Genomic DNA, 57,671 nt, shown 5'->3' with positions numbered 1-57,671 from the left:
TCTCGACCGGCGCGGGTTCGATCAGCCGAATATCACCGGGCAGGGCGGAGAACGCCTGTGCCAGCCGATCGGCCATGACGGCGAGCCCTTCCAGATTGGCGGTGCCGCTGTTGATGACGGCCCAGTCGAGCGTGTGAGCAAGTATCGGGGCGCGGTCTATCGGTTCCAGGAGTGCCTGTTCTTCGATGGAAAGGCCGCTCACGGGCGCAACACTCCTGCCAGAGCGTCTCTGTTGCCCGCGGCGCTCTCAGCCTCGAAGCTGGCGACCGGGTACGCGCAATAATCAGCGGCGTAATAAGCGCTGGGGCGGTGATTGCCGCTTTCGCCGATGCCACCGAAAGGCATCGAACCCGCCGCTCCTGTCGTCGGCCGGTTGCGATTTACAACACCAGCGCGGCTCTCGAGGAGGAACCGTTGCCACAATATGTCGTCTCCAGTGATGAGGCCGGCGGAGAGGCCGAAGCGGGTCTGGTTGGCGGTGGCGATTGCGGCGTCGAAGTCGAAAACGCGCGAGACCTGAAGGATGGGCGCGAATATCTCCTCGTCAGGAACGGCGAGGCCGGTCACGTCTGCAATTCCCGGAGTAACGAAGGCTGCGCTGCGGCCTTCAAGACTCGCGAAGGGGTGGATCGTTCTTGCGCCCCGGTCCGTCAGCCTCTTGAACCGAGCCTTCGCCGAAGCGGAGGCAGCGTCAGAAATCAGCGGACCGATGTAGGGTTCCGGTCTTTCGTTCCAGGCACCGATCGCCAGGTGCGTGGCGAGATAGTCCACTGCCTGGATAAGTTTTTCGCCAAAGGCATTGTCCGGCACGATCAGGCGCCGCGCGCATGAGCAGCGCTGGCCAGTCGTGACGAAGGCCGATTGGATGACGATCGAGGCGGCCTCCTCCACCTCGCCGTCCCAGGCGACCAGCGGATTGTTGCCGCCCAGTTCCAGCGCAAGGATCACGGCGGGCCGGTCAGCGAAAGTCCGGCGAAAGTGCGCGCCCGCGGCTGCCGATCCGGTGAACAGAAGACCGTCGATGTCCTGCGCCAGAAGGGTCTCGCCAGTTTCCCTCGCCCCGTGGACAAGCTGAAACACACCTTCGGGCAATCCTGCCTCTGCCCACGCATCAGCCATTGCAACGCCGGTCGCCGGCGTCATTTCGCTCGGTTTGAATATTACCGTGTTGCCGGCGAGAAGGGCGGGGACGATATGTCCGTTAGGCAGGTGGCCGGGGAAGTTGAACGGGCCCAGTACGGCCATGACTCCGTGCGGCCGGTGTCGCAGCACGGCCTCTCCGAAGGGAGTGACGGATCGCCTCTCGCCAGCCCGTTCAGCTTGGGCCGCGATCGAGATGTCTACCTTGCCGATCATCGAAGCCACTTCGGCGTGACTTTCCCATAGCGGCTTGCCGGTTTCGCGGGAAATGGTCTCCGCTATCGTGGTTTTGCGCGCTTCCAGCACGGTTTTGAAACGCCGTCCTGCGTCCACGCGAGCTTCTGCCGACAGCGCCGCCCAGTGGGGAAAAGCCTGGCGCGCGCGCTGGAGCGTCGCGGAAATGCTTTCCGGGCCGGTTATCTCGCCTTCCCATACGAGTTCGCCGGTGGCGGGATCCAAAGATTGCAGCACGTTCATTCCGCGCTCCTCACCGCGATCATGCTCCTGGCCTTGCCACTGTTGATCGTGAGGGTCTCGGGTAGGGACCCCTTGTTAATTTATTGCGTGGTCATGCAATATAAGGAGCGAAAGATCGGAAGTCCACGCGGTTCTCCTCCATCGCATGGCCCACGAGCCCCCAAATCCAGCAACTATCCGGTTTTTTTTCTCCAGACCGGGAAACCGACTCGGGCATCGGGATTTGTGACAATGCAACAGATCGATTTTCCACGGAGTTCGCATGAACCGTTTTTCGCGTCACGTCGATTTCGCGACGACTTCGGCTTCCGCGGAAATACATTCCATTTTCGAAGCCGCATCCTTGCCTCCCCCTCGAGCGATGCGGATAGCGCTGGTCGGCAATTTTACCCCGCGCCGATGCGGCATAGCGACTTTCACGTCGGACATCGCCGCGACACTGCGTCAGTTTCATCCCGAGATTAGTGTCGATGTCTATGCGTTGGACGATCCGGCGCAGCCGCTGGTCTATCAGGGCATTGCGGGAACGATAGCTGCCGACGATCCGGAGGATTATGCGCGCGCCGCCCGCCGGATCAACGAATCGGGTGTCGATGCCGTGTGGATTCAACATGAGTTCGGCATTTTCGGGGGCGAGGACGGTGAGATGGTGTGCGGTTTCGCCAGTCGCCTGGCCGCGCCGCTGGTGTTGACATTGCATACCGTGCTGAGTGAGCCGACCAATCGCCAGCACGCGATCCTGCGATATCTGATAGCGCGCGCTTCGCGTATTATGGTGATGTCGAAATATGCGCGCGACCTGCTGTCGGAACGTTTTGATGCTGACCCTCGGATCCTTCAGGTCATCGACCATGGGGCGCCGGACCGGCCCTTCGGTCGCCACGACCAGTTCAAAGCTCAGCTCGGACTGAGCGGGGGCATGGTGCTCACCACGTTCGGGCTGCTGGGGCCGGGCAAAGGGCTGGAAAAGGCGATTGGGGCGCTTCCGGCGATCGTGACGCGCCATCCGCAAGTGATCTATCGCATTGTAGGCGCAACGCACCCAAATCTGCTCGCGCGGGAGGGGGAAACTTATCGAGACAGGCTGGCCGCATTGGCTCAGGAATTGGGTGTCGCCGATCATCTCGCATGGGACAACCGCTTCCTGGACACTCATGAACTCTTGGATCAGCTTGAAGCGTGCGACATCTATATTACCCCCTATCCGGGGCTGCATCAGTCGACCTCCGGTACACTCAGCTATGCCGTCGCGTTGGGCAAGGCCGTGGTTTCCACCCCTTATGCTCATGCGCGCGAGCTATTGGCGGGCGGCGTCGGGTTGCTGATCGAACCTGGCTCTCAGGACGCCATTGCGGAGGCTGTCAATCGTCTGCTCGATGCGCCTGATGAACTCGCGGCGATGCGGCGTCGGGCCTATGCACGGGGACGCGAGACCATCTGGCCCCGCTTTGCCGATGCCTCGGCGCGGCTGATCGCAGCGGCCTTGCCGCCCGAGCCCTGCTGTCCTCCCATGACGGCGATTCCGGGTCTTTCGGCGGTTCTGGCAATGAGTGACGCTACGGGTATACTTCAACATTCGATTGGCGTGGTTCCCGATCGGCACCATGGTTATTGCCTGGATGACAACGCACGCGCACTGATGCTGATGAACGTGGCGCGGGGCGTACCCGCCGCCGAGCGGATGCAGCGCAGCCTCGCTTATGCCGCCTTCGTGCAGTCAGCATGGAATCCGGAACGCGGCCGCTTTCGCAATTTCATGCGCTTTGACCGATCCTGGTGCGAGGGTGAAGGATCGGAAGATGCAAACGGTCGCGCGGTCTGGGCCCTGGGCCAGACCTGGGAACGGGCAGCCGACCGAGGCTTGGCTGATTGGGCGCTGCAGCTTTATGAACAGGTGCAGCCTTCCATCGCCGAAATGGGCTCGCCGCGCGCGATCGCTTTTGTCATGCTTGGGGCTAGCGCGGTCCTGCGCCGCACCCCCAATCACAATTTGTCGATCGAACTGGTGAAACGCGGAGCCGATATTCTCGTGCGGCTGCTGTGCGAGGGGCGTAGGCCGGACTGGGCCTGGTTCGAGGCGGTGCTGGGATACGATAATCCTCGGCTCTCACAGGCCCTTGTCGAAGCCGGCATGGCGCTGGGGCGGGAAGACTGGACTGATGCCGGGCTTGAAACCTTGCGCTGGATCTGCGCGCAACAGGTCTCCAGCCGTTCCCAGTTCCGCCCGATCGGCTCTGAAAGTTTTCATAAGTCGCACGTCTACCTGCCATTCGATCAGCAACCGCTGGAGGCTCAGGCGGCCATCGAGGCCGCGAAATCCGCCTGGTACGCAACAGGGGACATGTTCTGGATCGATCATGCAGAAATTGCCTGGCGGTGGTTTTTCGGTGGCAACGACCGTGGCGCCGTCCTGGCCGATATGGCGACCGGTCGATGCCACGATGGCTTGACCCCGCGCGGCATCAATACAAATTGCGGAGCGGAATCGATCCTGGCATTCCAGCTTTCGCATTACGCCATGATGGAACTTGCCCAGGCGGCGCCGATCTCGCCGGAAGGAGGGGTGCTTGAACAGGCCCGAGAAAGTCTGGTCTGATCCGCTGCACATCTTCGACACGCGCCTTCATGCCGATCCGGCGCGCGTGGTGCTGCGTCCGTTTCACCTCGGCTGGCAGGCCAGGAACGCGCCTGGCGACCGTGCATTGCGGCTGGTGGAGGATGTTTCGGCGTTGACCGAAGAGCGCGCCGCCCTTGAGTATGAAAGAGTGCTGCGGGATTTCAATGAGCGACATTGGCAGACCGAGAGGATCTTTGCCAATCGCTTTGCCGAAGTAGCCGGAAATCTTGCGCTTGATTCGTCTGACTTTTCAGAGACCAAGCAGCGCCTGATTGGTTCTTACTTCTGCCATGAATATACCTTCGCGGCGGCGGCACTCATGAATCCGTCAATCGTACCGGCCCCGGATCAGTCAGGCATGTGTAACGGGGCCGTCCGCTTCATCATGTCCCTGCGGGCCGTGGGTGAGGGGCACATCAGTTCGATCGCCTTTCGTGAGGGTATCGCTGAGGCAGACGGCACTTTCAGCCTGTGGCCTCAGGCGGCCTTTGCAACCGCACCCGACATCGATGAAGAGGAACCTTGCGATGCCGACGGCGTCATCGCGGTCCATAGACACCCGGAATCGAGCTTGTCCAACACCGTGATCTTTCCGATTACGGAGCCGCAGCGCGGTGGGCTTGAGGACTTGCGGCTCGTGCGTTTCGATCACGGCGGCGGCGATTATGAATGGATCGGCACTTACACTGCATATTCGGGCAGTTCCATCCGGTCCGAATTGCTGCGCACGCGCGATTTTCACGATTTCGATCTGGAGCCGATCCACGGTCGGGCCGGCCGTAACAAGGGAATGGCGCTGTTCCCCGAAAAGATCGACGGCTGCTTTGTCATGGTTGGCCGGCAGGACGGCAAAAACCTGTTCCTGCTTCGATCGGACCGGGTCGACCAGTGGGATAGCGAAGGCGTTCTCCTGATGGAGCCGAAGTTCCCCTGGGAGTTCATTCAGATCGGCAATTGCGGAAGCCCGATTCCAACCGACGAAGGTTGGCTTCTGTTCACCCACGGAGTAGGCGCCATGCGCAAGTATGCCCTTGGCTGCGCGCTGCTGGACAAGGCCGATCCGAGCAAGGTCCTGGCGCGCTCCATCGAACCTGTCCTGACCGCCGAAAATGCGGACAGGTCTGGTTACGTGCCGAACGTGATCTATACTTGCGGCGTGCTAAAGGTGGGCGAACGGCTGCTGATACCTTACGGGATATCCGACAGCACCGTGGGCTTCGCTACTTGCGAGATCGCGGCGCTGCTGCGTTTGCTTGATTAAGGTTCCGGCTTAATCCTATCCGTGCGCGCCGAACTCGTTCGCGAGTGCGGTCGTGATCCGGAGGGACAGTGCATAGGATCGCTCGATCGGATCGATGTAGTCCCGGTGGATGTGAGCATAACCGGTTGCGCTGGAATCCGGATAATCGCTTGGCTCGTTGACCGCGAAGTCGCTGATCGAAGGAAAGTGGACCGGGAAAGCGCGGCGCAGCTGCACGAGGGCGTCTTCGACGCGCAGGGTAAAGAACATCTCCAGCACATCCTCGCGGCTAATGTCGTTGGCGCGGCTGAACGGCGGCACCGTTACCGCGCGCAGGAACATGTGCTTGAAAAGCGCGATGCGCAGCGATTGCAACACGCCCAGACTCCGGCGGGTATGTTCGTGATCCGGCTCCGGTGTTTCATCGGGAACGAGATCAAACAGCTTGTGCAGCTTCATCGCATCCACCCTGAGGCGCGAGGCGAGGCGGCGGAACACGCCGACGCGATCATCCTTGGTGAGGTATTCAGCCAGCGTCAGGCAGGCTTCGGAGATATGCTGCTCGTCACCGCGATAAGGGCGGCTGGCCCAGTAGGCGGAATTGAACAGTTCGCCGTAAGCCGCGACCGTCTTGATCGAGGCGAGCGAGTTGGCGGCTCGCACCAGCCGGATCAGCTGCCGCCCGCGCGCGCTTTCGCGCAGCATCTCGGCAATCTCTTCCCGATTGCCGTCCGAAGCGGTGCCGACGCCTGCGATCACATTCACCGGATAGCCGAGCTGTTGCAGGATGGCGTTATGCGGAATTGCGCGGATCTGCCTCAGGCTCATGCCGCGATCGGCGGCCAGGTCCGACTGGCGGCGCGACTTGCGACTGCCGGTGTCATTAAGCAGGCCCAGCCCGAATGCAGTGATGGCGCGACTGTAGGTCTGGCTTTCCAGATGGGCGTGCTGGACGCGCCGTATCGCGCGGTAGAAATCAAGGCTGAGGTCCGTGCGGCGATAGAAGATATCGGTAGGGGCGTCCGCATCCGCGCCCCAGAGGGGCTTTTCGGCCATGCGCCTTAGCATCGCCAATGCCAGCTCATCCGAACCGAACCAGAGATAGCCGTCACCGCCCTGGAACGAGACTTCAGGCTCCAGCTTGATCCCGGCGCGCAGGAAACGGCGGCGCGCCCAGGGAGGCATCTGCCAGTCGAAGCGGTCGTCGATGCTGGATGGATGGCATCCGCGCCCCATGGATTCGCCGCCGGTGTTGAAGATCAATGCAGCCACATCGGTCAGACCGTTGGCGACCATCGCCTCTGCCAGTCTGCCCTGCAGGCGCTCGATCGCGAGGGCGGCGGGGATCTGGCCGACGAAGCGGCCCGCATCGGAAAAGCCTGTCTGGATCGAGACGCGGCCTCGCCTTCGGGCGTAATCGCGATAAGCGGGTTCGGCGAGGACAGCGTCCAGGAAGCGGCCGCCGTGTTCCAGCGCGCTTTCCGTTTCAAACAGCGGTGAGACATCGACCTTATCATCGATCCCGAACATCTTGGCAAAATAGAGCGCGGCGAGCACGGTCGTTGGCTGTTCGCATTCGGCCACCAGCATGCGGATCGGGGCGTCGGCGTCGATATGGGCGAGAATTTGCGCCATTGCTAAAAACTGGCGCACGGCGGTGCCGTTCTCTATAGCCAGAGCCGCGAAATTGGACCTCAGCGGCTTCACTTCGGCCAGCAGTTCGCGCATGCGCACCAGCGCTGCCTGACTGGCGAGGCTGAGCTTGCCGTCCGGATCGATGCGGCGGCGGATCGCATTCTGGAGCTGCGAGGCGTTCACGCGGAAATGAATCCAGCCCATGCCCAACCCGTCCGCGCGCATGGCCGCCGCGGTGAGCAGAAGCTGACGCGCGCCCTCGTTATCGGCGTGGCAGGCATCATGCTCCAATTCGGCGATGATCGCGGAAAGGCTGACCAGTTTGTCCGGGGAGTCGGCAGTGAGGGCGTTGGCGGCTTCGGACAGCGCTTCGGGCGCTGAAAGATCCTTGCAAAAGTTGTTCGCCATGTCGCGGGTGTGAGCGGCCGCCCGCTCAAGCCTGCTGGCGATTTCAGGGGCGGCAGCCGTCAGGCTTGCCGCATAATCGGCCAAGCGCATGGCCTTTTCTTCCAGGCGATAGCGGATGGACGTGGACCACCCGATATCGGTGCGGCCGTCCATGTCGTAGCCGACCCAAGTGGCGAAGCGCACGGGCATAGGTTGAAGGCTTTTCCAGCGTTTCGGCCAGCGGGCCGCGGCAATGTCCAGCAGGCGCGCGTTGATTCGATCGCGAGCCTTCTGTCCACGCGCCATCGCCTCCATGGCCCTTGCATGCTCATAATCGAGCGTAATCGTGTCGCGGTCCGCCGGCGCGGAGCAGACGGAATTGCTGAGGTCGCCACTGGAAGCGGAGAGGGCCACTGCCTCGCTCTGTGCGGAAGTAAGCAGGAAAGTGGGGTGGGCGGTGAATACCACATGCGCGGCGGGACGCTGCCAGCGCGCGGCGAAGGCGGAGAAATCGTCCTCTTCGGCGGCGGCGTCAATCCGCGTATCATTTTCGACCAGTGGAATGGTCTCGAGTATTCGGTGAAGCCGGGCCGCGCGGGCGCGAAGGCCCTCGCACTCCATTTCAGCAACAAGGGCCTCTATATCATGTAGGCTCATCTCGCCATTTTCGAGCCTGCGCGAAAGTTCGTGGCCAAGTTGAAAGACCGGATTGTAAAGCGGTGTCTGCGCCGTCAGCTTATGCAGTTCCTGTAACCGCGCCTCGAGGTCGTTGACCGTGGAAAGCGCCGGCTCGCTCATCGTGCAAGCGCCGATGCCGTGCGTGCCGCCGCTTCGATCCTCGCCCGATCCGGCGGGCCTGCAGGCACCATCCAGCTTCCCCCGACACACAACACCGCCTCAAGCGCCAACCACTCGGGCGCATTGTCGATAGTCACTCCGCCGGTCGGGCAGAACTTTGCAGCTGCCAACGGGGCCGCGATTGCTTTCAACGCGGCCGGACCTCCGGCGTACATGGCTGGAAAGAACTTGAGCCGGTCGAATCCAAGTTCAAGCGCAAGCATCACATCGCTGGCATTGGCAGTGCCGGGCAGGAAGGGCACGCCAGACAGGATGGCCGCTTCTCCCAATTTCGGAGTGAGGCCGGGTGACACGATGAACTCGGCCCCCGCGTCGATTGCGCGCGTGAGATCGTCAGGCGACAGCACCGTGCCGGCACCCACCACCACGCCGGGCACCTGCTTCATCATCTTGATCGCTTCGATCGCGCATTCGGTGCGTAGAGTCACTTCAAGCGCGAGAAGACCGCCCGCCACCAGTGCCTCGGCGACGGGCAAGGCGTGCTGGACGTCTTCTATCACCAAGACCGGGATCACCGGCGCGAGGCGCATGACCTTTTCGACGGCGGCGGAAGATGCGGTCGTCACTGCAAGTGCTCCCTGGCAAAGGCGGCGGCCGCGCCGAACAGGCCCGGCTGGGGGTGAATGATGAGCTTTACGGGCATGGCAGCCATAAGGCCCGCGAAGCGCCCCTTAGCGCAGAACCGCTGCGCGAAACCGGATCTCAGGATCGTCTCGCGAATGCGGTAGCCGAGGCCGCCCGCGATAACGACCGCGCAGGCGCCGTGAGCCAATGCATAATCGCCGGCGGCGGAGCCAAGCGAGAGGCAAAAGCGGTCGACCGCGGCAGTGGCCAGGTCATCTTCGCCTGCGATTGCGGCAGTCCAGATATCAACGTCGCTGAGCAAATGGACCGCCCGGTCCTCCATCGTCGTCAATGTTTCGTAAATGTCGACGATGGCGGGTCCGGAAACCACACGTTCGACGGACACTCTCAGATAGCGCTTTCTCAGGCGCGCAAGGATCGCGTCCTCGACCTGGTCGAGCGGCGCGAAATCGATGTGGCCACCTTCCGTGGCCTGCACATGGTAACCACCGGTCCCGTCCCGCCGGAGATAAGCGACGCCGAGGCCGGTGCCGGGGCCGATCACGCTGACGGTGCCGGGTGAGGGGAGAGTGGCTGCGGGTGGACCTGCAAGATGGAGAAATTGATCGGCGCCGGCGCTAGCAACGGCATGCGCAACTGCGGCAAAGTCATTGATGACTGTCTGCCGCTCGACGCCCAGCTCGTCGCCGATCCGCGCGGGATGGATGATCCAGGGATTGTTAGTGAAGCGAATGACATCGCCGCCCACCGGCCCTGCGATCGACAGGGCGACGGCGGGCGGAAGAGAGCCGCCGTTCGCGTCCTTGAATGCCTGCCAGGCGGTTTGGAAACTGGCATGGTCCTTGGTATGGAGCGTGACCGGCTTGCTTAACGCGATAGCGCCGTCGGGCATAACCGTTGCCAGCGCAAAGCGCGCATGCGTGCCGCCGATGTCAATGGTGACGAGTTGGACTGGTGCGTCCGTCACAGCCCCGCTGCCTCCAGCATGGCCGAGCCGCCCCGTTCCGCGCTGCCGGCGTGCATCCGCAACAAAGTGAAGAGCTCGCGGCCCATACCCTTTTCAGCAGCCGATGGAGTGGTTGGCGCGCGCGCCGAAAGATCGGCGGCCGTCGATAGCGAGCCTTCGTCGGCCGAGAGGCGCACCACGTCGCCGTCGCGCAACAGGGCCAACGGTCCGCCGCCGAGCGCTTCGGGTGAGACATGAATAGCCGCCGGCACCTTGCCGCTTGCGCCTGACATACGCCCGTCTGTCACCAGCGCGACTTTATGGCCCCGGTCTTGCAGCACGCCGAGGGGCGGCGTGAGCTTGTGCAATTCGGGCATGCCATTGGCGCATGGTCCTTGGAAACGGACTACAACCACGACGTCACGGTCCAGTTCGCCTGCCTTGAACGCCTGAGCCACTGCTTCCTGCTTGTCGAATACCCGACAAGGCGCCTCGATAGTCCAGCGCTCCTTGTCGACTGCGCTGGTCTTGAAGATCGCGCGGCCAAGATTGCCGGATACTAAGCGCATTCCACCGTCCGACTGGAACGGATCGACCACGGTTCGCAGAATGGTTTCATCGCCGCTGACCGTCGCCGCCGGCTTCCACGCCAGCGTGCTCTCCGTCAACAGGGGTTCGCGAGCGTAAGCGCTCATCCCGTCTTCGGCCACGGTGAGGATATCCGCATGCGCCAGCCCTGCCTGCAGCAGTTCGCGCACTACCCAAGCCATGCCTCCGGCTTCGTGGAAGTGATTCACGTCGCCCGAGCCATTGGGATAGACCCGCGCAATCAACGGCACCACGCCGGAAAGCTCATCAAAATCCTGCCAATCGATCACGATGCCGGCCGCGCGCGCCATGGCCGGCAAGTGAATGGCATGATTGGTGGACCCTCCTGTCGCCAACAGGCCGACTATCGCATTGACGATCGCCTTTTCGTCCACGATCCGCGCCATGGGCCGATAGTCGTTGCCTTTGCGGGTCATGCCCGCCAGCCGGTGAACGGCGGCGCGCGTCAGCGCCTGACGCAGCGGCGTGCCGGGCTGGACGAAAGCGGCGCCCGGCACATGTAGGCCCATCATCTCCATCATCATCTGATTGGAATTGGCGGTGCCGTAGAAGGTGCAGGTGCCCGGCGAATGATAGCTGGCGCTTTCGCTGGCGAGCAGATCGTCCCGGCCAACCTTGCCCTCTGCATAAAGTTGGCGGACCTTCTGCTTCTCCTTGTTGGAAATGCCCGTCGGCATGGGTCCCGCAGGAATGAAGACGGCAGGCAGATGGCCGAAACGCAACGCGCCGATCACCAGGCCGGGCACGATCTTGTCGCAAATTCCCAGCATCGCCATGCCGTCGAACATGGCATGGCTGAGCGCGACCGCAGTGGAGAGGGCGATCGTGTCGCGGCTGAACAGCGATAGCTCCATGCCGGGAAAACCCTGCGTCACACCGTCGCACATTGCCGGCACGCCGCCGGCGACTTGCGCCGTGGCGCCGATCTCCCGCGCGAAGAGCTTCATCTGATCCGGATAGCGCCCATAAGGCTGATGCGCGCTGAGCATGTCGTTGTAAGCAGTGACTATGCCCAAATTGATCGTGCTTCCGGCGGCGATGGCCGTTTTATCATCGCCTGCTGCGGCAAAACCATGCGCAAGGTTGGAGCAGGAGAGGAAGCCACGGTCGGAGTGCCGATCAGCTTCGTGCGCGGCGAGGTCCAGGTATTGCGCGCGGCTCGTCTTCGAACGTTCGATGATGCGGTCGGTAACGCGCGCGACAACCGGGCTGAGGTTGCTCATGGACTACTCCTGAATTTCCAGTCCGGCTGCCGTCGCCCCACCTAGGACGCCTGCGACCGGTATCGGCGTATCTCGAGGTGAGCTGGCCTCACTCGTGCCAGGTCACGCCGTCGCGTTCGGCAAGAGCGATGGCTGCGGACGGGCCCCAGCTTCCTGCAGTATAAGTCTTCGGCTCCAGCCGCTGTTCCGCCCATCCGATACGGATGGAATCAATCCAGTCCCATTGCGCCTCCACCTCGTCGCGGCGAACGAAGAGCGTCTGATCGCCTTCGATGAGATCAAGCAGCAGGCGCTCGTAAGCGATGCGCCGTTGCGGCCCCGCGAAGGCGTCCGGCGTGGTGATGGCCAAGGGGATCGAACGCAGGCCGAAACCCTCGCGATCAAGGCCGGGAACTTTCGCCATCAGGGAGAGCGTGATGTTTTCGCTGGGCTGGATGCCGATGACCAGCCGGTTGGGCACGGTCCTGGCTCCGCGGCCGGTGAAGATCGAATGCGGCACATCACGAAATTGCACGACGATCTCGGTCGTCCGGCGGGGCAGGCGCTTGCCGGTTCGCAGGTAGAATGGCACGCCTTGCCAGCGCCAGTTGTCGATATGCGCCTTGATGGCGACGAACGTCTCGGTATTCGACGGCTTACCCAGCTCCTCATCATAGCCTGGAACGGCCTGGCCGCCGATTGCGCCTGCTCGGTATTGGCCAATGACGGTTTCGCTTGTCTGCACCTTTCGTAAGGAGCGCAGCACCTTTACCTTCTCGTCACGCACATTCGTTGCGTCGTAGGAAACCGGCGGTTCCATGGCTACCAGGGCGAGCAATTGCAGCATGTGATTCTGCACCATGTCGCGCAGTGCCCCGGCATCGTCGTAGAACGCGACGCGGCCTTCCAGGCCCACCGTTTCCGCGACGGTGATCTGCACGTGATCGATGTGCGCGGCATTCCACAGGGGTTCGAACATCAAGTTGGCAAAGCGCAGCGCCAGCAGGTTCTGGACCGTCTCCTTTCCCAGATAATGGTCGATGCGATAGATCCTATCCTCTGGAAATGCGGCTGCCACAGCGTCATTGATGATCCTGCTGGAGGCGAGGTCGACGCCGAGGGGCTTTTCCAGCCCGATCCGCACCTGTGCGCCCGCAAGCCCGCTTTTTTCCAGGCCGCGAATAGTAGGCTCGAACAAGCTGGGGGCGGTCGAGAGAAAGATGGAAAGCCCGTCCTGCGGGGCGCCGACTTTACGCGCCAGCGACTGGAACCCTTCGGCTTGACTGGCATCAAGTGGTTGATAGCTCAGCCGGTTCAGAAAGGTTGCCATGCCGCCGCGGCGGTTTGCCGGCAGAAACTGCTCGAGCGATTCGCGCACCAGATTGCGGAAGCCCTGATCGTCCAGGTCTGATCGCGCAGTGCCGACGATCTCTATGCCCGGATTAAGCAGGCCCTCCGCATCGAGAGCGCAAAGCGAGGGAAGAAGCATTCTGCGGGAAAGGTCGCCAGTCGCGCCGAAGACAAGGAGGCGATCGGAAATGAATTTCGTCACGTAAACCTTTCCACCGACGACCGCGCTTCTCATCGCGGCCTATTTAGGGGGCATAGGCAGGCCGGCCTGCGCACTTGCAGCATAGCGAGAGTGTATGGGGAACACCAGCGCACAGCGCACCGGAATGGCGCTTTGCATGGCATTTACAGGCGGCTTGTGAATTTGGCGGTGTTTGCGGTTGCCAGTGGCGCGCCGCCGAAGAATATTGGGCCGGTCGAACCGGAGGAATTTGCGCATGCGCGTGGATGGCGCTCATCTTCTTGAACAATTGCAGACCCCTGCGCTCATGGTGTCGCGGGGGCAGGTGCGCTTTGCAAATAGTGCCGCTCAGGAATTGCTGGGCACGCATATCGTCGGACAGGACGTGCGCATCGCCATCCGTGATCCCAAGGCCGTAGCCGCCATCCTCAGCGAAGGGGGCGGGGCAGCCCAAGTGTCCGGGCTTTCCACCGGAGGATCGGTGTGGGAAGTCGATTGTCGTGTGATCGGGCCGACTGAACGGGTTGTCAGCCTTTACGACTTGTCCGAGAGGGTCAGCGTTGCCAAAGCCCACGCCGATTTCGTGGCCAATGCCAGTCATGAATTGCGAACTCCGCTGGCCAACGTACTGGGATATGTCGAGACGCTGATGAATCCCAAAGCGGGCGGCGACGAGGCGGTCCGCAACCGTTTTCTGGAAACCATCCGGCACGAGGCGCAGCGAATGCAGGCGCTGATTTCGGATCTCATGTCGCTTTCCAGGATCGAGGCGGTGAAGCATGAAGTTCCTTCGGACCGCATTGACCTGGTCGCCCTTGCGCAAGAAGTGGCCGGCGAGTTTCGCGGCGGTGCCCGCGTGTCAGTGACTGCCGACTGTGCCGATGCTGTCATCGCCGGAGATCGTGGACAGCTTTCCCAGGTTTTGCGTAATCTTATCGACAACGCGCTGAAATACGGCAAACCGGGCGGGCTGGTCGAGGTGGGCGTGGAAGCGACGCCGACCGGGTGGGCCCTGGTGACCGTGCGTGACGAAGGAGATGGGATAGCGCCGGAGCACCTGCCGCGCATTACCGAACGCTTTTATCGTGCCGATACCAGCCGCAGCCGTGCCGCCGGGGGAACCGGGCTAGGGCTGTCGATCGTCAAGCACATCGTTGAGCGTCATCGCGGCCGCTTCGACATCGAAAGCCGGCTGGGATCAGGAACGACCGTATCGCTCATGCTTCCACTCAAGGATTCTTAAAGCGCCCGGCCTGCGCGGATGCGGGCTTTGTCTTCCCCGATCGGCCATCTCGTTGGGACTGGCAATCCCTAGGCATAGAACCCATTTAGCGAAAGCCGGCTTCCGCTCGGCTTCTTTGTGCCTGGTCAAGGTTTTGTTCGGGCCAGGATGGCAGACCGGAAAGACAAGAGGTCCTTGTGTTGTATATATGCAACACTATATGATCGAGGTCAGGAGGCAAAGACACCATGAATCTCGAAAAGTTCACTGATCGTGCCAAGGGTTTTCTGCAAGCGGCGCAAACGGTCGCGATCCGCATGAATCACCAGCGGATCAGCCCCGAACATGTGCTCAAGGCGCTGCTTGACGATTCCGAAGGAATGGCGGCAGGGCTTATTAAGCGCGCAGGCGGCAACCCGGCCATCGCCACCCAGGAACTGGACAAGGCGCTGGCCAAAGTGCCGGCGGTTTCGGGCGGCGGCGCGCAAGCTTCACCGGGACTCGACAATGATACGGTGCGTGTACTCGATGCGGCTGAGCAGGCGGCGGCCAAGGCCGGCGACAGCTTCGTCACGGTAGAGCGCCTGCTGCTGGCGCTGACCCTGGCCGCCACGACGCCGGCTGGGCAGGCGCTCAAGGCCGCCAATCTGACGCCTCAGGCATTGGAAGCCGCGATCACAGAACTGCGTGGTGGCCGCAAAGCTGACAGCGCCGGGGCCGAAAACGCCTATGACGCGATGAAGAAGTATGCCCGCGACCTTACCGAGGCTGCTCGCGACGGCAAGCTCGATCCGGTGATCGGGCGCGACGAGGAGATCCGTCGCACCGTTCAGATTCTGGCCCGGCGCACAAAGAACAATCCCGTCCTGATCGGCGACCCCGGCGTCGGCAAGACCGCCATTGTCGAAGGTCTGGCCCTGCGCATTGCGAACGGCGACGTGCCGGATTCGCTGAAAGATCGCCGCTTGATGGCGCTTGACATGGGTGCGCTGATCGCCGGCGCGAAATATCGCGGCGAGTTCGAGGAACGGCTGAAAGCCGTGCTTGACGAAGTGAAGGGCGCCGAGGGTGAGATCATCCTGTTCATCGATGAGATGCACACGCTGATCGGGGCGGGGGCCTCCGAAGGATCGATGGACGCAGGCAACCTGTTGAAACCGGCGCTGGCGCGCGGCGAATTGCATTGCATCGGCGCCACCACGCTGGATGAGTATCAGAAGTACGTTGAGAAGGACGCCGCTTTGCAGCGTCGTTTCCAGCCCGTGTTCGTCGGCGAGCCGACTGTGGAGGATACTATCTCAATCCTCCGCGGGCTGAAGGAGAAGTACGAGTTACATCACGGTGTGCGCATCACGGACGGCGCGATCGTGGCGGCGGCGACGCTTTCCAACCGCTATATCACTAACCGCTTCCTGCCTGACAAGGCGATCGACCTGATGGACGAGGCCGCCAGCCGCATCCGCATGGAGGTGGAATCCAAGCCGGAAGAGATCGAGAAGCTGGATCGCCGCATTGTTCAGCTGAAGATCGAGGAAATGGCGCTCGGCAAAGAGACTGACGAGGCTTCCAAGGACCGCCTGGCGCATTTGCGCGAAGAACTGGGCAATCTTGAACAGCAATCCAGCGAATTGACCACTCGCTGGCAGAATGAACGCGACAAGATTGCCGCCGAGGGCCGGCTGAAGGAACAGCTGGATCAGGCGCGCAGCGAACTGGAGCAGGCGCAACGTTCGGGCGACTATGCCAAGGCGGGCGAACTGTCCTACAGTGCGATCCCTGCGCTTGAGAAGCAGCTTGCCGAGGCGCAAACGCATTCAGGCAATGCGCTGCTGCGCGAGGAAGTGACCGAGGACGACATCGCCGGCGTGGTCAGTCGCTGGACCGGCGTGCCTGTCGACAAGATGCTTGAAGGCGAGCGCGAGAAGCTGCTGCGCATGGAAGAGATGCTGGGGCAGCGCGTGATCGGCCAGAAGGACGCGGTGGAAGCGGTTTCCAAGGCCGTGCGCCGCGCGAGGGCCGGTTTGCAGGACCCCAACCGGCCGCTGGGCAGCTTTCTGTTCCTTGGTCCTACCGGCGTGGGCAAGACTGAGCTGACTAAGGCGCTGGCCGGCTTTCTGTTCGACGATGATACGGCGATGGTGCGCATCGACATGAGCGAGTTCATGGAAAAGCACGCTGTCGCTCGCCTGATCGGCGCGCCTCCCGGCTATGTGGGTTATGAGGAGGGCGGCGTGCTGACCGAGGCGGTGCGGCGCCGGCCTTATCAGGTCGTGCTGTTTGACGAGGTTGAGAAGGCGCACAGCGACGTGTTCAATGTGCTCCTCCAGGTTTTGGACGACGGCCGCCTGACTGACGGCCAAGGCAGACTGGTGGACTTTACGAACACGCTCATCATCCTGACCAGCAACCTGGGCAGCCAGTACCTTGCCGGCCTGGCGGACGGACAGGATGTCGACAGTGTAGAACCGCAAGTGATGGAAGTCGTCAGGGCCCATTTCCGCCCCGAGTTCCTCAATCGCCTGGACGAGATCGTGCTGTTCCACCGCCTCGGCCAGGAGCACATGGGCCCCATCGTCGATATTCAGATCGGCCGTGTGCAAAAGCTGCTTAAGGACCGCAAGATCACGCTGGACCTGACAGACGCCGCGAAGCGCTGGCTCGGCCGTGTGGGCTATGACCCGGTCTACGGCGCGCGGCCCCTGAAGCGAGCAGTGCAACGGTACTTGCAGGACCCCTTGGCGGAAAAGCTGTTGGCGGGTGAAGTACCGGACGGCTCGGCCTTGCGGATTGATGAAGGCGACGGGGCATTGGCGATCGGGTTGGGGTGAAAGAAAGGCGGGATCCAGCGATCCCGCCTTCCATTGCATAAGCTTTATCTAACGAACTTACATGTGCACTCGAAAGCCTGCGTAGAAGAAGCGGCCGACATTGTCATAGAGTGCATCGTCTCCGTCCGTGCGGTTGCCTACACCCAGCAGACCGTACGGCGGAAGCTTGTCTGTCAGGTTGTCCACGCCCACGTAGAACTGGAACGTCTTGTCTATGTCGACCGTCAGCTTCACATCGTGATACCACGTGGTTGGGTACTTCTTGATTAATGTGTATTCTGGTTCCTGCGGAGCTTCCCCGTTAAGTGAGTAATAGTCTGCGTAATCATCAATATACATATGTCCTATGAAGTGTAACTGATAGTGTAGCGTGAAGCGGCCGTGTTTGTAATCCAGATTTCCAACGGCTTCCCACTTCGGGTCACCGAGATTGCCGAGTTGCCGGGTAACACGGTTCGGATTGGAAACATCGTAATAATTATCTCGTTGAAGAACGAGCGCGCCATTGCCCTGAATATTCAGAACGTCACCATTGCCGAAGTGGTGTGCATAAGACGCGTTGACATCGATGCCCCGTGTTTTTTGTTTTGCAAAGTTTACCGGACCGGCGAGAACAGCAGGATCTTCGAACAAATGCGTTGTGGGGTCGCGATTTATCAGCCCGCAATAGGCATTATTCAAAGATGTCGCGTCATAGCAATTGTCGACAATTTGCTGGGCATCGATCGTCTGAATGACATGATTGATGGTGATGTTATAGTAATCAACCGACAGAGAAAAACCCGGCAGCCACCGCGGCGTCGCGATAAAGCCCAGAGTATAGGAGTTTGAGGTTTCCGGTGTCAGGTTGGGATTGCCGCCTTGCAGAAATGACAGATTGGTGTCGCGCGATGGTTGATTGATGAAACCTTCAGGAATGCCGGCGGCGGTACAGTTCGCGTCGCGAGTAGCGGCGCCGGTGTTGCGGTTCTGCACATCGCAGGGATCGCTAATGAATCCGAAGTTCTGGGACGGCGTTGCGTAAAGGTCGTTTTGTGTGGGAGTACGAATTGACCGTGCGAAGCCGAAGCGGAACTTAATATCGCGCGTGGGGGCGTAAATTGCGCCCAGGTTATACGACCAAATACCTCCGGAAGTGTTATAGTCGGAATAGCGCGCGGCGGCATTGACCGATAGTTCCTGCGCGAAGCGGGCGTCCTTCACGACTGGCAGATTTATTTCGCCGTAGACTTCCTTTGATGTGAGCGCCGGCGGGAAGAAGTCTGGCAGTGCGTTGAGGAACGTCGCGCCGGCCTTGGTCAGCGCATCCCAGGTCGAAGAGGCAGTTTCGCGGCGATATTCGCCGCCGACGTTGAATGCCAGCGAGCCGCCGCCCCAGGTAGTGAACCAGCGCGACAGGTCTCCGGTGAGGTTTGCGGTAATATCAAGTTCCGAAGCGCGCTGACGATTGAACGCGGTGGTGTTGATATACTTCAGGGCCGGGGGCGTCAGCGTCGAATTGCCTGAACCGAACAGGCTGATGGGGACACAGTTCGGATCGTTGTTCGTCGGATCGGAATCGGCATTAATGCCGCAAACGATCTGGCCTGCACCATTTCTTACTGCGTTGATCGCATTGAGGAACCCCGCGGTTTTGCTCAGGTCCTGACTGTAGAGCAACAGATTGTTCAATGAAGTGGTGCTGCCGTGAAATTCGCCATAATTAAGCGCGACCTCATAATGCCATGTATCCATGAAGTTGCCACGCACGCCCGCGACGATGCGGTAGGTATCACGTTTTTCCAGTTCAGCCCGTGGGCCGAAATCGACATTGAAACGGCTCATGGTGAAGGTGTCGGTTGCGGGACTGTTACAGCGACCGATCGATTGTAGCGTTTGCAACGCCTGCGTGCCGAGGAACGGGTTGTTGCACCGGAGGTCGAAACCGCCGCCAAAGAAAGCAGGAATCGAGCCTTGGAAGAAGCTAGGTTGGCCTTCCTGGTTTGCGCGGATACGCACGTATTTGGCTTCCACGAATGGCGTGAAAGCGTCCGATATGTCGAAATGACCGATGAGGTTGACCGAAAAGCGTGAGAGCATTGGATCGAGCTGGCCGGTGTTGCGCAACGTGGAACCCAGGCCACCAACGGTATTCGAACTGCCTCCATCGGTGATGTCACGGAAATCGAGCGTGGGATTGCTCATAATGAGAGTTCCATCAGGCTGGAACATGTAGCGCTGGGCAAAGCCGCTGGTGCGGCAGCGAGCGCTATTGGTAAGGTCAGCTGCACCGCACACCGCGGTCAATTCGCCCCCATCCGATAGGCTTCCGTTGCGTACTCCAGTATAGAAGCCGAAATCGGAAATGCCGTCGGATAGGTTCGCGGGGTTGCCCAAATCCTGTTGGCGGTTGAACTGCGAGCGGCCGCTGAACGCGCCAGTCTGACCATCGCGCTGGACATTGTACAGCGCATTCTGATGCGCGTATTCTAGAGAGACCGCAATATTGCCACGACCGTCGCTGAAATTCTTGCCATAGGTAAGCGTGCCAAAATAGCTGCCACGATCGCCCCGGCTGGAAATGCCACCCTGACCCCCGATTTTGAGTCCATCGAAATTCTGCTTCAACACAAAATTCACGACGCCGGCCATCGCGTCCGTGCCGTAAACGGCTGAACTGCCGCCGGTGATTACATCCACTCGCTCAAGTAAGTCGCTGGGAATCGTATTGGTATCAACCAGATAATCGCCCGGAGATGAAGTTACATGACGGCGCCCATCGACTAACACCAGCGTGCGCGACACGCCCAAACCGCGTAGGTCGAGAAAGTTGACGCCTGAAGTACCAATGAATTGCGTTGAGTTGGCCTGACTGAAGGTACTGCGCAATGCTGGCAGATTGTTGAGCGCATCGCCCAGACTGAGGTTGCCAGTGGCCAGCAAAGTTGGCGCTGTGACGGAAGTCACGGGAACTGGCGATGACAAGTTGGGTACTCGGATGCGCGTGCCCGTGACGATGATTTCGCTGGCCTTTGTCTCGGCGCTTTCGGACGAAGGGGCGGGAGCTTCTGCTACGTTCCCTTCGCTTTGGGCGTGCACTGTGGGTGCATAAATGCCCGCGAGCGAAAGGCAGGTTGCGCTGCACAGCGCGGCCTTTTTAATAGAAGTTTTCACGATATGTGTCCCCTGTTGCTGCTGAGCGCCCTGCAGACATGTGACAAACTTCAAAAGCGCCCGGCTGACGAGACAACGCATTCTGGATGCGTCGTTGCTCTACCGTTGAAGTTTGTTGCCTCGCCCGAATCGTGTTTCAAGTCATTTTGGTATGATGTGAGGAATGCGTTCTTTTATGTTGCGATTCTGCTACAGATGTGACCAAATGGTTGAAATATCGTTAGCTAAATCATCGTATGTGCGGGGAAAGGGCGGAAAATTCTTTAATCACTGCACCGCGTGCGGGCGTTGATCTTGGTGCGCCTTTCACACAGCGATATGTTCCGAAGGAGAGGCGGCTGGCCTTCGCCGGCCGCCTCAATGGCTATGCTTCGGAGTCCTCAATATTTGGCGGTAATGCCGACGAAGAATGTACGGCCGAGGACATCGTACACCACAGGGAAGGTATTTGCCGCGTTGTATGCGGTGCCTCCCGCAGCTGAACCGACGATTGGGGGTTGCTTGTCAAAGGCGTTCTGGACGCCGAAACGCAATGTGTAGGAATCCTGCACCGTGAAGTTAGCCGTGAAATCGAAGTAGCTCACGGCAGGTATCTTCGACTTCAGGATGTCCGTACCGGCATCCTCCTTTACTGAGCCGATTAGGCGCCAACGGCCAGCCAGGTTGAAGTCCTCGTTTCCAATGGTAAGCGTTGCAGTGTGCTTCCACTTGGGCATGGGTGCAATATTGCAGGCAAAGCCGAAGCGGCCGGCACATTCCGTCTCCGGAAGGAAGGAAGCGCCCTGCTTCTTGTAGCTTATGACATAAGTTCCCGCCACGTTCAGGCCGACGGTATAGGTGCCCACCGGACGCTTATAGTCGAACTGAAGATCAATGCCTCGAGTTTTGCGTGAAGCGGAGTTGAACTGAAACTGATCTACGCCGTAATTTATGCCGCCGGAAAGTGATCCGCTGAGCGCGTTGCGATGAATCGCTTGGCAATACGGGCTGCTGGCATCCTGAGTCACCGAATAACAGGCGTCCACCACGTTCTGCGGCGAACCGCCAAGCGTATCGATCGCATTCTTGATTCTAATGTCGTAGTAGTCGACCGAGAACGTAAGCCCCCGAACACTGGGCGGGTTGAGCACAATGCCCAAAGTGATCGTGTCAGCTTTTTCCGCTTTCAGATCCAGATTGCCACCGGAAAAGGTATTGATCTGGCCCGACACAGGACCGGGAACTCGACCAATCTGGCTTGCGGGGGCACCGGTGGCTATGCAGAGATTGGTTAGAGTGGCGTTGCCGACAGGATTCGTCCCGGCGCACGGATCAGTATCAAGATTATCAATTGATGATACGTGAGGCGCTGCAAGTTCGTAAAGGTTCGGGGCACGAACCGCGCGCTGATACATTCCGCGAAGACGTATTCCGTTTGTCGGCGTCCAGTTCGCGCCACCTTTCCAAGTGAACACGCCGCCTGCCGTGGAATAATCGGAGTAACGCGCACCTGTTTCGAGCGTCAGTTCCTGCACCCCAGGTTTGTCGGAGACAATGGGTATCAGAAGCTCCCCGTAGACTTCTTTAACGTTATAACTGAATGGCGCAAAGGGAATGCCTTGTCCGTAACCGATCAAATCGCCCGAAGCGAAAGCTTGGTCGATATCCGCACGTGCCTTTTCCTTGCGATACTCTACGCCCAGAGCGACGCCGATGTCGTTGCTCGACCAGGGAGAGATCGATCCTATGGTGCCGGAGACTGAGGCGCCGGCCACCCATTGTTCAGTAACATCCTTCTCCGCGCCGCTTGCACTAATGAACGCCAGAGTCTGGGGGCTGACCGGGTCCGTAGTGAATAAGTTCAGCGGCACGCAGCCATTACTCGGGTCACGGCAAGCGATGGAGCCTCCCGATTGCACTGCATCGAGAGCCTGTGTCACGCGAGCGAAAGACACGTCGTTCAGATAGGCGATATTGCGGGTAGTCTTGGAATATTGGCCGAAGACGTCGTAATGCCACTTTTCAGCGAGATCGCCCCGCACGCCAAGGACGGCCTGCCAGGACTTATTGTCGTAGGTCGTCGTTCGGCCTCCGCTCTCGACGAAACGGCGACGAATATTCAAAGCGGTCGATCCGTCGGGATTGATCGTCCCGATGCCATTGAAGAACAGGTCGCGTTGTTGAGCAGTTAGAAATGGATTGTCGGGAAAGATGTTGAAAGAATAACCGAAGGTTCCCGTGGGTGCGCTCTGACTATTAACTTTACTGCGAATGTAGCTGCCGCGACCGTAAATCTCCACTCCATCTGCGACTTCGTATTTGGCGAGGACGGTTCCTAGCCAGCGTTTTTGCGGAGTAATGAGGTAATTTGGCGGCGCGTAGTTATATGGCTCATAGAATGGAACTATGTCATTGTTGGCGCCAACCTGATAATAACTACCGCCGGTGCTGGCGAAAGTGTTGTCGAAAACGGTCGGAACAGCGGTGGAGGAGCCGCCTGGGGAAACGAGGTCGTCGGAACTGAGCGCGAACTTCGAGAAATCGCGATCCGATTGAAAGATCAACTTGCGCTTCAGATAACCGATTGAGGCGACAATGTTGCCACGGTCGCCCAGCTTCATGCCTCCGGTCACATTGACGTCATAGACCGGCGCATCACCCCTGCTCGACAACTGAGTGGAACCATCGAAGCGAAGGCCGGTAAATTCGTCATCGAGAATAAAGTTCACCACGCCCGACACGGCGTCCGAACCGTAAACGGCTGAAGCGCCACCAGTCAGCACATCGACGCGTTTGATGAGCGCTGTCGGGATGGAGTTCACATCGACCACGCCGTTGTAGTCGTAAGAAACCATACGTTTGCCGTTGACAAGAACGAGCGTCCGCTGGTCACCGAGACCGCGCAAGTTAAGCGTCGCAGCGCCGGGACTATCGTTGTTAACGGCAGGGCCTTTTTCCGGTAGGAACTGCGGGTTCTGGGCCAAGAGGCTTTCTACGCTGGGGGAGTTGAACTCCTTGAACGTATCGCCGCTGACGACGGAAACCGGGCTTGAAGCTGTCAGATTGGGGCTGATAATGCGAGAACCAGTGACGATGATCGTGTCGCTCGTCTCGCTTTGACTGCCCTGGTCGGGAGAGGTGGCTTGCTGCGCATAAGCTCCCGTCCCGCCGATCATGAAGGCGGCAATACTCGTTGCGCCGCGAAACGCGGCTTTTTGGATCGATGTTTTCACGTCTTTGTGTCCCTTGTTTTCGTTTGCCCATCGGGAGCGTGACCAAACCCGACGGGCAAACGGAGGCAAGCAGCGGCTCACTGTTAGACATATTGCCGCACTGAGAGGGTTGTTGCGCTACCTGAACCGTGATTCAACATAATTTGCGGTAAAGTACGAATTGGTTCATACATTGTGGCTGTCATGCAACAGTTGGTGCTGTTCCGTATCCATAATCGCCTTTATCTAAAGGAATTCGATTATCTTGCGTCAGGTAACGCATGCTGTTGCATATGAGCATTATGTTGCTTGAAAGTTGCGTCAAAGAAGGGCTTTAAGGAAACGCCATTGCGTTTGCTGTGCGATGGAGCTGTCGCTCATTGACCTGCAAGTCCGTTCCTTTTAACCGGTTGATTAAGTCTGCACGCAGAACCCCGGATCGATGCCGGAGGTCGCCTCATTTCTGGAAAGGAAGCAAAATTGAAGCTCGATAGCAGCGTCGCAGCAGTCATTACCGGCGGCGCTTCGGGCCTGGGCGCGGCTACGGCGCGGGCGCTGGCGGGGCGGGGAGTGAAAGTCGCCATTTTCGATCTCAATGCCGAGGCAGGAGAGGCTTTGGCGAAAGAGACTGGCGGTGTTTTTTGCGAAGTGAACGTCACGGACGATGCCAGTGTCGAGGCCGGCTTTGCCAAGGGGCGCGCCGCACATGGACAGGAGCGTATCCTGGTAAACTGCGCCGGCATCGCGCCTGCGGCCAAGACGGTGGGACGGAGCCGCGAGACGGGCGAGCCCAAGGGACATGATCTGGCGTTGTTCGAAAAGGCGATCGCCATCAATTTGGTGGGCACTTTCCGTTGCATCGCCCAATCGGCTGCGGGCATGGTGACACTCGATCCGGTGGATGCCGCCGGCGCGCGCGGCGTTATCGTCAACACCGCATCGGTCGCGGCGCAGGATGGACAGATCGGGCAAGCGGCCTATGCAGCATCGAAGGGCGGCGTGCTGGCTATGACGCTGCCGATTGCGCGCGATCTGATGAATGACGGCATCCGCGTGAACACCATCATGCCCGGCATATTTGAAACGCCGATGATGGCGGGCATGCCGCAAGGGGTGCAGGACGCGCTGGCCGCCATGGTCCCGTTTCCCAAGCGCTTGGGAAAACCCGAAGAATATGCGCAGCTTGCCCTTTTCATGATCGAACATGATTATATGAACGGCGAAGCGGTACGCCTTGATGGCGCTATCCGCATGGGCCCGAAATAAGGATCTGCATGGGAAGCCGGAGTCAAGCAGCGATGGAAGCGGCGGGGGACATCGCCGCCCCGCCCGGCGCGCGCGATCTGCTGCTGCAGACGGCAAGCGCGATCATGCGTGAGGGCGATGTGGTCGACATCTCCCTTTCCGAACTGAGCCTGCGTTCCGGCCTCAATTCCGCGCTGGTGAAGTATTATTTCGGCAACAAGGCGGGTCTGCTCAAGGCTCTGCTGGATCGGGACTGGCAAGCGATCGTCACCAGCGTCGATGCCCTGCTGGCCAAGGACGGGTGGTCGCCCGAAGCGAAACTGCATCGCCACCTGTGGAAGGTCGTCGATACGTTCTACGACGTGCCTTACCTCAATCGCCTGACCATGCGCATGGTTCGGGAAAGCGACGATGCAGAAGCGCGCCGGATCGCCGATTGCTATCTCTCGCCGATTTACCGCGCTTATGAGCAGCTGATCGGCGATGGCGTGAGGGCCGGCGTGTTTCGTGAAATCGATCCGCAACTTTTCTATTTCACAGTGACAGGCGCGGTGGATCGGTTCTTCTCGGCGCGGCTGGTGCTCAAACACTGTTTCGATCAGGATTCGTTGACCGAGACGCTGCGCGATCGCTATCGCGAACACACGATAGACATCATCATGGCAGGTATTCTTGCGCGCTGAAAAAAGCAGGTTCTGGCACATCGGGGTTATCGGGGGTTCAGGGCTGGCCGCCGGCATCGATCTGGAAGATGCGCAGGAGATTCCGGTCTCCAGTCCGTTTGGCGAACCTTCGGGTCCAGTGACCACCGGTCATATCGGCGATGTACGGTTTACCTTCATCGCGCGGCATGGCGCGGGGCACGGCATTCCGCCGTCCGCCGTCAATTACCGTGCCAATATCGATGTCCTCAAACGCTGCGGGGTGACTGACGTGGTTGCCCTTAGCGCGGTGGGCTCGCTCCGCGAAAACATGGCGCCGGGCCAGTTCGTGGCGGTGGACCAGTTCATCGACCGAACAACGGCGCGGACGAACAGCTTCTTCGGGGCGGGGCTGGTCGCTCACGTAAGCCTTGCCGACCCGGTCTGCGCGCGGCTTTGCGAACTTCTGGCCGCCGCGGCCCGGCTTGCCGGTGGGAAGGTGCATCAAGGCGGCTGTTATGTGTCCATCGAAGGGCCGCAGTTCTCGACCCGCGCCGAAAGCCGCGTCTATCAGTCGTGGGGCGCCGATGTGATTGGCATGACCGCGATGCCCGAAGCGCGCCTGGCCCGCGAAGCGGAGTTGCCATATGCTCTGCTGGGCATGGTCACTGACTACGACTGCTGGCGTGAGGAAGAAGGTGGGGTGGAAGTCAGCCATGTGCTGGAAGTGATGCACGCAAACGCTCGTATCGCACGCGACGCCTTGCGCGCCCTGGCGGCGGGGCTGCCCCCCGTTCGAGAGCCAAGCCCGATCGACACCGCGCTGGAACATGCCTTTATCACCGCGCCGGATGCGCGCGACCCGGAATTGGTCGCAAAGCTCGACGCGGTGGCTTGCAGGATTTTCGGCGAGCGAGATTGATGGCCGGGAGGGCGATATCTCAGTAAGCTGGCCCGAAGAAAACTTATTGCCGTCGTTTCAGGGCCTCGTTTCGTAAGGCGATCGTATCCTGCTGGGAAACCCTCCACGGCCGGCGCTGCCCGAGTGCGGCATTCACGCTCCGACAATGTCCATCAATGCCCTTTCGCTGGACCGCCAGCGGAGAAGGCGTCGGATATCGAGCAGGCCGCCGGGCCGAGAATGACGATGAACAATACGGGCAGGATGAACAAGATCAGCGGAACCGTCATGATGGCGGGCAGCCGCGCCGCCTTTTCCTCAGCCCGCATCATGCGTTCGTTGCGAAATTCCGCCGATAGCACGCGCAGCGCCGAAGCCAGCGGTGTGCCGTAGCGTTCCGTCTGGATCATCGTTGTGACCACACCGCGAACGGCGTCGAGATTCACGCGCCAGGCGAGATTTTCGAATGCCTGCCGCCGTTCGGTCAAGAATGACAGTTCGATCGATGTGAGAGAGAATTCCTCGCCCAATTCCGGATAAGCGCGGCCCAGTTCGCGAGAGACGCGTTCGAAGGCGGCATCGATCGTCAAGCCAGCTTCGGCGCAGATCACCAGCAGGTCAATCGCGTCAGGAAGGCCCTTGCGGATCGCATCGGTGCGCTTGCTGGCCAGGTTTTGAATGAACAAGTCCGGTCCTTTGTAACCGGCGATAAGCATGGCGGCGAAGCCCATGAACTTCTTGAAACTGCTCCACTGCGGGAAGTAGTTGATCCAGTAGATCACGATCGCGGCAAGACCGCCGAGCACGATTGGCGCAACCAGCCGGGCAAAGATGACTGCAACCGCCCATTCCTTGTTGCGGATGCCGGCCTGCGCCAGTTTCTGCTGGATGATCTTGAGCTGGCTGTCCTGCAGCATCTTGAATGCGCCAAGGAACTCTCCAATGCGGTCCGTCGTGTCATTGCGACGCACTACGCTCTGACGCTTGCGCGCGGTGGTGACAATGCCGGCCTTGAGTGCTTCGCGCCGCTGGTTGAGCGCTTTGACGCGCTTGGCCATCGGGTCCGTCACCGTCACGGCGGCATAAATGGCGATCACAACGGCTGCTGCGGCGATAAACGCCAGCACGGTGCCGACAAAGATGACGTCGAAACCGAGGAGGGTCGGACCCGTGGGTTGATTAATCATTGTCCCTTGTCCTCGATCAAATCTCGAAACTAACCATCTTGGCCATGATGAAGGCGCCGATACCCATCCATATAAGCCCCCCCAGGCCGGCGACGATCAGCCGTTGGTCAATGAAGAACGTGCCGATGTAGTTGGGATTGATCCACCAGATCATGCCGAAGACGATGAAGGGCAGGGCGCCCACGATATAGGCCGATGCTTTTGACTCCGAGCTCATCGCCCGGATCTTGAGCTTCATTTGCGCGCGTTTGCGCAGCACGTCGGCTAGGTTTGCCAGCGTTTCGGCAAGATTGCCGCCGGTTTCGCGCTGGATCGCCAGAGTGATGCAAAAGAAGTTGAACTCCGGCATGGCCAGACGGTCGGCAGTTTCCTGGAGGGCGTCCTCCATCGTTTTGCCAACCTTGATGCGGTCGGTGATGAGCTTAAATTCTTCGCCGACCGGCCCTGGCACTTCCTGAGCCACCACGCCAAGCGTTTCAGTAACTGGAAGGCCGGAGCGCAAACCGCGCACGAGCAGTTCGATGGCATCGGGAAACTTCACCGTGAATGAATTTGCGCGTCGTTTGATGAAGTGGTTCACGGCCATGTGTGGGATGCCGGCACCCGCGGCCAGGCCGATCGCCAGTGCAAGGATAAGCGCACCGGACTTGAGATAGATAATCGCGGCGATGAAGCCGGCGAGGCCAAGCGAGGAATAGAGATACTGCGTGACTGACCAGCCTTTGCCGGTGCGATGCAGGCGCAGGGCCAAGGCATCAATCCGCGAACCGGAACCGGCGATCCGGTGCACCCGCGGCTTGCGCGCGGCGACCGCCTTGCGCATTTGTGCCTCTAGTCGGTCGCTCGTGCTTTCCGAATGGCGGAGGCGGACAGCGCGAAGACGGCGATTCGATTCCTTGCTTGCCGACGGGCCGGCAAACGCAGCAACGACTAGCGCCCCGACGCTCGCCAGGCCACCTGCCAACAACATCAACTGCAGAATGTTCATCTATGTCCTACGCCCATATGTCCCACGTGCCGGATGCGCGTGAAGGATGTCAGCCCCTGTGTTCCTAACCGGCCGGTTCCGCTTTCTTGGCCTTGGGCATGATCGACTTGAGATCGAGCTTGCCCAGCAATGACTTCTTGGACGCCGCGCTTTCATCGGCTCCCTCGCGATCGACAAGCATGCGCGACAGTTCGCGCATGGCTGCTCCGGCCTTGGTCGATCGGTTAGCCTCAGCGAAAGTCTGGCCCAGCTTTGCCGCCGCCGATGCGGCTTTGATGTCATAGGGAATCGAGAGCTGGATACCGGTCTCGATCGATGCCTCGAAGTCCGCCTTGCTGATTTCAGCCACACCCTGTTGCACTTTGTTCGCAACCACGATCACTTTGGCCTGCGAAGCATTGGCCTTCAGCCAGGAAAGCAGGCGGATTGAATCGCGCGCCGAAGCCAAGGTCATTTCGACCACCAACACGACCACGTTCACATCGGCGATCAACTGAGGGAAATTGATGAGCATGTTGCGAGGAAGGTCGATCACCGTCATCTCGAATGCTTGACGAAATTCCTCCTCAAGATGCACGAAAGCTGCGCCATCGGTCATCAAAGGCGAATTGATCGGCGCTTCCGCTGAAAGAATCGCAAGATTGTCATTCGCGCGGATCATTGCGCGTTCGATGAACAGGCCGTCGATCCGGCTGGGGTTCTCGATTGCGTCAGTGAGGCCGCGGCCCGGTTCCAGGTCGAGGCTCAGGGCTCCGGTGCCGAAATGAATGTCAAGATCAAGGAGCGCCGTGGGCAGCTTGCTGTCCGTGCTGAACAGCCAGGCAAGAGACGTCGCCAGCGTCGAGGCGCCAACGCCTCCCCTGGTGCCGATGACCGCCGTCGAAACATGCTGCCTGGCATTCGCCGCATCATGCTGTTTCGGCGCCGCGAGCGCGGTCTGTGCTTGCGCGAACGCATCGCGGAGTTGTCCCGGCGCGAGGGGCTTGAGCAGATAATCGTGAATGCCGCTGGCGATAAGGTCGCGGTAAAGGCGAACGTCATTGACTTGCCCTACCGCGATCACGATCGTGCCGGGCTCACAGACTTCCGCCAGCGCGTTGATGTCGTTGAGCGGATCGCCGCTTTCCGAGAGGTCGATCATCAAGACATTGGGTGACGCCGTGATCGAGAGCGACTGGACGGCGTTGCGCAGCCCACCCTTGCAGCACTTCTCGGGCTGCCAACCCATCTCGACGACGACCGGGCGCAATGCCTCCAGCGATGCTTCATCGCAAAGATACGCCGCAAACTGATCGCGGCCATTGGGAGCACCGGATTTCCAGGCTGCGTTCATGGCTTAGTTACCCTTAGTGCCGGTTTTGGAGACCGCGTTTCCGTTGCCGGTCGGTTCCGCCTTGCGATAGGCGTCGATCGCCTTGTTGGAGCTCATCGCGACAGTGGAGCCGGCCGTATCCGCCCCGCGCAGCAGATCTTCGGGATTGGCCACCATCGCGGCGAGATTGCTGTTCGTGGCGCAGCCGTAATTGCTGGAAAGGCCGTTGTTGGGATTGAAATCGCTCTTGGCCGACCAGTCTGGGCAACCGGGGACGGACGCCTTGCTGCGAACGATCACCACGCGCGCGGTGCCCGGCGTAACATATCCGGCAGTTTGCGGCGCATCGCTATCCAGCATGAGGCCATAGCGTGAGGCGACGGCCTCGACCGCGTCGCGCGTTTCGGCATTGCCGCTCGGGTCATCAACATAGACCTTGTCGCCGTATTTCAGGCCCATGGCGTTGAACCAACCGGCAAGGCGGCTTTGTTCGCCGTAAGCCAGGCCGGATCCGCTCGTGGTGATGTCCAGCGTGTAATTGACCTTTTCGACCACCGGCTGATGAATGCTGTTCATCGAGCGGTTGGTCGGAATGCCGCCGCACCCCGCGAGCGCCAGGCCCAGCGAGAGAGCGAGGGCGGTGCTGCCGGTCAGGATGGCGCGTGCCGGTCGGAACGAAGGCATGGTGTTCACCTTTCTCACTTCAGACTGAAGCCGGGCTTGGCACTGTCGTCGGACGCGGTGTGCTTGGACGGCTTGGACTTGGCGGGGTTGGCCGGAGCCTCCGCAGCGCCGATGCCGGGGCCGGAGGCTCCGGACGGCGCCTGGCTCGGGTCAGGTCGTTTCGCGCCGCTGACCCCGTCGTTGTCCATGTTGCCGAGAAGGCGCTGCAACTCGTTGGGAGAGTTGAAGCCGTCCGTCGGCAGGGCGATCTGCGAGGCGTTGACCGGATTGACGAGATAGGGGGTGACCACGATCACCAGCTCGGTCTCGCCGCGCTTATAGTTGGTGGAGCGGAACAGCGAGCCAAGGATCGGCAGATCACCGGCGCCCGGCAGTTTCTGGATCGTGTTCGAGCTGTTGTTGCTCAACAGGCCCGCGATCATGAAGCTCTGGCCGGAGCCGAGCTCGATGGTGGTTTCGGTACGACGCACGGTAAGGGCCGGGACCAAAAAGCCATTGAGCGTGACCGCGCCGTCATTGGAGAGTTCCGATACTTCCGGGCGCACGCGCAGCGAAATGCGGCCATTGGCAAGAACCGTGGGCGTGTAGCTCAGGCTCACACCGTACTTCTTGTATTCAATGGTGGTCGTGCCCAATCCCTCGCTGATGGGAATGGGAAACTCACCTCCCGCCAGGAACTCCGCCGTTTCTCCTGAAAGGGCGGTCAGGTTGGGTTGAGCGAGGGTGGAAACCAGGCCAACGGTTTCGCCGGCGTCCAGCGCACCCAGGATATTCAGGCCGAACAGCTTGCCCATGCCCGCGATCGTGTTGGAACCGTTAAGCGGAAGCACGTTCGTTCCCGGTTTCAGCACGATCTGTCCGGTGATGGGGTCCACCACATATCCCTGCACGTTAGAGCCCATGCCCAGCGGCAGATTGGGATTGGTGGTGAAGGTGTTGTAAAAGGTACGGCCTTGACCGAGGCCGAACTTGAAGCCGCCCGTTCCGTCAATCGTGGTCAGGTTGGAACTCAGCGACTTGACAAGCGAGCGGCTGACTTCGGCAATTCGCACCTGCAGGTTGACCTGCAAAGGCGTCGCCAGATGCAAACGGCTGATGACGTTTGCCTTGTCGCCCACATAAGCTTGCACAAGCCGTTCGGCTTCGGCGGAATCTTCCGGCGTCTTGATCGTGCCCGTCAGCAGAAAGGTGTTGGAACCCATGGTTGAAACGCCGATCTTGGCTTCTGGCATGGCCAGGCGAAGCATCGCATCGACGCTGTCGAGATTCGAACCGACGCGGATAGTTCCCGACCAAACGACCTTGCCGGCGGCATCGCTGGCGTAGACAGTGGTGGTGCCGCCAGCCTTGCCGAAGACGTAGAACTGGTTCCGGGACTTGACCTGAACGTCGGCAACCGCTTCGTTGGCAACGAAGACGTCGGTCATCGCACCTGGCACGTTGACCAACTGACCATTGCCGATCGACAGTTCAATGTTCTGCACGGGGCGCATCACCGACTGAGCCGTCGCTGGAGCCGCGACCGTTATGGCCAGCGGCGAGAGCGCGCAGGCTGCGGTCAGCATGGTTTTGAGAAGACGCGGTTTCATGGTTTTGCCCTCAAAGGGGTTCGCGAGCGCGGCGAAGGCGCGTTTCATGCCGGCTGTGGCCATTACTTGCTCCCCACCACTTCTTCGGTTGTTTCCTTGCCACGGGTCACGCGGACCACGGGACCGCTGTGGACTGGCCCTGCGACGCCTGTGCCTGTCGGCGGCCCCATCGCGGCGCTCGGCGCACTCTGTCCGGCGATCGCCGGCCGGCTGGAACTCTGGAAACGAGAAACATCGCCGCCAGTCACGTAAGTGGTGTTGCCTTCCATCGGCTTGGTCATGGCCTGGCGCATCAATTGTTCTTCCTGCGCCTTGGACGCGCCTTCTGGAACCTTGACGTCGCCGCTGGCGAGGATGCGTTCGAACTCGCTCTGATTGTCGGCGATAGAGCGCAGGGAAAGGCTTATCTCGCCGACTTCCTGCGCAACGGCCACCTTCTCGGCGATGCGCGGTGTAACTTCGAGCGTAACCGTGCGGAAATCGCGTACCACCGTCTTCCCGTCGACCACCTCGTTGTCAGTGGCTTTGTCAGTGGCAAGCACGCGCAGGTTGCGGAGAATCGTCTCCGCCGTGCGTAACGGCGGGCCATTGCCTGTCACTTGCTGAGTCAGGACCAGGTCGACGTGATCGCCGGGGAAGACGAAGCCGCCAACGCCGGTCTTTGCTGACACGGGAATGGTGACGGCGCGCATTCCCGGACCGAGCGCGGCGGCAAGGAAGCCACGATCACCGGGCGCGACGAGCGCCCCTTGGGTCAGCGGTTGTCCAGCGGTGATGGGATAACGCACCACGGTGCCCAGAAGCTTGGCCGTGTCTGCCTGACCGTCAATGAAATAGGCGTCCTTGACCAGTTCTTGTGGCCAGTCCTGGAACGAGACCGCATCGGCGGTGATGATCGTGCCGACCGGCAACGCACGCTGCGCCACGAGAACTTTCGGGCCCTTCGGCTGGGCAGCAGGCACTGCGCCGGCTTGAGGTGCGGAAGCACCCGTGAATATGGACCGCGCGGCAAATGCAGTGCCTGCCGCAACCAGCAGCGCCACGATCAGCAGCACGAGCTTCTTTCTATCCATGGCTTTTAAAGCCCCCTGAAAAACCCCCGACGGAGTGCCTACTATGAGGTAAATTGGTTAAAATCGGGTTCACCCCGGCAGGGCCCCCAGACGGGCCGCGAGAAGGGTCTGCTCTCCCAGCACCCAGAGCCCGGCCGCGGCGATGGCAATGCCATAAGGTATCGGCAGGCGCGATTTCTGGCGGCGCATGATATGGGCCACGCCGAGCGTGAACATCGCGATGACAAGAACGACAATGACGCCGATCATCCAGCCTCGCGGCAGAACCGCTGCCACGGCTTCCGCCGCCCTGCCGACGAATGGCCGATGTGTCACCAGGGAGAGAAGGACGCTGCCGGCGCCTCCCACCCACGCCAGCGCTACGCTCATCGCTAATGCATCGCGCAGGGTTTCGCCGGGCACGCGTTTCATGTTGAAGGTCGCCATCGCAACCGAGGCCCCGCCTCCGATCACCGCGGTCAGCACGATGACTTGCGCAAAACTGACAGGAGGAAACCAAAGGGCTAGCGCCGTAAGCAGTTTGACATCGCCGCCGCCCATCTGGCGAACCGCGAAAAGCACACAAGTAATCGCGAAGGTGGCGGCCGCAAGCGTCACTTGAAAGCCGATGTCCGACCAGCCAAAGCCCATGGCCAGCCACCACAAGGGAGCGGCCAGCGCGATGGCTGCGTTAAGCCCGTTGTCGATCTCGCGGCGTCGTAGATCAGTGAAGGCAGCGACAAGCAGAGCGGTTGCCAACGCCGCTGCCAATGCGTACGAAAATAGATCGCCCGACATCCTGTCGCCCCCTTCATTGGAAGCGGTTTACCGGGTATCGCTTACTAAAAAGTAACCAGTGCGCTGAGAACGGAATTAGCCAAAGTGACACCTTCCGCTTTCAGCCGGTTGTCATCGGCCTTTCGCCGAAGCATTCCCGCGGACGCCAAGGAACGGGCCTGGACGACGGGGGACGGGCACTCGCTGCGGAGGCTGGATTGGCCAGCCCCTGCCGGTGCGCGGCGCGGATCGCTCCTGTTCATGCCAGGGCGCGCGGACGCTTATGAGAAGTGGCTGGAAGCGTTTGGGCAATGGCATGCCGAGGGGTGGAGCGTCGCGGCCGCGGACTGGCGAGGGCAGGGCTTCAGCGGTCGCCTCGGACGCGACGCCGTGACCGGCCATGTCGACGATTTCGCGACTTGGGTAGCGGATTACGCGGCCTTATGGACAGACTGGTCTGCAGGCGCGGCGCGCCCGCATGTCGCGGTGGCCCATTCCATGGGCGGGCATGTCGTGCTCCGCGCGGTGGCTGAGGGCAAGGTGCGTCCCACTGCCCTGGTGCTCTCCGCGCCGATGCTGGGTCTACATCCGGCTTGGTTGCCGAGCAGGTGGCTTCACCTTGCCGCGAAAACGATCGCCGCGTTCGGCGATGCTCGTCGCCCGGCCTGGAAAGGTAGCGAGAAGCCCGCGTTGATCCCGCAAGCCCGCAGCCGGCTGCTGACGCATGACCTCTCGCGCTACGACGACGAGGATTGGTGGCGTCGTCAACGTCCGGCGATCACGATGGGTGCTGCAAGTTGGGGCTGGATCGAACGCGCGCTAGCCTCTATCCGCCTGCTGGAGACGCCAGGCTTTCTGGAGGCGGTTGATGTGCCCGTCCTCGTATTGGCCACGAGCGTTGACAGGCTGGTGAGCTGGCCAGCTATCCGTCGCGCGGTGGCGCGTCTGCCGAAAGCCGAAATTGTCGTCTTCGGTCAGGAATGCCGCCACGAGATACTGCGTGAAGTGGATCCGGTGCGGGACCGGGCCATGAATGCAATCAGGGAGTTTCTTGACCGGGTCGCACCGGCTAGGGACTGATGCCGATGGATGCCTTTTTCGATATCGTGGTGATCGGCGCGGGAATTGCCGGTGCTTCACTTGCCGCCGCGATCGGCGCGCGGGCACGGGTATTGGTGATCGAGGCTGAGGAGCGCCCCGGATATCATACCACGGGCCGCTCCGCCGCCTTTTGGACGGAAAGTTATGGCGGACCGGGGGTGCAACCGCTGACGACCGCCTCAGGCCCCGTGCTGCGCCAGCTTGGCGTTTTGACGCGACGTGAGGCCCTGACGCTCGGGAGGGAGGGGCAGGAAGCGCAAGTTGCAGCTTTCGCTGAACGATACCTCGCAGCGGGGGTGCAGGTCGAAGTGCTGGATCGCATGGGGGTCGAGGGACGCCTGCCACAATTACGAACCGGTTGGGCCTGCGGCGCGTTGGAGCCGAGTTGCTGCGATATCGACGTTGCTCGGCTGCATCATCACTATCTGGCGCAGGCCCGCAACGCCGGCACGCAGCTATGGTGCCGGGCTGCGCTGACTCGCGCGGAAAGGGTAGGCCCTTTATGGCATCTGGTGCTGTCGGATGAGCGCAAGGTTGCCACGGCGATTCTTGTAAATGCGGCCGGAGCATGGGCTGACGCTGTCGCGCGGGTGACGGGGGCTCGCCCGCTTGGCATCACGCCATATCGCCGCACGATCGCGCAGCTTGCCGTTGAACCCGCCGCGCCTGAAGACTTGCCTCTGGTCCTGGACATTTCCGAAAGCTTCTATTTCAAGCCGGAAAGCGGTCGCCTTTGGCTCAGTCCGCATGATGAAACGCGGAGCATTCCCTGCGATGCCGCGCCTGAGGAAATCGATGTGGCATTGGCGATCGACCGTTTCGGGCAAGTGGTCGATTGGCAGATCCAGCGCGTGGAGCATCGTTGGGCCGGCCTTCGCTCTTTCGCGCCGGATCGTATGCCGGTTTACGGATTTGCGCCGGATCAGCCCGCGTTCTTCTGGTTCGCCGGACAGGGAGGCTTCGGCATCCAGACTGCGCCCGCCGCAGCAGAGCTTGGTGCGCGCCTTATCCTGGGCGAGCAAGGCGGGGAAATCGATCCCGCGCCCTATTCGCCGATGCGTTTCACCTGATTGGCCGTTCGCTGCAGCCGTTTCGGCCTGTCAAGCCGCTGTACGCGCGGCTTCGCTCGCCAGCCGGTCGACCCGTTCATTTTCGACATGGCCATTATGGCCACGCACCCATTTCCACTGCACCTGATGCCGGGCGGCCGCCTCGATCAACTCGTGCCATAAGTCCGCATTGCGAACGGGCTGGCGGCTTGCGTTGACCCAGCCCTTTTTCTTCCAGCCGTGAACCCATTTGGTGATGCCGTCGATGACGTACCGGCTGTCCGTATGAAGCGTTACGTCGCACGGTTCGGTCAGAGCATTGAGCGCCTTGATGACGGCGGTCATTTCCATGCGATTGTTGGTCGTCTCGGGTTCGCTTCCGGACATCTCCTTTTCGTGAGCGCCCATGCGCAACAGCACGCCCCAGCCGCCGGGACCGGGATTGCCCTTGCAGGCGCCGTCAGTGAATATTTCGATCTTCTTCATGCGGGGAAGATAGCCGCGTTGACGGGATCGGCATAGAACTCCAGCCGGCGCGCGAAGGCCATGGGATCCTTGAGGGTCACCAGCGCGCCATCAGGCGTATTCAGCCAGTCATAAGCGCGGGTTGCAAGGAAGCGCATCGCTGCGCCGCGGGCCAGGAGGGGTAGAGCGTTGCGCTCCTGCGGTGAGAGCGGGCGCACGCTTTCATAACCCTCGAGGAGGGCGGCTGACAGCGCAGGAAGAAATCGCGTGCCGTCAGCGCTGAAGCACCACGCTGCGTGAGTTACCGCCACATCGTAAGCGGTGATGTCAGTGCAGGCGAAGTAAAAGTCGATCAGCCCGGTGACCTTCTCGCCCAGCATCAGCACGTTGTCTGGAAAGAGATCCGCGTGAATGACGCCTCGCGGCAGGTCCGCCGGCCAGCGGGTCATCAACACGGCCAGTTCACGGCTGACGATCCGGGCCAGTTCCGAATGGATCGATTCCAGTCCATCGGGTCCGCAGTCGCCGAGCAATTGCTGCCACGCGGCCGGGCCCATGGAGTTTGCCCTTTCACTGCCGAAATCGGTAGCCGCAAGATGAATTTGCGCCAGCGCCGCGCCGACTGCCCGCGTCTGGCCAGGCGTGGGATCGGACACCGAGACGCCTGGAAGAAACTCGATCAAGGCCAGGGCCTTGCCCTCATGCATGCGATGGCTGGCACCATCGCGGTCATGCATCGTGCGGGGGACCGGGCAACCACGCGCAGCCAGATGATCGAGAAGGTCGAGAAAGAACGGCAGGTCTGCCGTGTCGGTTCGGCCCTCATAGACAGTGAGGATAAAGCGTCGCGGCGCGCTATCCGTCTCCTGCGTTTCGATCAGCCAATTGCTGTTGGAAACCCCTTCGGCAATACCCTTGGCGGAAACCAGCGTGCCGACATTGAAGGCGGCGATGATCGCGGACATCTCTTCGGCGCCCAATCGGGTATAGACCGCCATTATTCTTCCCTCACTGCATCAGCTGGCGGGGCAGCTTGAAAGTGATGCGCTCTTTCGCGGTCACGACCTCGTCCGTCACCAGGTCTCGCAATTCCTTCAAGCGAGCGACCACCTCGTCGACCAGTTGCTCGGGCGCCGAAGCGCCGGCCGTGAGGCCGACGGTTTCCACTCCATCAAGCCAGGCCGGATCGATATCTTCGGCTCGCTGAATAAGTTGAGCCCGCGCTCCCGCGCGTTGCGCCACTTCGACAAGACGCAGCGAATTTGAACTGTTGGGCGCGCCGATCACGAAGACAAGTTGACACATCGGCGCGATCTGCTTGACCGCAGCCTGGCGGTTGGAGGTCGCGTAACAGATATCCTCGGCCTTGGGGGCGGCCACCTGCGGATAACGCGCCTCGATCGCCTTGATGATCGCGGCCGTATCATCAACCGAAAGCGTCGTCTGCGAAAGATAGGCCAGTTTGGCGTCGTAAGGAAAGGGCAGAGCGGCAACGTCCTCCACCGTTTCTATCAGTGTCATCGTGCCTTCCGGGACCTGCCCGAACGTGCCGATCACTTCCGGATGTCCGGCATGGCCGATGAACAGGATGTGTCGGTCCGCCTCGATCTGGCGTTCGGCCTGGCGGTGCACCTTGCTCACCAATGGGCACGTGGCGTCCAGCCAATCGAGACCGCGTGCGGTAGCTTCGACCGGAACCGATTTCGGCACACCGTGCGCACTGAAGATCACGGGAACGCCATCGGGAACGTCGCTCAATTCCTCAACGAAAACGGCGCCTTTTGCCTTCAGGCTATCCACCACGAACTTGTTGTGCACGATCTCGTGCCGGACATAGACCGGAGGGCCATAAATCTCGAGCGCTCGCTCGACGATTTCTATGGCGCGATCGACGCCGGCACAAAATCCGCGTGGTGCGGCGATCAGGAGGCGCAGCGGAAGCCCTGATGCAGACGATGTCGTGGACGGAAAGGGCGCGTTCATGAACGGCCCTCTAGCGCTTTGTCGCTCGCATCGCTAGGGCAAGCGCACGCCATTCGAGGATGTCACGATGAATGCACGCCGTCTGACTGCCACTGTTCTCTGTTCTGCCGCCGTGATGACGGCACTCGGCGGATGTAAGACCAAGGGGGACATCGTGGTCGATGAAGGAGTGGGCATCACCGCCGTCCGCAGCAAATGCCCCGCCGTCGGCATTCCGGATTACACCGGCGATGTGACGTTGTTCCGCGTCCCCGGCGACAAGACCGCTGCTAACATCGATGTCGTCGCGGCGATGACGGACGTGCGCACCCAATGCAATGAGGATAGCGGTGACAAGGTGACGGCCCAGGTTGCGTTCCAGGTGCTCGGCCGTCGGAATGACACCAGCGGCGCGCGGCAGGTCACCTTGCCCTATTTCGTCACCGTACTGCAGGGGGGCACGGCGGTCGTCAGCAAGCGGGTCGGCACCGTTACACTGAACTTCGCCGATGGAAAGGACCGTGCGCAGGTGGCCGGGACCGGCACAGCTTTCATTGACCGGGCGGCAGCGACTTTGCCCGACAACATACGTGAGCGGATCACTCGCAAACGCAAGGCAGGTGAAGCGGATGCCGCTGTCGATCCTCTTTCCGACCCGCAGGTAAAGACGGCTGTGGCACGCGCTTCGTTTGAGCTGCTGGTCGGCTTCCAATTGGATGAAAGTCAGCTCGCTTATAACGCCACGCGTTAAGACCGCTATGTGCCGGAATGCGTCATCGCCTTGGCGATGGCTTCTCGTCCGGCGCGTGCCATGATCTTGCGATCGGCCCGCCCGCTCTCGGTCAGCGGGGGCAGTAAATTGACGACAAGATAGATGGGGCGCCAGCGTGCGAGGATACGCAGGGCATTATCCAGACCCGGCTCGTTTCCGACCCAGGCGATTTCGTGCGTCGCAGATCCATAATCCAACCAGACCGGCTGGACCGGTATGTGATCGGTCTCAGCATCAAGCGCGGAAAGAAGCGACGATTTGAAGGGGAGCAATGCGTTGCCGCCGGAGGTGGTGCCTTCGGGAAAGATCGTGAGTGCCCCCGTTTCACGCAGCGCAGCGCGAATCTGTTCGACTTGTGAGGCCACGCTAAGACGGTCGTGACGGGCGACGAACACTGTGTCGTTAAGACGGCATAGCCAACGTAGGGGGCCGATCGCGGCAAGGCCGTCGTGAGCGACGAAGGCACTGCCGGTCGCCGCCGCCATTGCGGGAATATCCAGCCAACTGACATGGTTAGCCAGGAAAAAAATGCGTGACGCGGCCCGCGTTCCGGCGATGCGCAGGCGGACGCCGGCGATTGTCGTCACGACACGGAGAAACAATCGGGGGGCGGGATTATGCTTGGTGAACGGCGCGAGCAGATAATAGAGCGGTGCGCAAATCAGCAAGGCGGCCAGAATGAGGGCCAGGCGCAAAGTCGCCAGGCACCAGCCCCAAAGCGCGACGTCTCTTTCCCGGGAACCCGCGGGCGAGGACGTCGCCTCACTCATTTTCTTTTGCTGGATGCGTCGCCATCTTCGCGTTCCAGCCTGACGCCGAACAATTCCATCCGATGGTCGACGAGACGGAAGCCAAGTCTCTCGGCGATCTGGCGTTGCAGCGCTTCCAACTCGGGATCGACAAATTCGATGACCGCGCCACTCTCAACATCGATCATATGGTCGTGATGCGCTTCCGGCGCGGCTTCATATCTCGAACGTCCATCGCCGAAATCGTGACGATCCAGAATGCCAGCTTCCTCAAACAGGCGAACGGTGCGGTATACCGTGGCAATCGAGATGCCCGGATCAATCACGGCGGCACGCTCATGAAGCTTTTCGACGTCAGGATGATCGGTGCTGTCCGAAAGCACTTTCGCGATCACTCGACGCTGCTCGGTAATGCGAAGGCCGCGTTCGGCGCAGAGGGCCTCGATGTCTATGGGCTGATGCACGTGGTGACCTGCTAAATGAATAAGGCGCACCGGATACTAGGCCGGTGCGCCTGCAATCTCAACCGTTTGTCCGGCCTGCTTCGATCAGGCGGCAGCGGACTTGGGCTTACGCCCGCGACGCGTATTCGGCTTGCGGCCCAAGCCGATTTTCTTCGCGAGTTCGCGACGCTTTTCAGCATAGTTGGGCGCAACCATCGGATAATCGGCCGGCAGGTTCCAGCGGGCACGATATTCTTCCGGCGTCATATTGTAATGAGTCATGAGATGACGCTTAAGCATCTTGAGCTTCTTGCCGTCTTCAAGGCAGACAATGTAATCGGGTTTTACCGATGCGCGAACTGATACTGCCGGTTCGGGTTTTTCTTCCACGACGATGGTAGGGCCACCAAGTCCGGCGAGCGCGCCATATACATTGGTTATCAAGGACGGCAGGTCCTCCACCGATACGCTGTTGTTGCTTACATGCGCGGCAACGATATCGGAAGCGAGCGTTATCAACGTCTCGTTCATGTCGTTCTGAATATTTTCCATTTTCTTACCCTCGTGTGCGACCATTCTATCGGCGGGACGCTTGTTCAAGCCCGTCACTCATCCATTGAACGCTTTCGATCGTCAGTGCAAGTTCAATTGAAAGAGATTAGACAAATTTCTATTTCTCTTGGTAATGCCGCATGTATCCACCCCTTTGGATTCACGCGATGTCGCATGTAAATGTGATCGCATCGATTCGTTGCCCGCTTGCCGTCCGATAATAATCGCGACGTTCACCAATGGGGAAGAATCCGAAACTTCGATATAGCGACTCAGCGGGATTACCTCTTCTCATTTCCAATAAAAGACGCTTAGCGCCGCGAGTAGCCGCTGCAAGGCGAAGTTGATCCAATAACGATCGGCCCAGTCCGTTCCTGCGAAATTCGGGAGAGACTCCCAGAAGCAATAGTTCCTCTTCCTGAAATCCCGTGCGCGACAATGAAAAGCCGGCGGCAGATGCGCCGTCGACCGCTTGTTGGCCTTTTTCTCCGATGAGGTAATAGTGGCAGTTGCCGATGTGCAATGCGTCTTCGACTTGTCGCCTGTTCCACGCCTCGCCGAATGCCGGATCGAAGGCTACGGTCATGACTGTCATGATCCGGTCGACATCATCGATCATGCCGGAGGCGCCGATGAAGTGCCTACTGGTAGACGCGCATCGGGCGCGCGACCATAGAGCGGCCGGGTTTCCGCAAGCAGGGCTGACGGGGGAAGCAGGCGGACGGCGCAGGCATCCGGCCACAAGGCAACCGCTTGTCCGCTCCCGCGTGCCGCCACGAGCGCTTCGGCCTGATCGCCGACCACGATTTCCTCTGTGGTCGCGGCGACCGCCGCTTCCGGACGTAGCGAGGCTAGCGGACGACTTTGAGAGCCCTGGGCATCGAAGCCCTGAATGAACCATTCGCCGTGCCCGCCGGTCATCGCCACGCCGACCGGCCGTGCTCCGTGCATCTCATGCGCCATCGCCGCCATCAACGTCAGGCTGGAATACCCGGTAAGCTCGCTTCCCCAGGCCAGCGCGAGCGCGCGCGCGGCTGCAAGGCCGACCCTCACCCCCGTGAAACTGCCTGGCCCTAGGGAAACGACAATGCGTTGGGCCCATCCCCGTTCGGGAAGCGATGCGATCATCGGGATGAGCGCCTCGGCATGGCCTCTCCCCAGCATGCGTAGTTCGCCGCCGATCAGGGAATCATTTTCGAACAGGGCTACGGAGCAGGCTTTCGTCGCGCAGTCGATAGCGAGTGTGCGTCCTGAGGCGAATTGCAGAGGTCGTCCGGTCATGAGGCCAGGCGTCAAGCGGCCCGAACTTCTGTTACTTCCGGGACGTAATGCTTAAGCAGACTCTCGATTCCCTGTTTGAGAGTGGCGGTCGAGGAGGGGCATCCCGAACAGGCGCCCTGCGTCGTCAGATAGACGACGCCTTCGCGAAACCCGCGATAGATAATGTCTCCACCGTCATTGGCGACAGCCGGGCGCACGCGTGTTTCAATAAGTTCGCGGATCTGCGCGACGATATCGGCGTCGGCGGGATCGTCACCGAAATCGTCGTCCTCCGCCGGCACCGCGATGGTGCTGGCGTCGCCGCCCGCGAACAACGGCGCTTCGGATATGAAGTGATCCAGGAGGATCGATACGACTTGCGGCTTCAAGCCGGGCCATTCGACGCCCGGCGCTGCCGTCACCGAAATGAAGTCGTGGCCGAAGAACACGCCGGTGACGTCGCCCAGATCGAAAAGAGCTTCCGCCAGTGGGGAGGCGGCGGCCCCCTCGTACGAGGTGAACTCGCGCGTTCCCGCCGGCATCACCCGCCGGCCGGGCAGGAATTTGAGCGTCGCGGGATTGGGCGTTGTTTCGGTTTCTATGAACATGACATTGGCGATTTAGGTCAAGTGGACGAGCGGTCAAGTACCCGCGCTATTCACTGGCCCTTAAGGAGCGGTCGCCCTATAGCTTTGGTGATGACGACCTTTCCGCGTGCCGCCTGCTTGCTCGCCAGCCTGCTCCTGACCGCCGAGGCTTCGGCACAGCCTGCCCCGGCGCAAGTTTCCATCGTTCCCAATACCTTGCAGGCCGATACGCAAGACCCATGGCTATATCGCAATAGCGATATTCCTCATGACAAGCTCTGGCATTTCGGTGAACTGCCTAACGGTTTGCGTTATGCTGTGCGGAAGAACGGGGTTCCGCCGGGGCAAGTTTCTATCCGGATACGGGTTGACGCTGGTTCGCTTTATGAAACCGATTCGGAGCGCGGTTACGCGCATCTGCTTGAGCACATGCTATTCCGCCAGTCCAAGTACCTGGCCGAGGGAACGGCGATCGCGGCGTTCCAACGCCTGGGGGCCACCTTCGGCAGCGATACTAATGCGCAGACCACTCCCACCGAGACTGTTTTCAAGCTGGACTTGCCCAACGCAACGGCGGGTTCGCTGGATGAGACTTTCAAGCTCATGTCGGGAATGGTCACCGCGCCCACGCTTTCGGCTGCAAATCTCAAGCAGGACCTGCCGATCGTTATGGCAGAGATGCGCGAACGCGGCGGGGCGGCCAAGCGCGTGCAGGACGCGATGCAGCAGATCTTTTACGCGGGCCAGCCGCTGGCGGAGCGGGAGCCGATCGGCACGGTCGCCTCTCTGACCGCGGCCACTCCCCAGTCGGTGCGGGCTTTTTACACTCGATGGTACAGGCCGGACAATGTCGCCGTGATCGTTGCGGGGGACGTCGATCCCGCCATGCTTGAAACCTACATCCGCAAGTGGTTTGGTGGCTGGTCGGTCCAAGGAGCGAAAACGCCGCAGCCCAGCTTCGGGGATCCCGTCGCGCCGAAGGATGTCGATGCGAAGAACCCGGTGAGCGAAACGCGCGTACTTGTGGAACCGGACCTGCCGCCTTCATTGATGTACGCCGTCCTGCGCCCCTGGCGGCAGGTCGATGACAACATCGTTTACAATCAAGGGTTGATGACGGACTCGATCGCTCAGGCGATTGTTAATCGAAGGCTTGAGTCAAAGGCGCGCGCGGGAGGTAGTTTCCTTTCGGCATCCGTGAACCAGGACAAGGTTTCGCGTTCGGCCGATGCGACTTTCGTTTCCGTCACCCCGCTGGGCGACGATTGGCAGGCGGCCCTGCATGATGTGCGCGCCGTCATTGCCGATGCCATGAACCGCGCTCCCACGCAGGCGGAGATCGACCGCGAGGTGGCCGAGCTCGACGTGGCCTTCCAGGTGCCGGTTGAGCAACAGCAGATCTTACCGGGCGCCAAGATCGCCGATGATCTGGTCAACGCTCTGGACATCCGTGAGACCGTGGCCGCTCCTGACGACGTGCTTGACATTTTCCGCCGATCCAAACCGCTTTTCACGCCCGATAAAGTGCTCGAGCATACGCGGCAGTTGTTCTCGGGCACGGTTACGAGAGGGTTGTTCACCGTCCAGAAATCCGGAGTGGCCAGTGACGATGCTCTGCGCCTGGCCTTGCTGCAGCCCGTGCAGCCTGACGCCAGTATCAGGATGGCCGCCAACCAAGCGCCTGTATCATTCGATAAGCTGCCTTCTATCGGCGCATCGGCCAAACCGGTGAGCGACATGCCGACCGGCCTTCTCGATATCGAGCAGCTGACTTTCGCCAACGGTGTGAAAGTGCTGCTCTGGCCGGTGACTGAAGAGCCGGGCAGGGTCATGGTGAAGGTCCGTTTCGGCGGCGGCTACCGTTCGATCGATCCGAAGGATGCGCCTTACATTGCCTTGGGGCAGTATGCGCTGGTTGGATCCGGTCTGGCGACCCTGGGTCAGGAAGACCTGGACCGTATCTCCACCGGGCGGAAGATGGGTTTCGATTTCGACGTGCAGGACGCGACCTTTCAGCTTTCTGCCGAAACGCGGCCGCAGGACCTGGCGGACCAACTTTATCTCTTCGCCGCAAAACTGGACCTGCCCCGGTGGGACACGAACCCCTTCCTGCGCGCGAAAGCGGCGGCAAAGATCCAGTACGACACTTACGCAACCTCTCCGCAAGGCGTGCTCAATCGCGACCTGCAGTTCTACCAACGCGGTGAAGATCGGCGCTTCGCCACGCCGACGCCCAAGGAGATAGAAGGAACCACGCCGGAAGGGTTCAAGCGCGTGTGGGGCAGGGCCCTGGCGCAAGGTCCGGTCGAAGTGCAAATCTTCGGGGATTTCGATAAGGCCGCCGCCATCGCGTCGCTGGAAAAGACTTTCGGCGCGCTGAAGCAGAGAGCGCCCGCGCCTTCAAGCGCCCGGACGGCCGAGGTCACCGCGCCGCATCCCTCGGACATGCCGATCGTTCTGCACCATCACGGTGATCCCGATCAGGCGGCGGCGGTGATTTCGTGGCCGACCGGCGGCGGTTCGATGGGCATCCGTGAATCGCGGCAGCTCGAAATTCTGACGCAGTTGTTCACCAATCGCCTCATGGACGCCGTGCGTGAGAAGCTGGGCGTCTCTTATGCGCCTTATGTGGTCTCCAACTGGCCAGTCGACATGCAGGCCGGGGGGTCGATAACCGCGATGGCGCAGCTCGATCCCAAGTCAGTGCCAGTATTCTTCCAGACTGCCGACGAAATCGCGCAGGACCTCATCTCCAACCCGCCGACCGCAGACGAGCTTGAGCGTGTGACGGAGCCGCTGCGCCAGCAAGTGACGCGGGCAGCATCCAGCACCGCGTTCTTCATGAGTCAGCTTGAGGGAGCTACCGCCGACCCTTCCCGGATCGGCACTGTGCGCACCGTCCTTACCGACTATACTGAGACCACCCCGCTGAAGATGCAGCAGTTGGCGGCCCGCTATCTGGGCAGGGACCGGTCCTGGCGTCTTGAAGTGATGCCCGAGGAGGGGCGGTCCAGCATGGCGGCGCGCTGACCGAAGCTTGATGCATGCGCCGGACGTCTGCGATCACTGTGATCGGGCAAAGCGGCTTTGCAAAGATGGCTTATGAGCGCTAAACGGCGGCCCTGTTTCCAGCCGGCCCTCGGCGTCGGGACATAGGAGTATGGAAAGTGGCTAGCGATTGGACCCCGGACGGCTGGAAAGCGCGTGAAGCGCGCCACCATCCGGTTTATGGCGATGCGGAGAAGTTGAGCGAGGTTGAGGCCACGCTTGCCAAGTTTCCGCCGCTGGTCTTTGCCGGCGAAGCGCGCGCCCTCAAAGCCGATCTCGCCGAAGTGGCGGCGGGGCGTGGTTTTTTGCTCCAGGGCGGCGATTGCGCCGAGAGCTTCGCCGAGTTCAGCGCTGACAACATCCGGGACACTTTTCGCGTGCTGTTGCAGATGGCGGTGGTGCTCACGTTCGCCAGCAAGCAGCCGGTTGTGAAACTGGGCCGGATGGCGGGCCAATTCGCCAAGCCACGCTCGGCGCAGACGGAGACTATCGGCGGACTGGAGTTGCCCAGCTACTTCGGAGATATCATCAACGGCATCGAGTTCTCGCCGGAGAGCCGCCGGAATGATCCGGAGCGGATGCTTAAAGCTTACGCGCAGTCCTCCGCGACATTGAACTTGCTGCGGGCCTTTGCGCATGGCGGTTACGCGAACCTGCGTCAGGTCCACCAGTGGACGATGGACCATATCAACCGCAGCCCATGGGGCGAGAAGTTCTCGCAGATGGCTGATCGCATCGGCGAGGCGCTCGACTTCATGGCCGCTTGCGGCATTGATCCGACGACCGTGCCGCAGCTTCAGGGCACCGATTTCTACACGAGCCATGAGGCGCTGTTGCTCCCCTACGAGCAGGCGCTGACCCGCCGTGATTCATTGACCGGCGATTGGTACGACTGCTCCGCGCATATGTTGTGGATCGGCGATCGTACTCGCTTCGAAGGCTCCGCGCATGTGGAGTACCTGCGGGGCGTGGGCAATCCGATCGGGATGAAGTGCGGCCCCAGCCTTGATCCGGACGCGCTGTTGCGCATGCTGGACACGCTCAACCCCGCGCGCGAGCCTGGCCGCATGACCCTGATCGCCCGTTTCGGCCATGACAAGGTCGAGGCCGGCCTGCCGAAGCTGGTGCGCGCGGTGCAGCGCGAAGGCCATCCTGTGGTATGGTCGTGCGATCCGATGCACGGGAACATCGTCAAGACTGACTCGGGCTTCAAGACCCGGCCGTTTGACCGCATCCTGGCCGAAGTTCGCGGCTTCTTCGCCGTCCATCGCGCCGAGGGCACGCATGCCGGAGGCATCCACATCGAGATGACCGGGCGTGACGTGACTGAGTGCACCGGCGGCGCCATCGCCATCACTGACGAGGCGCTGGCCGACCGCTATCACACGCACTGCGATCCTCGCCTCAACGGCGCGCAGTCGATCGAATTGGCCTTCGAGATCGCAGATCTGCTCAATCTGGAAGCGAACGAGCGGCACAAGCAGGCCGCCTGAACTTGGCTTGAACGCAAAGGAGCGCGGAGGCTTTCGGGCCTTTCCGCGCTTCTTTACGTTTAGGGGCGATAGATGAAGACGGCCTCTCATTCGGCGTGGGGAAATGCGGCTATTGCGAAGCCCCCCGGCAAGCTGCTTCGGCCGATTTGTCGGGGTGACCGGACGTTTCCACTCTTTAACGATATCTCAGCAGAGCAGTCATATGCAATTCAACTGAGGTTGGCCCATGAGTGTAGAGGGACCATTGAGCTATTTTCATGATCCTGGTTGCCGCGAATATCAGTTCCGATGGCAAGCCGAATTTTCGAAGCGGCGTAGAGCACTCGGCCCTTATGCTGCACATGGGGCACAGAGATACGTATCCGAATTAAGAGCTATGCAACGGTTATTGAATGCCGGAGGCAAACCATCATTACACGATTTTCCATCGTTTGGGCACGTTCGTCGCGATGATTTCATCGAAAATCGTAAATTTCAACACTTACGTCGTGCAATCAATAGAGGCGAAAAGCAGCGCTCCCTCGCACGTCGCGGCTTTTTCGGTTCTTTGAAAGAATATCGTACTCGCCATTGCAGCTAGGGTGATTCATGCCAGCCAGGGCGTTTATCGGGATCACAGTGAATAGGTTGTGACGGCAGCAATGTCGGCGCATCCGGAAAGTCCGCTTTCATGTAGTTTTCTCGGGAAAGCGGACGTCTCGGCCCGTTCTCCCGAAGGGAGGAGCAGGCACGGTAAGGCCCCCGCTGGCGAATGCGGGCTGACGCCGGGAGGGAGAACACGGCAGGCAGTTGCGGCCGGCGATGTTTATACCTGAACCATACAGGCTTGGCTGGCGAACCTTCGATTGCGAATGGCTGATGAGGGGAACGCGAAAACTTACCAACTCGGCCCTGGCGAGGAAGGTGTGCAGCGGATGCGGGCTCGCGTCCTTGCCGCTGACCCCCGAGGCGCTACCCCCTGGGCGAAGACCTTGCTCGCGGTTGCAGGCGGCCCTTACCTGGCGGGACGCCGACCGCTTGTGCGGGTGACATGCGAGCCATGGCCTTTGGCTCCCGCGCACCTGCCGACCCGGTGGTTACCGGATGGCGGGCTATATAACCTAAACGGTTAAAATGTCAAGGTCGAAATCGCCGCTTCGGTTCACATCGTTAAAGGGGAGGGCGCCGGCTTCACGACTTTGGTGGACCTCTTCGCGCGCGACGTGAACCGTTTAAAATCACGCGGAAAAATCAGGGCACCATCTTGCCGCCGCGCTTGACCGCGCCATCTCCGCGCGGCACCCAATGGCGATGAACTCTCGCACGATCGCAGCGAGTCTTTTCCTCGCGCTCTCCGCTACGGCTACCGTTCCCCTTTCCGCGGCGCTCACCGATCCCATGACCAACGATCAGGTCAGAAGCTATGACTGGGTTCGGCCCCAGGCGGATTTCGTTCGCAGAGAGGCCATGATCCCGATGCGTGACGGGACCAAACTGTTCACTGTGATCGTCTTCCGCAAAGGCGCCAGAGACGCGCCCATTCTGCTGAGCCGCACTCCCTACGATGCCTATGAGGCAACCAGCCGGAGCCGCAGTCAGAAGATCGAGGAAATCCTGCCGATGATGGACAAGGAGTTCGTCGATGACGGTTATATCCGGGTCTACCAGGATGTGCGGGGGCTGCATCGCTCGGAAGGCGACTATGTGATGAACCGCCCACTGCGCGGCGCGCTCAATCATACTAAAGTCGATCACGCTACTGACGCTTACGATACGATTGATTGGCTGGTGAAGCATGTGCCGGAAAGCAACGGCAAAGTGGGCATCATCGGCTCGTCATATCTCGGCTTCACGTCACTGATGGCGCTGGTGGATCCACATCCAGCGCTCAAGGCCTCGGTGCCCCAGAGCCCGATGGTCGATGGCTGGATGGGCGATGACTGGTTTCATAACGGCGCCTATCGCACATTCGGCTTCGATTATGACTTGAGCCAGACAGTGAAGGAAGGCGCTGGCGTCGTGCCGAAAGGCACCGGCGACGAATATGCATCCTATTTGCGTGCAGGCTCAGCCAGGGAATATGCAGAGGCTTTCGGCCTGCTGGACCTGCCGGCGATCCGTAAGGTTCTCGAGCATCCGTCTTATGATTTCTGGTGGCAGGAACAGGCAGTGGATAAGCAGCTTGCCAAGCGTAAGCTGACCGTGCCGACAATGCTGGTGGTCGGCCAGTGGGACCAGGAAGACAGCTATGGTGCTCCGGCTGTCTACCGGGCTCTGGAGCCACAGGACACCAATAACAATATGGTTAGCCTGGTAATCGGTCCCTGGCGTCATTCGGGCGTCAACTATCAGGGACGCGAGCTTGGGCCGCTCAAGTTCGAAGGCGACACCGCGCTGCAGTTTCGCACGCGCTGGATGAAGCCGTTCCTCGATTGCCATCTCAAGAGCAATCCCCCGGCCTGCCAAACGCCGCCGGTCCTCACGTACGCTACGGGTGAGAACCGTTGGGAAGAATCGCAGAAGTGGCCTGAGGGGGAACTTACGCCGCTTTATCTTGCGTCGAATGCCGCACTTATGTTCGGGAAGCCGGCGGCTGGGAGCGACAGCTACGTTTCCGATCCCGCCAAGCCGGTGCCGATGCTTCCGCGCCCGATCCAGATGTCGGGCGATGAATGGAAGCAATGGCTTGTCCACGATCAGCGGTTTGTCGACGGACGACCTGACGTCCTGACCTACACGACCACGGTGCTGGACAAGGCCGTCCATATCAAGGGTGCGCCCAAGGTCGATCTCCATGCATCAACCACGGGGCAGGACAGCGATTACGTGGTCAAACTGATCGATGTCTATCCTGAAGAGAATGTCGCTGATCCGGCGACGGCCGGCTATGAATTGGCGCTTGGCATCGAGATTTTTCGGGGGCGCTATGTTCACGGCTTTGCTACCCCGGCGCCGTTGGAGCCGGGTAAGACGTACGCCTTCCAGTGGTTTCTGCCTAACGTCGATCACGTTTTCCTGCCGGGGCACAGGATCATGGTGCAAGTTCAGTCAAGCCTGTTTCCCCTATATGACCGCAACCCGCAAAGCTGGGTTCCCTCGATCATGGAGGCCAAGGCGCATGATTACGTCAAGGCCACTGAAACGGTTCACTACGGCGGCGAGGATGCTAGCGCCATTTGGCTGCCGATAGCGGCACAATAAGAGGCAATTACGGAGCCTTCGCTGTCCGCCAAGCGCGCTTCACATCGCCATGGCGGCGCTGAAGAGAATTGTGGGCGGCTGTTGCGGCGAGAACTGGCGGGTGAGGCGATAGCGTAGAGCATTGCCGAACGCGAAGACGTTTCCCTTGTCGTTAAGCAGATTCTGGACAGAAAGCCCCAGTTCCCAGCGGTTCCGCTTCATGCGCATTTCCAGGGCGCTTTCGACCAAGTCACCCATGCCCCGATCGATGGCGGGATCAAAGCTCATGCGGGCAGGCCCGATATAGCGCAGGCTCAACCGGGCCCAAGCATCGAACGCGCCCAATTTGAAATCGCGGCGAAGGGCGGTCCGCAGCGTATATTCGGGCACCACGGGCAAGCGCGTGTCCTTAAGTTTGAAGCCGAGGGCATTGCGGGTCAGGCGTGCGCTGGTGGCGTTGGCGCCGCCCTCCAATCGCCATCCTCCTGCGATCGGGACCTCCGCATGGCCTTCGATGCCGAGGATCACGGCGTCACCTGCGTTCGTGGTCTCAACCAGGCCGTTGTCCAACAGCACATCGGACTGGACGTTGTCCCACCGCGAGTACCACGCCGAAAGTTCCACGTGGCCGCCACCGGCAAGGCTTTCCCGCCAGCCGGCCTCGATCGACGCGAGTTCGTCGCTCCTGAGATTGTCGATCGCCCCACTGGGGGTGATATCAGTTCCGCCCTGACGAAATGCCGAGCCGTAGCGCAGGTAGATGAGCCGGCGCGAATTGGGCTGCCAGGCCAGCGCAAGGCTGGGAGTAACGCCGGCCTTGTCCTGTTTTCGCGTCACTAAACCCTCTGGAAGCAGCCTCGTCTCGCGGACCGAGGACAGAAACAGCCGCGCCCCGCCGTCGATCGACAAGGCATGAGCGAGGGGAACCGTAAGGTTGAAATAGGCTGCACTGTCGTGACTGTCGCGCCGGTCATCATTCACGGGCAATTCCGCGCCGGTCTGGCTCTGAAGCGCGACGGCGATGGATTGTCTTGCGTCCAGGTGAGTGAGGCCCATCAACCAGCTTGCCCCAGCCAGCCGCCCACGCAAGCGCAGTTCACTGTCGGACGTGCGGTATCGTCGGTCGTCCGTCAAAACCTGTGGGTCGGCCAGGCCGAAACTTTCGGCGCCGACCGTCGCATCGAGGGTATCGTTCACGGTGTGCCAGGTTATCGCGCTCGCCAGCATGACATCCACGCCGCCAAGCTCGCCCGTGAGGCGGCCCGCAATGTGGGTTAGATCGTTGTCGTGCGGTTCGGGAAGTTGTTGGTCGCGGGTATAGCTGCGCGGCGCGTAAACATAGCGACTGTCGCGCGATTCAAGCCACTGGCCAAAGCCAGTGATATCCAGCCGCCAGCCTTCGATCGGCACCAGCGCCGCCTGCGCGCGGATGCCGGATACGTGCGTACCGTTCGAATCGTTCCGGTTCCCCGTGTCTATCCAGCCTGGCTCCTCGGTCGTATAACCCACAAGGCGCAGAGCTGCTGTTCCGGTTGCCAATGGAAGATTGGCGACAGCAGAAAGCGAATAGCCGGTGCCGCCATGCGCAACCTTGCTGCCGCTGGTCGTAACCGAAAAGCTCGAATTGGCCAGGTCGGCGGGGTGAGACACCATGCGATAGATGCCGCCCAACGCACCGGTTCCGTAAAGCGAGCCTTGAGGGCCTTTGAGTACCTCCACCCGCTCCATGTCGACCAGGCGGATATCGGGATCGGGGGCGGCGTAAGTCAGGCGCGCCTCGTCCAGCACCACCGCTACGGTAGATTGACTTTCGCCGCTGAAGGCGCTGTCCGCGACGCCGCGCAGAAACAAGCGGTTGCGGCCGGGCCCAAGCGAGGTGATGGCCAGCCCTTCAACTCTCGACGCGACCGAGGCGCTGGCGTTTTGGGAGGCACGATTCAGCCGCTCCGTCAGCCGGACAACGGAAACGGCCGCAGGCAGAGAGAGCAGATCAAGCGGTTGTTTGGTCGCTGTAACGATAATCGGGTCAGGCGGCGCCTGGGGCGGGGGCGTGGGCTCCGCCGGTGAGGGCGCCACCGAAGGACGCGGGATCAACTCGATGCGCCATGCCGTTTCACTTACCTCATGGGCGACATAGCCGCTGCCGGTGAGCAATCTGGCAAGCGCTTCCCCGATAGTCATCTCACCGTGCAGGTGCGGTGCGCGCAGCGGGGGGAGGGGGCCGTCAGTTCCAATCGAGACATGCGCTTCGCGAGCCAGTTCGGCTATGGCCTCGGGAAGACTCTCGGCGGTGACGTGGACGGTCCGGCGCGCGGCGTCACGCGCCTGAACCTCAGCGCTGTTCGAGGCGCCAAGCGCCAGAACGGCCGCCGAGACGCAGACCCATGAGCTGGACCAGATCCCGTAGCGCCGCATCGCCATTGTCGACAATCAGGGTCCCTGAAAAACGCCGGTCGCGCAGGGCTGCCGGCACCTCTACCGAAACGCCCGCATAGCGGCGCAGATCGGCGACGACTAGAGCCAGTCGCGCGTTTTCATAGGATAGCCGTCCTTGTTGCCATGATCCGACATTGGCGGCTTGCACCGGGGTGACGGTGGCGGTCCCGGCGCTGGCATCGTAAGCAAGGCCCTTGCCTGCAGGCAGGCGCACGGGCGCGTCCATGGTATCGGCGCTTACCTCCACCTTGCCTTCCACTACGGCCACCCGCACTGCATTATCCTGCGCCTGGATATCAAAGCGGGTGCCGATGTCGCTGATAGTCAGACCGGAAGCCGAGATTGCCAACTGGCGAGAGGGATCATGGCGGATATCAAACAAGGCCCCGCCCGAAAGGGCGATATGATCCTGGTCACGTCCTTCGATGGTCAATCGGCTCCGTGGAGCAAGTACGATGAAGGAACCGTCTGCAAGAGCAATGTGGCGTGATGCCGCCGCCGTTTCGTAAACCTGGGACGCCGGACTCAAGAACTGCGGCGCAACGAGGATCGCGGCAAGGCTTGCGGCAATCGCAAAGCCAGCCCAGCGCGCCCGGCGGACAAAGACTGGGCGCGTGACCTCGGTGTCCTGCGCGTCAAGAACGACGGTGTCGTCTTGCACCAGTTCAGATCGATGCTCATCGAGCATCTGCGCCGTGAGAGCGATTTCGTCATAGGCATCGCGATGGCGGGGGTCGGCCTGGAGCCATTGCGTAAAGCCCTGCCAATCCATCGAATCGTCGCCGCTGGCAAGATGCCAGTGCGTGGCTTCGGACAGGATGGCGTCGTTGTCGCGGTTCATCGTCCCTGTTCCATCTGCGGAGAGTCCCCGCTTTCAGCCCCACGCTGAGTAGACGTCGCCGTACCAAAATATCCGCAGTCGGCGAGCGCGGCCCGCAGGCGCTTCATCGCCAAGGCCAGATGCTTTTCCACGCCGCTGCGGCTTATGCCCATGAGCTTGGCGATCTCACCTTGTCCCAGCCCCTCGAACCGATAGAGCCTTAGTGCGCGGCCCGCGCCTTCCGGTAATTCGCCAATGGCCCGGCGCAGGATCTCCGCCTCTTGCTGACGGGCGATCAGTTCATCGGCTGTTTCCGAAGGATCCATTCGATCCTCCGGCAACTGGATCGTGCCGCCACACTCAATCTCGATCCAGGCGTGTTCGCGACGCATCGATCGTTGACGGCCACGTGCATTGTCGAGGGCGAGGTTATTGGCCATGCGAAACAGGTAAGCACGCGGATTAGCGATTGGCCCGGCTGGTTGCGCGCTGACTTTAATCCACATATCCTGCAAAAGGTCCTGCGCCTCGTCCGCCGATCCGCAACGCGCCGCCAGGAACTGCAAGAGCGATCCACGTTGTTCTTCCAGCACCAGCGCCAGGCCCGAAGCGGGCTGCGCCTGCGGCGATGGCTGCATATCCATTTCCGCCTTGTTCACTTTCATTGCCACACCGCACGGGCATCCTTTGCCATGTGTGGCGGCCACTTCATGCACGTCGATATCTTCCGACGCAAACCCTGTATCGACGAAGGCTTGGGATGAAATGCCTTGCAAGTTGGGATCGTGCAGCCCTGCGACATTTGCGGTTCTCGTTTTGACGCCTTATCCGTTACCGCCCCAGGGCAAGGATAGAGACCGTGAACGGATTTGAAGATTGGATCGGCCGCAGCCAGAGCGTGGCGGATGTGCTGACATTGGCGCGCGCGAATGCGCTGGATGTGACCTTGGGGGATAAGGGTGGCCTGAAAGTGGGTGATGCGCTGCCGCCCTTGTATCACTGGCTCTATTTCTGGGACGTGAAGCCTCCGGCCGGGCTGGGAGCCGATGGCCATCCCGCCAAAGGGGATTTTCTTCCGCCGGTGGGTTTCCCACACCGCATGTGGGCGGGAGGACGAGTGATTTTCCATATGCCCCTGTTGTTGGGTGCGACCGTCACCAGAACCTCCACGATAAGCGCGATCAGTGAGAAAACGGGACGCAGCGGTGGGCTTGTCTTCGTAACCGTGCGACACGAACTGGATGGGGGTGAGGGGATTGCGATCACCGAAGAACATGACCTCGTCTATCGCGAGCGGGCCTTGGCGGCATCGCCCGCCCCGATCCCCACGTCTGCTCCGCAGGCACCGTGGATGGAGACAATAGATCCCGATCCGGTCCTGTTGTTTCGCTATTCCGCTTTGACCTTTAACGGGCATCGTATCCATTACGACCGTTCTTATGCGGTGGAGGAGGAGGGGTATCCGGCGCTGGTTGTCCATGGTCCATTGCAGGCGACACTGATGGCTCGCCTTGCTGCTCGTCGTCTAGACGCGCCGATTACCCGCTTCGATTATCGGGGGCACCAGCCCGCCTTTGATGGCACGCCGCTGCATATCTGCGGCCGGCCGACTGCCGAGGGGGCCGAGGTGTGGACACAGCAGGGGCAAGGCCCCAACATGGTCGCGACCGTTTATTATACAGGCCCCATTTGAAAGAGCCGTGTTTCCGTCAGGAAAACGCTTGGATCACCTGACGGCTTCCAGGGCGGCGAGCGCGCGCGGCCATTGTGCCAGGGCCTCCACCTCACCCGCCGTCGCGCGATAGTCATCGACCAACTCGTCGACCAGTTCGTCCGTGATGAACGAAGGGTCATGGGGGAAATGGGCCATGGTCTGCCGCACCACCTCACGATCAGGCGTATAGAACCATCCGGCGCGCAGACCCGGCGTCATCAGGAATTTGTCGCAAGGCGTACCCATCAGCACCAGCCGTTCGAAACGTTCCGGGAAGTGGGCGGCGCCGCAAGCGCCAAAGAGCCACCGAAGCTGTTCCCGACCACGCTGGCACGCTCGATTCCAAGCGCATCGAGAATCGCGACGAGAATGTTTGACCCATAACTTGATGTCATAGGCCAGATCGGGGTTGCGTTCTGTATAGCCAAACCCCGGCCATGTCGGGCGCCATGACGCGAAAATACTCGGCAAGGACGGGGATAACGCGCTTCCAATTGGTCCATGCCGACACGCCGGGACCGGACCCGTGCAGGAGCAGGACGGCCTGTCCCTGGCCGGCTTCATGGTAATTCGTATCCAGTTCGAGGGCGCGAATTGTCTTTCCGCGCCCTGCTTCGGCGTTTCCGCTCATGGAATCGTTTCCTCAACCAATATTAGTTCTGGATGGCGGTGATGCGATTTTTATCAATACTGTTGCGTATGGTGAAGCTTCGGATGGTAACGGTCGTGGCGGGATTGACAGTTGGGCATGAAATCCTTTGAAGATGCCTTATGACCGTTGTTCGAAAAAGGCGCCCAGCCGATACGCCAAGACTTGACGCCGCCGCGTGGACCGAAACCGCGCTCGAATTTCTTGCGACCGGCGGCATTGACGGTGTGCGTATCGAGTTGCTGGCCAAACGCCTGGAAGTGACGAAAGGAAGTTTCTACTGGCACTTCAAGGACCGCGATGCGTTGCACGACAGTATGCTCTGCCTGTGGCGTCGGCGCGCGACGCTGAGCCTTATCGAGCGTCTGGACAAAGGGGAACAATCTCCCGAAGCTCGCTTCCGGCGCCTGCTACGGCTTCCCATTGTCGGCACGCGGTCGGCGATGGCCGCGGACGTGGAGTTGGCCATCCGGCTTTGGGGGCGCCGTGATCCGCGCGTGCGGGCTGCCCTTGAGGAAGTGGACAACCTGCGCCTTCACTATATCGGCGGCCTGCTTCGGGAATGCGGAATAATCGAGGCGGAGGCTCGGCCCCGGGCGATCCTCGCCTATTCATACATGCGCGTCGCTGCCACGCTCATTCCTGGCGACGGCCAGCATCTGATGGAGCAATGCGAAGATATCATGCTCGGCATATCCCGTACGCCAGAGGATGGATCACCACGCAAGGGGCGGGGGGGCTCACGAAATCCCATCAAAGGTGTTATTTCGTCTTGAGGGTGTCCTGGGCGAACAGTCGTTCGACGATGAGTGCTCGGCGAGACAAGACCTTCCTCTGGTTTATATACCCTTTGTCCGTAATTTCGTCATGGTTGGCGCTAGGCGGCTCCGTCGCTGCGGGCGCGTTTTCCAGCCACGACAGATCCTGCAGCGATTGTACCGAAACCGTAGTCGCCATTTAGCCCAGCGCCGCCTGCACCGCGTCCGGATTATCAGCGACAATAAGGCACGGGTTGATCTGGTCGACAACTCGCTGGAATTTCGTCCACGGATGCGCGCCGGCAGCGATGTAGCTGGGTGAAACGATCGGGGCGGGGATGCCCACATTGGTTGCAGCAAGCATGAGAAGGGCGTGATGGATCCCGTTGTCGGCGACGATCATCAGCGGCCGAGCGTCAACGCGATCGAAAGCCAGCAGCCGCGCGGCAAGGTGGCCCTAAGCACGAAATCATGCAACCTGCGTTGGGACTCGATCGTTTCGCAGCGCGATGGAACATGCAAGCGCCGCAGCCGTCGTCACCGGAGGCGAGTCCGGCATAGGCATGGCTTGTGCCCTGGCGCTGGGCAGGGCCGGTTACCCGGTCGCGTTGACTTATTTGGCGGACGAGGCTGCGGCTGCCCTTGTGGTCTCGCAAA

The 57,671-nt window shown here is 60.8% G+C and carries 46 protein-coding genes (1 of these 46 running past the window's edge); 15 read left to right on the top strand and 31 right to left on the bottom strand.

Annotated features, from left to right (window positions below; all coding sequences use genetic code 11):
- Positions 1 to 202: the start of a hydrolase gene (locus tag V7D69_RS04195; protein WP_324064205.1), read on the bottom strand. Its footprint begins 1,004 nt before the window's first position; the window shows 202 of its 1,206 coding nt (coding positions 1-202); its start codon is at positions 200 to 202; its stop codon lies off the left edge, out of view.
- Positions 199 to 1,617 (bottom strand): succinylglutamate-semialdehyde dehydrogenase, encoded by a 1,419-nt coding sequence (astD, locus tag V7D69_RS04190; RefSeq protein ID WP_324064204.1) that lies wholly within the window; start codon positions 1,615 to 1,617, stop codon positions 199 to 201. Before astD ends, V7D69_RS04195 begins: the two co-directional genes overlap by 4 nt.
- A 262-nt stretch (positions 1,618 to 1,879) precedes the next feature.
- Between astD and V7D69_RS04185 the strand changes: the two genes are divergently transcribed.
- Both V7D69_RS04185 and V7D69_RS04180 read left to right on the top strand, forming a co-directional pair.
- Complete coding sequence (locus tag V7D69_RS04185) at positions 1,880 to 4,213, top strand: glycosyltransferase family 4 protein (RefSeq protein WP_333605139.1); 2,334 nt, start codon at positions 1,880 to 1,882, stop codon at positions 4,211 to 4,213.
- Positions 4,185 to 5,495, top strand: coding sequence for a glycoside hydrolase family 130 protein (locus V7D69_RS04180; RefSeq protein ID WP_333605138.1), 1,311 nt, complete (start codon positions 4,185 to 4,187; stop codon positions 5,493 to 5,495). The genes V7D69_RS04185 and V7D69_RS04180 overlap by 29 nt, the downstream gene beginning before the upstream one ends.
- A gap of 15 nt (positions 5,496 to 5,510) precedes the next feature.
- Here V7D69_RS04180 and V7D69_RS04175 read toward each other — a convergent pair whose 3' ends face one another.
- The 5 genes from V7D69_RS04175 to zwf all read right to left on the bottom strand — a co-directional run bounded on the left by V7D69_RS04175 (position 5,511) and on the right by zwf (position 13,248).
- A complete protein-coding gene (locus V7D69_RS04175) occupies positions 5,511 to 8,294 on the bottom strand; it encodes a phosphoenolpyruvate carboxylase (protein WP_333605137.1) in 2,784 nt (927 codons plus the stop codon).
- On the bottom strand, positions 8,291 to 8,884 hold the full coding sequence (eda, locus tag V7D69_RS04170; RefSeq protein ID WP_333605142.1) for a bifunctional 4-hydroxy-2-oxoglutarate aldolase/2-dehydro-3-deoxy-phosphogluconate aldolase: 594 nt from the start codon (positions 8,882 to 8,884) through the stop codon (positions 8,291 to 8,293). The genes V7D69_RS04175 and eda overlap by 4 nt, the downstream gene beginning before the upstream one ends.
- Positions 8,885 to 8,916: 32 nt before the next feature.
- The gene (gene glk, locus V7D69_RS04165; RefSeq protein WP_333605136.1) at positions 8,917 to 9,906 is read right to left on the bottom strand and encodes a glucokinase; all 990 of its coding nucleotides are present in this window, start codon (positions 9,904 to 9,906) and stop codon (positions 8,917 to 8,919) included.
- Positions 9,903 to 11,717: a phosphogluconate dehydratase gene (gene edd, locus V7D69_RS04160; RefSeq protein WP_324063017.1), complete on the bottom strand. Its 1,815-nt coding sequence runs from the start codon at positions 11,715 to 11,717 to the stop codon at positions 9,903 to 9,905. Before edd ends, glk begins: the two co-directional genes overlap by 4 nt.
- Positions 11,718 to 11,805: 88 nt before the next feature.
- Entirely contained in the window at positions 11,806 to 13,248 is a 1,443-nt protein-coding gene (gene zwf / locus V7D69_RS04155) for a glucose-6-phosphate dehydrogenase (RefSeq protein ID WP_333605135.1), read from the bottom strand.
- 235 nt (positions 13,249 to 13,483) lie between these two features.
- On the opposite strand from zwf, the gene V7D69_RS04150 reads away from it, so the two are divergent.
- On the top strand, positions 13,484 to 14,470 hold the full coding sequence (locus tag V7D69_RS04150; RefSeq protein WP_333605134.1) for a sensor histidine kinase: 987 nt from the start codon (positions 13,484 to 13,486) through the stop codon (positions 14,468 to 14,470).
- A 227-nt stretch (positions 14,471 to 14,697) separates the two neighbouring features.
- A complete protein-coding gene (gene clpB / locus V7D69_RS04145; protein WP_333605133.1) occupies positions 14,698 to 17,277 on the top strand; it encodes an ATP-dependent chaperone ClpB in 2,580 nt (859 codons plus the stop codon).
- A 57-nt stretch (positions 17,278 to 17,334) separates the two neighbouring features.
- Here clpB and V7D69_RS04140 read toward each other — a convergent pair whose 3' ends face one another.
- Both V7D69_RS04140 and V7D69_RS04135 read right to left on the bottom strand, forming a co-directional pair.
- Positions 17,335 to 20,430, bottom strand: a complete 3,096-nt coding sequence (locus V7D69_RS04140) for a TonB-dependent receptor domain-containing protein (RefSeq protein WP_333605132.1) — start codon at positions 20,428 to 20,430, stop codon at positions 17,335 to 17,337.
- 380 nt (positions 20,431 to 20,810) lie between these two features.
- The gene (locus V7D69_RS04135; RefSeq protein WP_333605131.1) at positions 20,811 to 23,642 is read right to left on the bottom strand and encodes a TonB-dependent receptor; all 2,832 of its coding nucleotides are present in this window, start codon (positions 23,640 to 23,642) and stop codon (positions 20,811 to 20,813) included.
- Positions 23,643 to 24,101: 459 nt separating this feature from the next.
- Between V7D69_RS04135 and V7D69_RS04130 the strand changes: the two genes are divergently transcribed.
- From V7D69_RS04130 to mtnP, 3 genes are read left to right on the top strand one after another with little or no spacing between them, the layout of a single operon-like run.
- Positions 24,102 to 24,887 (top strand): SDR family oxidoreductase, encoded by a 786-nt coding sequence (locus V7D69_RS04130; protein WP_324063618.1) that lies wholly within the window; start codon positions 24,102 to 24,104, stop codon positions 24,885 to 24,887.
- Between the two features lie 8 nt (positions 24,888 to 24,895).
- Complete coding sequence (locus tag V7D69_RS04125) at positions 24,896 to 25,549, top strand: TetR family transcriptional regulator (RefSeq protein WP_333605130.1); 654 nt, start codon at positions 24,896 to 24,898, stop codon at positions 25,547 to 25,549.
- Positions 25,539 to 26,429 (top strand): S-methyl-5'-thioadenosine phosphorylase, encoded by an 891-nt coding sequence (gene mtnP, locus V7D69_RS04120; protein ID WP_324063621.1) that lies wholly within the window; start codon positions 25,539 to 25,541, stop codon positions 26,427 to 26,429. The genes V7D69_RS04125 and mtnP overlap by 11 nt, the downstream gene beginning before the upstream one ends.
- A 152-nt stretch (positions 26,430 to 26,581) precedes the next feature.
- On the opposite strand, the gene V7D69_RS04115 is transcribed toward mtnP, so the two are convergent.
- The 7 genes from V7D69_RS04115 to V7D69_RS04085 all read right to left on the bottom strand — a co-directional run bounded on the left by V7D69_RS04115 (position 26,582) and on the right by V7D69_RS04085 (position 34,018).
- The gene (locus V7D69_RS04115) at positions 26,582 to 27,595 is read right to left on the bottom strand and encodes a type II secretion system F family protein (RefSeq protein WP_324063623.1); all 1,014 of its coding nucleotides are present in this window, start codon (positions 27,593 to 27,595) and stop codon (positions 26,582 to 26,584) included.
- Between the two features lie 16 nt (positions 27,596 to 27,611).
- Entirely contained in the window at positions 27,612 to 28,583 is a 972-nt protein-coding gene (locus V7D69_RS04110; protein WP_333605129.1) for a type II secretion system F family protein, read from the bottom strand.
- 64 nt (positions 28,584 to 28,647) lie between these two features.
- Positions 28,648 to 29,916, bottom strand: a complete 1,269-nt coding sequence (locus V7D69_RS04105; RefSeq protein ID WP_333605128.1) for an AAA family ATPase — start codon at positions 29,914 to 29,916, stop codon at positions 28,648 to 28,650.
- Positions 29,917 to 29,919: 3 nt separating this feature from the next.
- Complete coding sequence (locus V7D69_RS04100; protein WP_333605127.1) at positions 29,920 to 30,579, bottom strand: CpaD family pilus assembly protein; 660 nt, start codon at positions 30,577 to 30,579, stop codon at positions 29,920 to 29,922.
- 14 nt (positions 30,580 to 30,593) lie between these two features.
- Positions 30,594 to 32,231: a type II and III secretion system protein family protein gene (locus V7D69_RS04095; RefSeq protein ID WP_414691001.1), complete on the bottom strand. Its 1,638-nt coding sequence runs from the start codon at positions 32,229 to 32,231 to the stop codon at positions 30,594 to 30,596.
- A complete protein-coding gene (gene cpaB, locus V7D69_RS04090; protein WP_324063631.1) occupies positions 32,231 to 33,241 on the bottom strand; it encodes a Flp pilus assembly protein CpaB in 1,011 nt (336 codons plus the stop codon). Before cpaB ends, V7D69_RS04095 begins: the two co-directional genes overlap by 1 nt.
- Positions 33,242 to 33,310: 69 nt before the next feature.
- On the bottom strand, positions 33,311 to 34,018 hold the full coding sequence (locus V7D69_RS04085) for an A24 family peptidase (RefSeq protein WP_333605126.1): 708 nt from the start codon (positions 34,016 to 34,018) through the stop codon (positions 33,311 to 33,313).
- A gap of 84 nt (positions 34,019 to 34,102) precedes the next feature.
- On the opposite strand from V7D69_RS04085, the gene V7D69_RS04080 reads away from it, so the two are divergent.
- Together V7D69_RS04080 and V7D69_RS04075 are read left to right on the top strand one after the other, a co-directional pair.
- Positions 34,103 to 35,077 carry an alpha/beta hydrolase gene (locus tag V7D69_RS04080; RefSeq protein ID WP_333605125.1) on the top strand — a complete coding sequence of 325 codons (975 nt, stop codon included), beginning with the start codon at positions 34,103 to 34,105 and terminating at the stop codon, positions 35,075 to 35,077.
- A 5-nt stretch (positions 35,078 to 35,082) separates the two neighbouring features.
- Entirely contained in the window at positions 35,083 to 36,168 is a 1,086-nt protein-coding gene (locus tag V7D69_RS04075; protein ID WP_324063637.1) for an NAD(P)/FAD-dependent oxidoreductase, read from the top strand.
- Positions 36,169 to 36,198: 30 nt separating this feature from the next.
- Here V7D69_RS04075 and rnhA read toward each other — a convergent pair whose 3' ends face one another.
- The 3 genes from rnhA to ispH are packed head-to-tail and all read right to left on the bottom strand — an operon-like array spanning position 36,199 to position 38,595.
- Positions 36,199 to 36,633, bottom strand: a complete 435-nt coding sequence (rnhA, locus tag V7D69_RS04070; RefSeq protein WP_324063639.1) for a ribonuclease HI — start codon at positions 36,631 to 36,633, stop codon at positions 36,199 to 36,201.
- Positions 36,630 to 37,610 (bottom strand): homoserine kinase, encoded by a 981-nt coding sequence (gene thrB, locus V7D69_RS04065; RefSeq protein WP_324063641.1) that lies wholly within the window; start codon positions 37,608 to 37,610, stop codon positions 36,630 to 36,632. Before thrB ends, rnhA begins: the two co-directional genes overlap by 4 nt.
- Before the next feature lie 10 nt (positions 37,611 to 37,620).
- A complete protein-coding gene (gene ispH, locus V7D69_RS04060; protein ID WP_333605124.1) occupies positions 37,621 to 38,595 on the bottom strand; it encodes a 4-hydroxy-3-methylbut-2-enyl diphosphate reductase in 975 nt (324 codons plus the stop codon).
- Positions 38,596 to 38,662: 67 nt separating this feature from the next.
- Between ispH and V7D69_RS04055 the strand changes: the two genes are divergently transcribed.
- Positions 38,663 to 39,325: a hypothetical protein gene (locus tag V7D69_RS04055; RefSeq protein ID WP_333605123.1), complete on the top strand. Its 663-nt coding sequence runs from the start codon at positions 38,663 to 38,665 to the stop codon at positions 39,323 to 39,325.
- A gap of 5 nt (positions 39,326 to 39,330) precedes the next feature.
- On the opposite strand, the gene V7D69_RS04050 is transcribed toward V7D69_RS04055, so the two are convergent.
- From V7D69_RS04050 to V7D69_RS04025, 6 genes are all read right to left on the bottom strand, one after another.
- Positions 39,331 to 40,116 (bottom strand): lysophospholipid acyltransferase family protein, encoded by a 786-nt coding sequence (locus V7D69_RS04050; RefSeq protein ID WP_324063646.1) that lies wholly within the window; start codon positions 40,114 to 40,116, stop codon positions 39,331 to 39,333.
- Positions 40,113 to 40,559 (bottom strand): Fur family transcriptional regulator, encoded by a 447-nt coding sequence (locus V7D69_RS04045; RefSeq protein ID WP_333605122.1) that lies wholly within the window; start codon positions 40,557 to 40,559, stop codon positions 40,113 to 40,115. Before V7D69_RS04045 ends, V7D69_RS04050 begins: the two co-directional genes overlap by 4 nt.
- Positions 40,560 to 40,643: 84 nt before the next feature.
- Positions 40,644 to 41,090: a MucR family transcriptional regulator gene (locus tag V7D69_RS04040; RefSeq protein WP_324063650.1), complete on the bottom strand. Its 447-nt coding sequence runs from the start codon at positions 41,088 to 41,090 to the stop codon at positions 40,644 to 40,646.
- A 160-nt stretch (positions 41,091 to 41,250) separates the two neighbouring features.
- The gene (locus tag V7D69_RS04035; RefSeq protein WP_333605121.1) at positions 41,251 to 41,709 is read right to left on the bottom strand and encodes a GNAT family N-acetyltransferase; all 459 of its coding nucleotides are present in this window, start codon (positions 41,707 to 41,709) and stop codon (positions 41,251 to 41,253) included.
- Positions 41,706 to 42,371: a tRNA (adenosine(37)-N6)-threonylcarbamoyltransferase complex dimerization subunit type 1 TsaB gene (gene tsaB, locus V7D69_RS04030; RefSeq protein ID WP_333605120.1), complete on the bottom strand. Its 666-nt coding sequence runs from the start codon at positions 42,369 to 42,371 to the stop codon at positions 41,706 to 41,708. Before tsaB ends, V7D69_RS04035 begins: the two co-directional genes overlap by 4 nt.
- An 11-nt stretch (positions 42,372 to 42,382) precedes the next feature.
- Positions 42,383 to 42,958: a NifU family protein gene (locus tag V7D69_RS04025; protein ID WP_333605119.1), complete on the bottom strand. Its 576-nt coding sequence runs from the start codon at positions 42,956 to 42,958 to the stop codon at positions 42,383 to 42,385.
- Positions 42,959 to 43,048: 90 nt separating this feature from the next.
- Here V7D69_RS04025 and V7D69_RS04020 point away from each other — a divergent pair, with 90 nt between their 5' ends.
- The 3 genes from V7D69_RS04020 (at position 43,049) to V7D69_RS04010 (ending at position 50,658) form a co-directional block, all read left to right on the top strand.
- Positions 43,049 to 45,967, top strand: a complete 2,919-nt coding sequence (locus V7D69_RS04020; protein ID WP_333605118.1) for a M16 family metallopeptidase — start codon at positions 43,049 to 43,051, stop codon at positions 45,965 to 45,967.
- A 137-nt stretch (positions 45,968 to 46,104) separates the two neighbouring features.
- The gene (locus V7D69_RS04015) at positions 46,105 to 47,478 is read left to right on the top strand and encodes a class II 3-deoxy-7-phosphoheptulonate synthase (RefSeq protein WP_333605117.1); all 1,374 of its coding nucleotides are present in this window, start codon (positions 46,105 to 46,107) and stop codon (positions 47,476 to 47,478) included.
- Positions 47,479 to 48,762: 1,284 nt separating this feature from the next.
- Positions 48,763 to 50,658: a CocE/NonD family hydrolase gene (locus V7D69_RS04010; RefSeq protein ID WP_333605116.1), complete on the top strand. Its 1,896-nt coding sequence runs from the start codon at positions 48,763 to 48,765 to the stop codon at positions 50,656 to 50,658.
- Positions 50,659 to 50,697: 39 nt separating this feature from the next.
- On the opposite strand, the gene V7D69_RS04005 is transcribed toward V7D69_RS04010, so the two are convergent.
- Genes V7D69_RS04005 through V7D69_RS03995 form a run of 3 tightly spaced genes read right to left on the bottom strand, consistent with a single transcriptional unit; the run spans position 50,698 to position 54,558 of the window.
- Positions 50,698 to 53,058 carry a TonB-dependent receptor gene (locus V7D69_RS04005; RefSeq protein ID WP_333605115.1) on the bottom strand — a complete coding sequence of 787 codons (2,361 nt, stop codon included), beginning with the start codon at positions 53,056 to 53,058 and terminating at the stop codon, positions 50,698 to 50,700.
- Positions 52,970 to 53,914, bottom strand: a complete 945-nt coding sequence (locus V7D69_RS04000; RefSeq protein WP_333605114.1) for a FecR family protein — start codon at positions 53,912 to 53,914, stop codon at positions 52,970 to 52,972. The genes V7D69_RS04005 and V7D69_RS04000 overlap by 89 nt, the downstream gene beginning before the upstream one ends.
- Complete coding sequence (locus V7D69_RS03995; protein ID WP_333605141.1) at positions 53,911 to 54,558, bottom strand: RNA polymerase sigma factor; 648 nt, start codon at positions 54,556 to 54,558, stop codon at positions 53,911 to 53,913. Before V7D69_RS03995 ends, V7D69_RS04000 begins: the two co-directional genes overlap by 4 nt.
- Positions 54,559 to 54,752: 194 nt before the next feature.
- On the opposite strand from V7D69_RS03995, the gene V7D69_RS03990 reads away from it, so the two are divergent.
- Positions 54,753 to 55,586, top strand: a complete 834-nt coding sequence (locus V7D69_RS03990) for an FAS1-like dehydratase domain-containing protein (RefSeq protein WP_324062940.1) — start codon at positions 54,753 to 54,755, stop codon at positions 55,584 to 55,586.
- A gap of 33 nt (positions 55,587 to 55,619) precedes the next feature.
- Here the strand turns inward: V7D69_RS03990 and V7D69_RS03985 are convergent, their stop codons facing one another.
- Positions 55,620 to 55,859, bottom strand: coding sequence for a hypothetical protein (locus V7D69_RS03985; RefSeq protein WP_333605113.1), 240 nt, complete (start codon positions 55,857 to 55,859; stop codon positions 55,620 to 55,622).
- A 139-nt stretch (positions 55,860 to 55,998) separates the two neighbouring features.
- Positions 55,999 to 56,238 (bottom strand): alpha/beta fold hydrolase, encoded by a 240-nt coding sequence (locus V7D69_RS03980; protein WP_324062944.1) that lies wholly within the window; start codon positions 56,236 to 56,238, stop codon positions 55,999 to 56,001.
- 140 nt (positions 56,239 to 56,378) lie between these two features.
- Between V7D69_RS03980 and V7D69_RS03975 the strand changes: the two genes are divergently transcribed.
- Positions 56,379 to 57,032, top strand: a complete 654-nt coding sequence (locus tag V7D69_RS03975; protein ID WP_333605112.1) for a TetR/AcrR family transcriptional regulator — start codon at positions 56,379 to 56,381, stop codon at positions 57,030 to 57,032.
- A gap of 181 nt (positions 57,033 to 57,213) precedes the next feature.
- Here the strand turns inward: V7D69_RS03975 and V7D69_RS03970 are convergent, their stop codons facing one another.
- Positions 57,214 to 57,417 carry a hypothetical protein gene (locus tag V7D69_RS03970; protein WP_333605111.1) on the bottom strand — a complete coding sequence of 68 codons (204 nt, stop codon included), beginning with the start codon at positions 57,415 to 57,417 and terminating at the stop codon, positions 57,214 to 57,216.
- Positions 57,418 to 57,671: the final 254 nt, after the last annotated feature.

The organism is Novosphingobium sp., assembly GCF_036733805.1.
Classification (GTDB): domain Bacteria; phylum Pseudomonadota; class Alphaproteobacteria; order Sphingomonadales; family Sphingomonadaceae; genus Novosphingobium.
This window is presented reverse-complemented; position numbering and strand designations above follow the sequence as displayed.

What these genes read in the sequence shown, in the direction of transcription:
- astD (WP_324064204.1), bottom strand. Translation starts at nt 1,617, where the DNA reads ATGAACGTGCTGCAATCTTTGGATCCCGCCACCGGCGAACTCGTATGG.
- V7D69_RS04185 (WP_333605139.1), top strand. Translation starts at nt 1,880, where the DNA reads ATGAACCGTTTTTCGCGTCACGTCGATTTCGCGACGACTTCGGCTTCC.
- V7D69_RS04175 (WP_333605137.1), bottom strand. Translation starts at nt 8,294, where the DNA reads ATGAGCGAGCCGGCGCTTTCCACGGTCAACGACCTCGAGGCGCGGTTA.
- eda (WP_333605142.1), bottom strand. Translation starts at nt 8,884, where the DNA reads ATGCGCCTCGCGCCGGTGATCCCGGTCTTGGTGATAGAAGACGTCCAG.
- edd (WP_324063017.1), bottom strand. Translation starts at nt 11,717, where the DNA reads ATGAGCAACCTCAGCCCGGTTGTCGCGCGCGTTACCGACCGCATCATC.
- V7D69_RS04150 (WP_333605134.1), top strand. Translation starts at nt 13,484, where the DNA reads ATGCGCGTGGATGGCGCTCATCTTCTTGAACAATTGCAGACCCCTGCG.
- clpB (WP_333605133.1), top strand. Translation starts at nt 14,698, where the DNA reads ATGAATCTCGAAAAGTTCACTGATCGTGCCAAGGGTTTTCTGCAAGCG.
- V7D69_RS04125 (WP_333605130.1), top strand. Translation starts at nt 24,896, where the DNA reads ATGGGAAGCCGGAGTCAAGCAGCGATGGAAGCGGCGGGGGACATCGCC.
- V7D69_RS04115 (WP_324063623.1), bottom strand. Translation starts at nt 27,595, where the DNA reads ATGATTAATCAACCCACGGGTCCGACCCTCCTCGGTTTCGACGTCATC.
- V7D69_RS04110 (WP_333605129.1), bottom strand. Translation starts at nt 28,583, where the DNA reads ATGAACATTCTGCAGTTGATGTTGTTGGCAGGTGGCCTGGCGAGCGTC.
- V7D69_RS04105 (WP_333605128.1), bottom strand. Translation starts at nt 29,916, where the DNA reads ATGAACGCAGCCTGGAAATCCGGTGCTCCCAATGGCCGCGATCAGTTT.
- V7D69_RS04100 (WP_333605127.1), bottom strand. Translation starts at nt 30,579, where the DNA reads ATGCCTTCGTTCCGACCGGCACGCGCCATCCTGACCGGCAGCACCGCC.
- V7D69_RS04095 (WP_414691001.1), bottom strand. Translation starts at nt 32,231, where the DNA reads ATGGCCACAGCCGGCATGAAACGCGCCTTCGCCGCGCTCGCGAACCCC.
- cpaB (WP_324063631.1), bottom strand. Translation starts at nt 33,241, where the DNA reads ATGGATAGAAAGAAGCTCGTGCTGCTGATCGTGGCGCTGCTGGTTGCG.
- V7D69_RS04085 (WP_333605126.1), bottom strand. Translation starts at nt 34,018, where the DNA reads ATGTCGGGCGATCTATTTTCGTACGCATTGGCAGCGGCGTTGGCAACC.
- V7D69_RS04075 (WP_324063637.1), top strand. Translation starts at nt 35,083, where the DNA reads ATGGATGCCTTTTTCGATATCGTGGTGATCGGCGCGGGAATTGCCGGT.
- rnhA (WP_324063639.1), bottom strand. Translation starts at nt 36,633, where the DNA reads ATGAAGAAGATCGAAATATTCACTGACGGCGCCTGCAAGGGCAATCCC.
- thrB (WP_324063641.1), bottom strand. Translation starts at nt 37,610, where the DNA reads ATGGCGGTCTATACCCGATTGGGCGCCGAAGAGATGTCCGCGATCATC.
- ispH (WP_333605124.1), bottom strand. Translation starts at nt 38,595, where the DNA reads ATGAACGCGCCCTTTCCGTCCACGACATCGTCTGCATCAGGGCTTCCG.
- V7D69_RS04055 (WP_333605123.1), top strand. Translation starts at nt 38,663, where the DNA reads ATGAATGCACGCCGTCTGACTGCCACTGTTCTCTGTTCTGCCGCCGTG.
- V7D69_RS04050 (WP_324063646.1), bottom strand. Translation starts at nt 40,116, where the DNA reads ATGAGTGAGGCGACGTCCTCGCCCGCGGGTTCCCGGGAAAGAGACGTC.
- V7D69_RS04040 (WP_324063650.1), bottom strand. Translation starts at nt 41,090, where the DNA reads ATGGAAAATATTCAGAACGACATGAACGAGACGTTGATAACGCTCGCT.
- V7D69_RS04035 (WP_333605121.1), bottom strand. Translation starts at nt 41,709, where the DNA reads ATGATCGATGATGTCGACCGGATCATGACAGTCATGACCGTAGCCTTC.
- tsaB (WP_333605120.1), bottom strand. Translation starts at nt 42,371, where the DNA reads ATGACCGGACGACCTCTGCAATTCGCCTCAGGACGCACACTCGCTATC.
- V7D69_RS04025 (WP_333605119.1), bottom strand. Translation starts at nt 42,958, where the DNA reads ATGTTCATAGAAACCGAAACAACGCCCAATCCCGCGACGCTCAAATTC.
- V7D69_RS04020 (WP_333605118.1), top strand. Translation starts at nt 43,049, where the DNA reads ATGACGACCTTTCCGCGTGCCGCCTGCTTGCTCGCCAGCCTGCTCCTG.
- V7D69_RS04010 (WP_333605116.1), top strand. Translation starts at nt 48,763, where the DNA reads ATGGCGATGAACTCTCGCACGATCGCAGCGAGTCTTTTCCTCGCGCTC.
- V7D69_RS04005 (WP_333605115.1), bottom strand. Translation starts at nt 53,058, where the DNA reads ATGGCGATGCGGCGCTACGGGATCTGGTCCAGCTCATGGGTCTGCGTC.
- V7D69_RS04000 (WP_333605114.1), bottom strand. Translation starts at nt 53,914, where the DNA reads ATGAACCGCGACAACGACGCCATCCTGTCCGAAGCCACGCACTGGCAT.
- V7D69_RS03995 (WP_333605141.1), bottom strand. Translation starts at nt 54,558, where the DNA reads ATGAAAGTGAACAAGGCGGAAATGGATATGCAGCCATCGCCGCAGGCG.
- V7D69_RS03980 (WP_324062944.1), bottom strand. Translation starts at nt 56,238, where the DNA reads ATGAGCGGAAACGCCGAAGCAGGGCGCGGAAAGACAATTCGCGCCCTC.
- V7D69_RS03975 (WP_333605112.1), top strand. Translation starts at nt 56,379, where the DNA reads ATGACCGTTGTTCGAAAAAGGCGCCCAGCCGATACGCCAAGACTTGAC.
- V7D69_RS03970 (WP_333605111.1), bottom strand. Translation starts at nt 57,417, where the DNA reads ATGATCGTCGCCGACAACGGGATCCATCACGCCCTTCTCATGCTTGCT.